58 protein-coding genes (2 of these 58 only partly in view) are annotated in these 54,195 nt (G+C 70.8%); 28 read left to right on the top strand and 30 right to left on the bottom strand.

Features of this window, described 5'->3' with window-relative positions:
• Nucleotides 1-653, top strand: partial view of a UDP-N-acetylmuramate dehydrogenase gene (murB, locus tag VF092_15160; GenBank protein ID HEX6748635.1) — the 3' portion only. 310 nt of this gene lie to the left of the window's left edge; only the last 653 of its 963 coding nucleotides appear in the window; its start codon lies beyond the left edge, outside the window; it ends in the stop codon at nt 651-653.
• 142 nt (nt 654-795) lie between these two features.
• Here murB and VF092_15155 read toward each other — a convergent pair whose 3' ends face one another.
• On the bottom strand, nt 796-1,008 hold the full coding sequence (locus VF092_15155; protein ID HEX6748634.1) for a cold-shock protein: 213 nt from the start codon (nt 1,006-1,008) through the stop codon (nt 796-798).
• Nucleotides 1,009-1,493: 485 nt separating this feature from the next.
• Entirely contained in the window at nt 1,494-1,805 is a 312-nt protein-coding gene (locus tag VF092_15150) for a hypothetical protein (protein HEX6748633.1), read from the bottom strand.
• 129 nt (nt 1,806-1,934) lie between these two features.
• Between VF092_15150 and VF092_15145 the strand changes: the two genes are divergently transcribed.
• Nucleotides 1,935-2,375 (top strand): helix-turn-helix transcriptional regulator, encoded by a 441-nt coding sequence (locus VF092_15145; GenBank protein HEX6748632.1) that lies wholly within the window; start codon nt 1,935-1,937, stop codon nt 2,373-2,375.
• A complete protein-coding gene (locus VF092_15140; GenBank protein ID HEX6748631.1) occupies nt 2,362-2,907 on the top strand; it encodes an ImmA/IrrE family metallo-endopeptidase in 546 nt (181 codons plus the stop codon). The genes VF092_15145 and VF092_15140 overlap by 14 nt, the downstream gene beginning before the upstream one ends.
• A gap of 104 nt (nt 2,908-3,011) precedes the next feature.
• Here VF092_15140 and VF092_15135 read toward each other — a convergent pair whose 3' ends face one another.
• The 4 genes from VF092_15135 to VF092_15120 form a co-directional block, all read right to left on the bottom strand.
• Nucleotides 3,012-3,974, bottom strand: a complete 963-nt coding sequence (locus VF092_15135; GenBank protein HEX6748630.1) for a MaoC/PaaZ C-terminal domain-containing protein — start codon at nt 3,972-3,974, stop codon at nt 3,012-3,014.
• A 2-nt stretch (nt 3,975-3,976) separates the two neighbouring features.
• Nucleotides 3,977-4,381, bottom strand: coding sequence for a secondary thiamine-phosphate synthase enzyme YjbQ (locus VF092_15130; protein ID HEX6748629.1), 405 nt, complete (start codon nt 4,379-4,381; stop codon nt 3,977-3,979).
• A 7-nt stretch (nt 4,382-4,388) separates the two neighbouring features.
• Nucleotides 4,389-5,723 (bottom strand): PQQ-dependent sugar dehydrogenase, encoded by a 1,335-nt coding sequence (locus VF092_15125; GenBank protein ID HEX6748628.1) that lies wholly within the window; start codon nt 5,721-5,723, stop codon nt 4,389-4,391.
• Between the two features lie 155 nt (nt 5,724-5,878).
• Nucleotides 5,879-6,298, bottom strand: coding sequence for a hypothetical protein (locus VF092_15120; protein ID HEX6748627.1), 420 nt, complete (start codon nt 6,296-6,298; stop codon nt 5,879-5,881).
• A 364-nt stretch (nt 6,299-6,662) separates the two neighbouring features.
• On the opposite strand from VF092_15120, the gene VF092_15115 reads away from it, so the two are divergent.
• The 6 genes from VF092_15115 to VF092_15090 all read left to right on the top strand — a co-directional run bounded on the left by VF092_15115 (nt 6,663) and on the right by VF092_15090 (nt 12,710).
• The gene (locus tag VF092_15115) at nt 6,663-7,586 is read left to right on the top strand and encodes a cysteine synthase family protein (protein HEX6748626.1); all 924 of its coding nucleotides are present in this window, start codon (nt 6,663-6,665) and stop codon (nt 7,584-7,586) included.
• Nucleotides 7,587-7,884: 298 nt separating this feature from the next.
• Nucleotides 7,885-8,847 (top strand): N-acetyl-gamma-glutamyl-phosphate reductase, encoded by a 963-nt coding sequence (gene argC / locus VF092_15110; protein HEX6748625.1) that lies wholly within the window; start codon nt 7,885-7,887, stop codon nt 8,845-8,847.
• On the top strand, nt 8,844-9,608 hold the full coding sequence (gene argB, locus VF092_15105) for an acetylglutamate kinase (protein HEX6748624.1): 765 nt from the start codon (nt 8,844-8,846) through the stop codon (nt 9,606-9,608). Before argC ends, argB begins: the two co-directional genes overlap by 4 nt.
• A gap of 2 nt (nt 9,609-9,610) precedes the next feature.
• The gene (locus tag VF092_15100) at nt 9,611-10,795 is read left to right on the top strand and encodes an acetylornithine/succinylornithine family transaminase (GenBank protein ID HEX6748623.1); all 1,185 of its coding nucleotides are present in this window, start codon (nt 9,611-9,613) and stop codon (nt 10,793-10,795) included.
• Nucleotides 10,795-11,331 (top strand): N-acetyltransferase, encoded by a 537-nt coding sequence (locus VF092_15095; protein ID HEX6748622.1) that lies wholly within the window; start codon nt 10,795-10,797, stop codon nt 11,329-11,331. The genes VF092_15100 and VF092_15095 overlap by 1 nt, the downstream gene beginning before the upstream one ends.
• A 143-nt stretch (nt 11,332-11,474) precedes the next feature.
• Nucleotides 11,475-12,710 (top strand): argininosuccinate synthase, encoded by a 1,236-nt coding sequence (locus VF092_15090; protein HEX6748621.1) that lies wholly within the window; start codon nt 11,475-11,477, stop codon nt 12,708-12,710.
• Between the two features lie 85 nt (nt 12,711-12,795).
• Here the strand turns inward: VF092_15090 and VF092_15085 are convergent, their stop codons facing one another.
• From VF092_15085 to VF092_15065, 5 genes are all read right to left on the bottom strand, one after another.
• A complete protein-coding gene (locus VF092_15085; GenBank protein ID HEX6748620.1) occupies nt 12,796-12,942 on the bottom strand; it encodes a hypothetical protein in 147 nt (48 codons plus the stop codon).
• A 48-nt stretch (nt 12,943-12,990) separates the two neighbouring features.
• Complete coding sequence (locus tag VF092_15080) at nt 12,991-13,188, bottom strand: pinensin family lanthipeptide (protein HEX6748619.1); 198 nt, start codon at nt 13,186-13,188, stop codon at nt 12,991-12,993.
• Between the two features lie 72 nt (nt 13,189-13,260).
• Nucleotides 13,261-13,428, bottom strand: a complete 168-nt coding sequence (locus tag VF092_15075) for a hypothetical protein (protein HEX6748618.1) — start codon at nt 13,426-13,428, stop codon at nt 13,261-13,263.
• A 23-nt stretch (nt 13,429-13,451) separates the two neighbouring features.
• The gene (locus VF092_15070; protein HEX6748617.1) at nt 13,452-13,667 is read right to left on the bottom strand and encodes a hypothetical protein; all 216 of its coding nucleotides are present in this window, start codon (nt 13,665-13,667) and stop codon (nt 13,452-13,454) included.
• Nucleotides 13,664-13,870 carry a hypothetical protein gene (locus VF092_15065; GenBank protein ID HEX6748616.1) on the bottom strand — a complete coding sequence of 69 codons (207 nt, stop codon included), beginning with the start codon at nt 13,868-13,870 and terminating at the stop codon, nt 13,664-13,666. The genes VF092_15070 and VF092_15065 overlap by 4 nt, the downstream gene beginning before the upstream one ends.
• 136 nt (nt 13,871-14,006) lie before the next feature.
• On the opposite strand from VF092_15065, the gene argH reads away from it, so the two are divergent.
• Nucleotides 14,007-15,428 carry an argininosuccinate lyase gene (gene argH, locus VF092_15060; protein HEX6748615.1) on the top strand — a complete coding sequence of 474 codons (1,422 nt, stop codon included), beginning with the start codon at nt 14,007-14,009 and terminating at the stop codon, nt 15,426-15,428.
• Nucleotides 15,429-15,506: 78 nt separating this feature from the next.
• Here argH and VF092_15055 read toward each other — a convergent pair whose 3' ends face one another.
• The 3 genes from VF092_15055 to VF092_15045 all read right to left on the bottom strand — a co-directional run bounded on the left by VF092_15055 (nt 15,507) and on the right by VF092_15045 (nt 16,458).
• Nucleotides 15,507-15,698 carry a hypothetical protein gene (locus VF092_15055; GenBank protein HEX6748614.1) on the bottom strand — a complete coding sequence of 64 codons (192 nt, stop codon included), beginning with the start codon at nt 15,696-15,698 and terminating at the stop codon, nt 15,507-15,509.
• Between the two features lie 89 nt (nt 15,699-15,787).
• Nucleotides 15,788-15,997, bottom strand: coding sequence for a hypothetical protein (locus VF092_15050; GenBank protein ID HEX6748613.1), 210 nt, complete (start codon nt 15,995-15,997; stop codon nt 15,788-15,790).
• 200 nt (nt 15,998-16,197) lie between these two features.
• Nucleotides 16,198-16,458, bottom strand: a complete 261-nt coding sequence (locus VF092_15045; GenBank protein ID HEX6748612.1) for a hypothetical protein — start codon at nt 16,456-16,458, stop codon at nt 16,198-16,200.
• Nucleotides 16,459-16,629: 171 nt separating this feature from the next.
• On the opposite strand from VF092_15045, the gene VF092_15040 reads away from it, so the two are divergent.
• Both VF092_15040 and VF092_15035 read left to right on the top strand, forming a co-directional pair.
• Nucleotides 16,630-17,640 (top strand): hypothetical protein, encoded by a 1,011-nt coding sequence (locus VF092_15040; GenBank protein ID HEX6748611.1) that lies wholly within the window; start codon nt 16,630-16,632, stop codon nt 17,638-17,640.
• A 227-nt stretch (nt 17,641-17,867) separates the two neighbouring features.
• Nucleotides 17,868-18,113, top strand: coding sequence for a hypothetical protein (locus VF092_15035; protein ID HEX6748610.1), 246 nt, complete (start codon nt 17,868-17,870; stop codon nt 18,111-18,113).
• 88 nt (nt 18,114-18,201) lie between these two features.
• On the opposite strand, the gene VF092_15030 is transcribed toward VF092_15035, so the two are convergent.
• Together VF092_15030 and VF092_15025 are read right to left on the bottom strand one after the other, a co-directional pair.
• Nucleotides 18,202-19,185 carry a slipin family protein gene (locus tag VF092_15030; protein HEX6748609.1) on the bottom strand — a complete coding sequence of 328 codons (984 nt, stop codon included), beginning with the start codon at nt 19,183-19,185 and terminating at the stop codon, nt 18,202-18,204.
• Nucleotides 19,175-19,561: a GntR family transcriptional regulator gene (locus VF092_15025; protein ID HEX6748608.1), complete on the bottom strand. Its 387-nt coding sequence runs from the start codon at nt 19,559-19,561 to the stop codon at nt 19,175-19,177. Before VF092_15025 ends, VF092_15030 begins: the two co-directional genes overlap by 11 nt.
• A gap of 114 nt (nt 19,562-19,675) precedes the next feature.
• Between VF092_15025 and VF092_15020 the strand changes: the two genes are divergently transcribed.
• Both VF092_15020 and VF092_15015 read left to right on the top strand, forming a co-directional pair.
• Nucleotides 19,676-20,314: an ElyC/SanA/YdcF family protein gene (locus VF092_15020; GenBank protein ID HEX6748607.1), complete on the top strand. Its 639-nt coding sequence runs from the start codon at nt 19,676-19,678 to the stop codon at nt 20,312-20,314.
• Between the two features lie 21 nt (nt 20,315-20,335).
• Complete coding sequence (locus VF092_15015; protein HEX6748606.1) at nt 20,336-20,611, top strand: hypothetical protein; 276 nt, start codon at nt 20,336-20,338, stop codon at nt 20,609-20,611.
• 20 nt (nt 20,612-20,631) lie between these two features.
• Here the strand turns inward: VF092_15015 and VF092_15010 are convergent, their stop codons facing one another.
• Nucleotides 20,632-21,516, bottom strand: a complete 885-nt coding sequence (locus VF092_15010; protein HEX6748605.1) for a hypothetical protein — start codon at nt 21,514-21,516, stop codon at nt 20,632-20,634.
• 125 nt (nt 21,517-21,641) lie between these two features.
• Nucleotides 21,642-22,973 carry a sigma-54 dependent transcriptional regulator gene (locus tag VF092_15005; protein HEX6748604.1) on the bottom strand — a complete coding sequence of 444 codons (1,332 nt, stop codon included), beginning with the start codon at nt 22,971-22,973 and terminating at the stop codon, nt 21,642-21,644.
• Between the two features lie 677 nt (nt 22,974-23,650).
• Here VF092_15005 and VF092_15000 point away from each other — a divergent pair.
• Nucleotides 23,651-24,235, top strand: a complete 585-nt coding sequence (locus VF092_15000; GenBank protein HEX6748603.1) for a hypothetical protein — start codon at nt 23,651-23,653, stop codon at nt 24,233-24,235.
• On the opposite strand, the gene VF092_14995 is transcribed toward VF092_15000, so the two are convergent.
• Both VF092_14995 and VF092_14990 read right to left on the bottom strand, forming a co-directional pair.
• A complete protein-coding gene (locus VF092_14995) occupies nt 24,229-24,441 on the bottom strand; it encodes a hypothetical protein (GenBank protein ID HEX6748602.1) in 213 nt (70 codons plus the stop codon). The two genes, VF092_15000 and VF092_14995, sit on opposite strands and share 7 nt — an antisense overlap.
• 145 nt (nt 24,442-24,586) lie before the next feature.
• Nucleotides 24,587-26,221: a peptide MFS transporter gene (locus VF092_14990; protein ID HEX6748601.1), complete on the bottom strand. Its 1,635-nt coding sequence runs from the start codon at nt 26,219-26,221 to the stop codon at nt 24,587-24,589.
• A gap of 296 nt (nt 26,222-26,517) precedes the next feature.
• Here VF092_14990 and VF092_14985 point away from each other — a divergent pair, with 296 nt between their 5' ends.
• The 4 genes from VF092_14985 (at nt 26,518) to VF092_14970 (ending at nt 30,052) form a co-directional block, all read left to right on the top strand.
• A complete protein-coding gene (locus VF092_14985; GenBank protein HEX6748600.1) occupies nt 26,518-27,330 on the top strand; it encodes an inositol monophosphatase family protein in 813 nt (270 codons plus the stop codon).
• 185 nt (nt 27,331-27,515) lie between these two features.
• The gene (locus tag VF092_14980) at nt 27,516-28,805 is read left to right on the top strand and encodes a glycosyltransferase N-terminal domain-containing protein (protein ID HEX6748599.1); all 1,290 of its coding nucleotides are present in this window, start codon (nt 27,516-27,518) and stop codon (nt 28,803-28,805) included.
• 77 nt (nt 28,806-28,882) lie between these two features.
• Nucleotides 28,883-29,701 carry a hypothetical protein gene (locus VF092_14975; protein HEX6748598.1) on the top strand — a complete coding sequence of 273 codons (819 nt, stop codon included), beginning with the start codon at nt 28,883-28,885 and terminating at the stop codon, nt 29,699-29,701.
• Nucleotides 29,702-29,830: 129 nt separating this feature from the next.
• Nucleotides 29,831-30,052, top strand: coding sequence for a hypothetical protein (locus tag VF092_14970; GenBank protein HEX6748597.1), 222 nt, complete (start codon nt 29,831-29,833; stop codon nt 30,050-30,052).
• 332 nt (nt 30,053-30,384) lie between these two features.
• Here VF092_14970 and VF092_14965 read toward each other — a convergent pair whose 3' ends face one another.
• From VF092_14965 to VF092_14950, 4 genes are all read right to left on the bottom strand, one after another.
• The gene (locus VF092_14965; protein ID HEX6748596.1) at nt 30,385-35,562 is read right to left on the bottom strand and encodes a translocation/assembly module TamB domain-containing protein; all 5,178 of its coding nucleotides are present in this window, start codon (nt 35,560-35,562) and stop codon (nt 30,385-30,387) included.
• A 1-nt stretch (nt 35,563) separates the two neighbouring features.
• The gene (locus VF092_14960; GenBank protein ID HEX6748595.1) at nt 35,564-37,804 is read right to left on the bottom strand and encodes a BamA/TamA family outer membrane protein; all 2,241 of its coding nucleotides are present in this window, start codon (nt 37,802-37,804) and stop codon (nt 35,564-35,566) included.
• Nucleotides 37,805-38,240: 436 nt separating this feature from the next.
• Nucleotides 38,241-39,536 (bottom strand): DEAD/DEAH box helicase, encoded by a 1,296-nt coding sequence (locus VF092_14955; GenBank protein HEX6748594.1) that lies wholly within the window; start codon nt 39,534-39,536, stop codon nt 38,241-38,243.
• Between the two features lie 309 nt (nt 39,537-39,845).
• Nucleotides 39,846-40,040, bottom strand: a complete 195-nt coding sequence (locus VF092_14950) for a hypothetical protein (protein HEX6748593.1) — start codon at nt 40,038-40,040, stop codon at nt 39,846-39,848.
• A gap of 1,053 nt (nt 40,041-41,093) precedes the next feature.
• Between VF092_14950 and VF092_14945 the strand changes: the two genes are divergently transcribed.
• The 9 genes from VF092_14945 to VF092_14905 all read left to right on the top strand — a co-directional run bounded on the left by VF092_14945 (nt 41,094) and on the right by VF092_14905 (nt 49,701).
• Nucleotides 41,094-43,949 (top strand): 2-oxoglutarate dehydrogenase E1 component, encoded by a 2,856-nt coding sequence (locus tag VF092_14945; protein ID HEX6748592.1) that lies wholly within the window; start codon nt 41,094-41,096, stop codon nt 43,947-43,949.
• 290 nt (nt 43,950-44,239) lie between these two features.
• A complete protein-coding gene (odhB, locus tag VF092_14940; GenBank protein ID HEX6748591.1) occupies nt 44,240-45,562 on the top strand; it encodes a 2-oxoglutarate dehydrogenase complex dihydrolipoyllysine-residue succinyltransferase in 1,323 nt (440 codons plus the stop codon).
• A gap of 3 nt (nt 45,563-45,565) precedes the next feature.
• Nucleotides 45,566-45,700, top strand: a complete 135-nt coding sequence (locus VF092_14935; GenBank protein ID HEX6748590.1) for a hypothetical protein — start codon at nt 45,566-45,568, stop codon at nt 45,698-45,700.
• A 363-nt stretch (nt 45,701-46,063) separates the two neighbouring features.
• The gene (lpdA, locus tag VF092_14930) at nt 46,064-47,458 is read left to right on the top strand and encodes a dihydrolipoyl dehydrogenase (GenBank protein HEX6748589.1); all 1,395 of its coding nucleotides are present in this window, start codon (nt 46,064-46,066) and stop codon (nt 47,456-47,458) included.
• A gap of 139 nt (nt 47,459-47,597) precedes the next feature.
• The gene (locus tag VF092_14925) at nt 47,598-47,786 is read left to right on the top strand and encodes a hypothetical protein (GenBank protein ID HEX6748588.1); all 189 of its coding nucleotides are present in this window, start codon (nt 47,598-47,600) and stop codon (nt 47,784-47,786) included.
• Between the two features lie 89 nt (nt 47,787-47,875).
• Nucleotides 47,876-48,310, top strand: coding sequence for an HD domain-containing protein (locus VF092_14920; GenBank protein HEX6748587.1), 435 nt, complete (start codon nt 47,876-47,878; stop codon nt 48,308-48,310).
• A gap of 11 nt (nt 48,311-48,321) precedes the next feature.
• Nucleotides 48,322-48,576, top strand: coding sequence for a hypothetical protein (locus tag VF092_14915; GenBank protein ID HEX6748586.1), 255 nt, complete (start codon nt 48,322-48,324; stop codon nt 48,574-48,576).
• 7 nt (nt 48,577-48,583) lie between these two features.
• Complete coding sequence (locus tag VF092_14910; protein HEX6748585.1) at nt 48,584-49,132, top strand: hypothetical protein; 549 nt, start codon at nt 48,584-48,586, stop codon at nt 49,130-49,132.
• Nucleotides 49,133-49,206: 74 nt separating this feature from the next.
• Nucleotides 49,207-49,701: a DUF6174 domain-containing protein gene (locus VF092_14905; protein HEX6748584.1), complete on the top strand. Its 495-nt coding sequence runs from the start codon at nt 49,207-49,209 to the stop codon at nt 49,699-49,701.
• Between the two features lie 312 nt (nt 49,702-50,013).
• On the opposite strand, the gene VF092_14900 is transcribed toward VF092_14905, so the two are convergent.
• From VF092_14900 to VF092_14875, 6 genes are all read right to left on the bottom strand, one after another.
• The gene (locus tag VF092_14900) at nt 50,014-50,379 is read right to left on the bottom strand and encodes a hypothetical protein (GenBank protein HEX6748583.1); all 366 of its coding nucleotides are present in this window, start codon (nt 50,377-50,379) and stop codon (nt 50,014-50,016) included.
• An 83-nt stretch (nt 50,380-50,462) separates the two neighbouring features.
• Entirely contained in the window at nt 50,463-50,855 is a 393-nt protein-coding gene (locus VF092_14895) for a hypothetical protein (GenBank protein HEX6748582.1), read from the bottom strand.
• On the bottom strand, nt 50,856-51,512 hold the full coding sequence (gene yihA, locus VF092_14890; protein HEX6748581.1) for a ribosome biogenesis GTP-binding protein YihA/YsxC: 657 nt from the start codon (nt 51,510-51,512) through the stop codon (nt 50,856-50,858). It abuts the gene before it with no gap.
• A gap of 123 nt (nt 51,513-51,635) precedes the next feature.
• Nucleotides 51,636-52,040 carry a hypothetical protein gene (locus tag VF092_14885; protein ID HEX6748580.1) on the bottom strand — a complete coding sequence of 135 codons (405 nt, stop codon included), beginning with the start codon at nt 52,038-52,040 and terminating at the stop codon, nt 51,636-51,638.
• A gap of 352 nt (nt 52,041-52,392) precedes the next feature.
• Nucleotides 52,393-53,640 carry an ATP-dependent Clp protease ATP-binding subunit ClpX gene (gene clpX / locus VF092_14880; protein HEX6748579.1) on the bottom strand — a complete coding sequence of 416 codons (1,248 nt, stop codon included), beginning with the start codon at nt 53,638-53,640 and terminating at the stop codon, nt 52,393-52,395.
• Between the two features lie 76 nt (nt 53,641-53,716).
• Nucleotides 53,717-54,195 carry the 3' portion of an ATP-dependent Clp protease proteolytic subunit gene (locus VF092_14875; GenBank protein ID HEX6748578.1) on the bottom strand. Its footprint extends 154 nt past the window's final position, so only the last 479 of its 633 coding nucleotides appear in the window; its start codon lies off the right edge, out of view; it ends in the stop codon at nt 53,717-53,719.

Below are 54,195 nucleotides of genomic sequence, written 5' to 3'. Positions count from 1 at the left end.
GCGCCGGCTCCGGCGCGAAGACCTATCCCGACCTGATCCAGGCCACGGTCGGCCGGGGGCTGGGGGGGCTGCACCACTACGTCGGCATCCCCAGCACGGTGGGCGGCGCGATCTGGCAGAACCTGCACTTCCTCTCGCCGCCGCCCGGGCGCGAGCGGACCATGTTCGTCGAGGAGGTGGTGGAGAGCGCGCGGATCCTCACGGAGGTGGGGGAGATCCGCGAGGTGGGGCACGACTACTTCCAGTTCGGCTACGACTTCAGCGTGCTGCACGTGCGCCGCGACGTGGTGCTCGACGTCACCTTCCGCCTGGAGCCGGCGGACGAACGCGAGCTGCGCGCCATCATCCGCGAGAACCTGCAGTGGCGCGACGACCGCCACCCCGACCTGTGGCTCTATCCGAGCGCCGGCTCGATCTTCCAGAAGCTCGAGGGGATCGGCGCCGGGCGATTGATCGACCAGTGCGGGCTGAAGGGGCACGTGCACGAGAGCGGCCGCGCGGGGATCTTCCATCGCCACGCCAACATCATCGTCAACTACGGCGGCGCCACGGCGCGCGACGTCCGCGAGCTGATCGAGCTCGCCCAGGCCACGGTGCGGCGGGAGCTGGGCCACGAGCTGAAGCCGGAGATCGGCTTCATCGGCGAGTTCTGACCGTGCGCCGAGATCTCCGCGCCTCCATGTGAGGGGATCGCGGATCTCAGGAGTGCACGCCGGTCTGATCGACAGGGGAAGAAAGACGCGCCGCCCGGGCAGGGGAGCCCGGGCGGCGCGTTTCGTGGTGAGCCCGCGCGACTTACGCCTCGACGCGCTCGACGTTCTCGGCGGCCGGGCCCTTGGCGCTGTCGACCAGGTCGAAGGCCACGCGGTCGCCCTCGGCCAGGGTGCGGAAGCCCTTGCCCTTGATGGCCGAGTAGTGGACGAAGCAGTCCTTGCCGCCGTCCTCGGGGGTGATGAACCCGAACCCCTTGGCGTCGTTGAACCACTTCACGGTGCCGGTGCTGCGCATGCGGTGCTCCCAGATGATGCTGTGCGGCGTGGGACCCATTCTGCCCCCCACGCATGGGCATTCTCTCGCGCCCCGGCGCGCGGGGCGAAAACGGTCAGGCGGCCAGCGGGGCCATTGCCTGGTGAGCTGTCGGGGAGTGCGTCGGAATCCCGATCGGGCCGGAGATACGGGTCAGGCTGCGCGCGGAGGCCGCCCTGCGGGGTGCAAGCTCGGTTGTCACGCGGGAAGTGCCGAAAAAGTAAGTGGGGATACGAAAGCCGTCAAGCTTTTCGCATCCACCCCACCCGCAAGTTGCCGCAGGTGCACGGTTCCGTCCCTCTCGCGGGAGATGGGACGGCGGGCCGCTGCGGGTGAAAGCTCTCTACGCGTCTTTATCGGCGTGAGCATGAACGCCATTCCCGCGTCGGGGAAGACCGGCGGACATGCTTTCGCGGGCGTCCGCCGGTCGTTATCTTCGGAATGTGTTCGGTGAGCGCGGGAGCGGCTCAGCTGGCCAGCAGGTAGGCGTCGGCGGTCAGGTCGTAGATGGCGCCGCAGCCGCGGCGCTGGCACTGGTACGTGCCCACCCGCTCGGTGCCGGGGTGCCCGGTCAGCGCGCCGACCATGGCGTCGGTCACGCGCATGGCGGGGCGGGCGCCGCAGCGGGGGCAGGTGGCGGCCGGGCGCAGCAGGCGCGGCTCGGCGGGCTCCGGTTCGGGCTCGGGCTGGGGGACGTGCGCGGCCGGGCGGCGGACCACGCGCCGCACCACGCGGCGGGGGCGAGCGCCCGACTCCGGCAGGACCGGCACTGCGATCATGAATACCTCCTGGTTTCCGGGGCCGACGGAACGTTTGACACGGTGCGCGCCGACGCTTAACACTTACCACAAGATAAACACCGCGACTCCCGCGGTCAACGGTTTCTTCGGTCTTTCTTCGGAGAGCGAATGCCACGAGACGACCACAGGGCGATCGGCCACCGCATCCGGATGCTGCGGGAACGAAGGGGGCTGTCGCGCGACGAGCTGGCGGCGCGGGTGGGGGTGCACCCCGGCTCGATCGCGCGATGGGAGACGGGGGGATCGGTGCCGCACGCCTACACGCTCGAGCGCATCGCGGAGGCGTGCGGGGGCGGCTCGGAGTGGATCCGCACGGGGCACCGCCCCGAGGAGGCGGAGGCAGCCGGCTCCGCCGACGCGGAGGGAGGCGACGTGTTCGGGTCGCTGGACGCGGTGGCGCGGTTCGTTGAGGGAATCGCGCCGCCGGGGCAGGAAAAGTTTCGCAAGCTCGACGCGCTGGAAGGGCTCCGGCGCATGCTGACGGCGCGGGGGCGGCTTCCCGACTGGTGGTACACGCTGAAGGAGCGGGTGGACAATGGCGAGCTGTGACGACGAGGTGCTGGCGGCGGCGCGGCGGCTGGTGGAGCGCGCGCGCGACACGGTGGGGAGCTACGCGGGGTCGCTGTCGCCCGCGCGCACCGACCAGGTGAGCGACCTCCTGGGCGCCGCGGGGTGCCACGTGGAGGTGTTTCCCTTCCAGTCCGACACGGTGGCCATGGTGCTGCCGCAGTGCGCGGGCGTGTACCCCATCCTCATCAACCGCTCGGCCGAGGAGACGGACCGCCTCTTCGCGCTGCGCCACGAGCTGGGGCACGTGCTGGCCGGCGACGTGGACGGGCCGGTGTTCCTGGCCGACGAGGGATACATGTCGCCCGCCGAGCGCGGGGCCGACCTGTTCGCGCTGGCCGACCTGGTCCCCGGGTGGTGGATCGCCGAGGTGCGCCGCGGCCGCACCCCCTGGCGCGAGGTGAAGCGCCAGATCGCGCTGGCGGTGGCCCAGTACGCCGAGAACTGGCCCGCGCAGCGCTTCGGCGACCGCGCGGAGCTGCGCCTGCGGCTCTATCGCGAGCACGGGGTCTGACCTCACGCACTTTCTCGATCGCCATAAAGAAATGGCTCACGCAGAGTTAGCAGAGTCAACAGCTGATTCCTCTGCTGACTCTGCGTGAGCCCTCTTTTCTTTCTTTATTTGACCAGCGCGAGGCGCCGCGGGGGATTCGTGCCGCCGGCCCAGGTGCCCTCGGCGAACACCTTCTCGCCCGCGTCGTCGGTGACACGGAACCAGCGCACGCCGATGCCGTCGCCCACCAGCAGGCGCGCGGCGGCGGGGAGGGGAAGCGGCGCGCGGAAGGCGATGCGCAGCCGGCGCAGCGCGGCCGGGTCGCCGCCCAGGCGGTGCTCGATCAGCGCGTGCGCCACCATCGCCTCGGTGCAGAAGCCGTGCAGGATGGGGCGGCGGAAGCCGAACGGGCGCGCCGTCCAGCCCCACAGGTGGATGGGGTTCCAGTCGCCCGAGACGGCGGCGTAGCGACGGCCCGCGTCGCCGCGCAGGCGCCAGCGCGCGACCTCGTCCCAGCGCTCCGGCGGCTCGCCGCGCGGGTCGCCCTCGTCGCGCGGGGTGGCGCGCGGCTCGGCGTGCGGCGCCTCCTGCGGCGCGCGGGTGCGGGCCAGGAAGACCGTCGTGCTCTGCGTACACAGCTGGCCGGTGGCGGTCCAGTTGCGCGCCGACAGCGTCAGCCGGATCCCCTTCCGCACCCGCTCGGCGCGCTCCAGCTCCACCCGGCAGCGCAGCTGCTCGTCCGGCGCGATCGGGCGCAGGCTCACCAGCTCGCCCTCCACGTGCAGCACACCGCCGGCGGGAAGGGGGCGGTCCAGCCCGGCCAGCAGCTCCAGCGCCTGCGCCGTCTCCCACGTCACCGGGAAGACGGGGGAGAGAACGGAGAGGGGGCCCCGCAGCTTCGCGATTCCCTCGCCTGCGGTGGCGCGGAGATAGCGCTCGTGCAGGCGCGCGTCCACGCCGCGGTGCACGCGCTCGATGGCCGGCTTGCGGCGCGGCACCTCGGGGAGCGGCTCCGCGCCCCGTCGCGAGACCACGCCGCGCGCCACCAGGCGCAGCATCGAGCCGATCTGCTCCAGCCGCGGCGCCATCGTCACCCCGCCGCGCCGACGACCTGCACGGCCACCTCGCGCTCGCGCGGGCCGTCGAACTCGCAGAAGTACACCCCCTGCCACCGCCCCAGCAGCAGCCTCCCCCCGCTCACGATCACCGTCACCGACGGCCCGAAGAAGCTGGTCTTCAGGTGGCTGTCGCTGTTTCCCTCGCCGTGGCGGTAGAAGACCTCGTCGTGGGGGACGAGCTGCTGGAGCTTGGAGAGGAGGTCGTGCCGCACGTCGGGGTCGGCGTTCTCGTTGATGGTGAGCCCTGCCGTGGTGTGCAGCGACTGCGCGACCACCACGCCTTCGCGCACGCCCGAGCGCCCGACCACCGCCTGGAGCTGCGTGGTGACGTCGAGCATCTCGCACCGGCGCGTGGTGCGCAGCTGCACGATCTCCATCACCCCCTTACCGGCCGCGGTAGAAGATGCGCCAGATCCGCCCGCCCGTGTCGTCGGTGACGTAAAGCGAGCCGTCGGGGGCGACGGCGAGCCCCATCGGCCGGTGCGCGGGACGGGCGCCGCCGGCGGGCGTGGCGTCGGCGAAGGTCTCGTACGCGCCCGCACGGCCGCCGCTCATGGGGACGAAGGCCACGCGGTAGCCCGCCTGCGGGAGCGGCGCGCGGTTCCACGAGCCGTGGAACGCGACGAACGCGCCGCCGCGGTAACGCGCGGGGAACTGCGTGCCCGTGTAGAACACCAGCGACTCCGGCGCCCAGTGGCCGGGGAACGCCACCAGCGGCGCCTTGGCCCGCGCGCAGCGGCCCACCTCTGTGCCGCGCCCGCCGTATTCCGGCGCGAGGACGAGCTTGCGCTGGTCGACGTCGTAGAAGCAGTACGGCCAGCCGAAGTCGTCGCCGCGGTTGACGGAGAAGAACTCCTCGGCGGGGTTCTCGGCGCTCTTCCGGTCGTCGTACAGCGCGGGCCAGTTGTCGTGCAGCTGGTCGCGGCCGTGCTGCGTGGCGTACAGCTGGCCGCCCGGCGCGAAGGCCAGCCCCATGGCGTTGCGGATGCCGCGCGCCCAGTGCACGCCGTCGCCCTGGCGCTGGTTGGGGCGGTTGGCATCGAAGCGCCAGATCCCGGCGCGCGAATCGGTCTCCAGGCACGGGTCCTTCCCCGGCGAGCCGCGCTCGCGGTCGGCCTGCTGGCAGGCGTTGGTGAGCGAGCCGAGGTTCACGAACAGCCCGCCGCGCCCGTCGAGCGCCACGTTCTTGGCCGTGTGCCCGCCGACCGGCAGCCCGGAGACGAGCGTCTGCGGCTCGCCCGCGGGCGCCAGCCGGCCGGGCGCCAGGCGCCAGCGCACCACGCGGTCGTTCGGCGCGAAGTAGAGCCAGCCGCCGCTCACCGCCACGCCGGTGCCCCCGTCGGCGCCGAAGCGTTCCTGCTGGTCGGCGCGGCCGTCGCCGTTGGCGTCGCGGAGCGCCAGCACGCCGCCCCCGCTGCTGCGTCCGCCGAGCGCCACGTACACGTCGCTGTTGGGGGCGACGGCGATGTGGCGGGGGCCGCCCTCCACGTCGGCGAACACGGCGGCGCAGAAGCCCCGTGGCAGCGTCAGCCCGCCGTTGTCCGGCGCGCACTGCGCCTGCGCGGCGGCGCCGGGGGACGACGCGGGCTTCGCCGCGATCTCGTTCGCCGCGGCGGGGGGCTGAGACGGGGGATTTGCGGTGGCCTCGCGGACGGCGGGGCGGTCGCCGCAGGCTGCCAGGAGCGCCAGCGCGAGCGGAAGGGCTGCTGTTCGGGTCATCGTCATCACCGTGAGATGGTCAGGGGTGATGGGCTGCGACTGCAACAAGCGTTCGCGGCCGGCATCCCGGCCCCCTCCCCGCGGCTCGCCGCGCTCGCCACCCCGTCCTCCCAAACCGACTGGAGGAGGGGGAACTGCATCTTGCTGCAGCCGTCCTACTGCGTCTGCCGGACGAGCTTCAGGGTGACGCCGTCGAGGCCGGAGCCCACCAGCGGGCCTGCAAGCGTGTCGCGATTGGCTTCGGGCGTGAACGTCGAGTTGAACTGCAGCGTGGCGAACTCCGGCGCCTTGAATTGCAGCGACACCCGCGGATAGTTCCACACGCCGTCCACGTCGGCGATCACCGAGTCGGTGCCCGCCTTCACCACCGCGGTGCCGTCGATGGAGCGCTGGTCCTGCTCCAGCTCCATGCGGAAGGTGTAGGTGGCGCTGTCGGTGCCCGACACCTGCTTTTTCGCCGTGCCGGCCCATGTCCCCGTCACCGAGAAGCTGCCGATGTCCAGCGCGTCCTTGCAGGCCATCGCCAGGAGCGCGGCCACGGCGGCGAAGGCGGTTGTGAGGGCCTTGCGGTTCATTCAGGTCTCAGCGGATTGCGGGATTCCGGCGCCGCGCGCGGCGGGCCATGAGTGTACCGCCGCGCGCCCGCGCCAGCAATTCGAATCGATCGAGTCGCGAGGCGTCTGTCTACCGCTCATCGTGGAGATTGGGTCCGTGATCTCCTATCCCGTTGTCGTAGCGATCGAGGAAAAGAATGTCTCACACGGAGGGAACGGAGGAAACGGAGGAATGACAGGCAGGTCCTCCGTTTCCTCCGTTCCCTCCGTGTGAGATTCATCTCTTGAAACCCGATTCACTCAAACGCATGGGCGGGGGCTTATCCGCGGCCGCGTGAGGCCGTACACTGCGCGTCTCATCCAACCACCCAGCGGAGGCAATGGGATGGACATCCTGTCGGCGATCGGGAACACGTCGCTGGTGCGGCTGCGGAACGTCGTGCCGGCCGGCTGCGCGGAGGTCTACGTGAAGGTGGAGTGGGAGAACCCTACCGGCAGCATGAAGGACCGCATGGCGCAGGCGGTGATCGAGCGCGCGGAAGCCGACGGGCGGCTGCGGCCCGGCGGCACCGTGGTCGAGTATACCGGCGGCAGCACCGGCACCTCGCTGGCGCTGGTCTGCGCGGCGAAGGGGTACTGCATCCACATCGTCACCTCCGACGCGTTCAGCCAGGAGAAGCGCGACCACATGGCCGCGCTGGGCGCCGAGCTCACGCTGGTGCCGAGCGAGGGCGGGCTGACCACGAAGAAGCTGATCCTCGACATGATCGAGACGGCGCGCAGGCTGGCCGCCGAGCCGAACACCTTCTGGACCGACCAACTCAACAACCACGACAGCATCGCCGGCTACTTCCCGCTGGGCGAGGAGATCTGGACGCAGACCGGCGGCCGCATCGACGCGTTCGTGCACAGCGTGGGCACCGCCGCTTCGTCGCGCGGCGTGGCGACGGTGCTGAAGCGCCACAAGCCGGGCGTCCGGATCGTGATCGTGGAGCCCGGGGAGTCGGCGGTGCTCTCCGGCGGCGAGCCGGGGCCGCACAAGATCGAGGGGGTGGGGATCGGCTACACGCCGCCGCTCTGGGAGCCGTCGCTGGTGGACGAGATCATCCCCGTCGGCACCGAGGAGGCGAAGGAGATGACGCGGCGGCTGGCGCGCGAGGAGGCGCTGTTCGCCGGCACCTCGTCCGGCGCCAACGTCATCGCCTCCATCCGCGTGGCCGAGCGGCTGGGGCCGGGGAAGACGGTGGTGACGCTGATGTGCGACTCCGGCCTGAAGTACCTCAGCACCGACGTCTACAAGCGTCCGTAGATCCAATCCTCACTCGGCGAAAGCCCGCCGCGAGCCCCATCATCCCGCCTGCGCGGACGCCGGTAGTCCACGCAGGCGGACTTCGTGTGGTTGTTGCAGCGAATTCATTCGCCCACTCCTTCCGCCGAGCGTCTCCTGTCACCTCGCATCTCCCTGCAGGAGCCGATCTTCCCTTCGCAAACATCTGGCGCGGAGATCTGAATAGAATCAGAAGATCTATTCATCCGAACGGTTGACTATTCAGTTATTTGGATATACATTCGTAGCAATGAATGGATTTTCTCGCGCCCGCGTAGGTGTGCTGGGCGCTTCGGGATACGCGGGCCGGGAAGCCATCCGGCTCCTGGCGAAGCACGGACAGGCGGAGATCGCCCTCGCAAGCTCGGAAAGCGAAGCGGGGGCGAACCTGTCTCGGCTGGTGCGCGGCGCGCCCGACCTGGCGCTGACGCGCATCGCGGACGCCGACCTCTCCGCCTGCGACGCGGTCCTCTGCTGCCTCCCGCACGGCGAGGCGAGCAAGTGGGTGCAGGCCGGGCTGGAGGCGGGCGCGAAGGTGGTCGACCTCTCCAACGACCTGCGCGTGGTGACGGACGCGACGCCCGCGTGGGCGCGCGAGGCGGTGTACGGGCTGCCCGAGCTGCACCGCGGCTGCATCGCCGGGGCCTACGTCGTCGCCAACCCGGGGTGCTATCCCACCGCGGCCATCCTCGCGCTGGCGCCGCTCCTTCGCCGCGGCCTGGTGGCCGGGCCGGTGATCGTCGACGCGGCGTCGGGGGTGAGCGGCGCGGGGCGGTCGCCCAAGCGGCACCTGATGCTGGCGGAGCTGGCGGAGGACTTCAGCGCCTACGGCGTGGGGAACGTCCACCGCCACCTCGCGGAGATGCGCGACCAGGCGGTGCGGCTCAGCGCCGGCCCCGCGCCCGAGCTGGTGTTCACGCCGCACCTGCTGCCGGTGAAGCGGGGGATCCTGGAGACGATCTACGTCCCCCTGACGCGCGAGCTGGACGAGCCGCTTCGCCCCTGGCTGGATGATTATGCGGGCGAGCCGTTCGTGGAGGTGATGACGGAGCGCCTCCCCGCGCTGGCCGACGTGGTGGGGACCAACCTGGTCTCCATCGGCGTGCAGCCGGTGGCGGGGATGAGCCAGCCGATGCTGATCGTCGTCGCGGCGATCGACAACCTGGTGAAGGGCGCCGCCGGGCAGGCCGTGCAGAACCTGAACCTGATGTTCGGCTTCGAGGAAACCGAGGGGCTGCGGTGAAGCCGAGCGTGACCGTGGTGAAGGTGGGCGGCAACGAGGTGGACGATCCCTGCTGGGTGGTGCGCCTCTCCCGCGCGATCGCGGACCGCGGCGGCCACGTGGTGGTGGTGCACGGCGGGGGGAAGGAAGTGTCCACCCTGCAGCGCGCCCTGGGCGCCGAGCCCGAGTGGAAGGACGGGCTGCGCGTCACCAGCCCCGAGGCGATGAAGGCCGTCTCCATGGTCCTCAGCGGGGTGGTGAACAAGCGGCTGGTGTCGGCGCTCGTTTCCGCGGGCGCCGAGGCGGTGGGGATCAGCGGCGAGGACGGCGGGCTGCTGCGCGCGAAGGTCGCCCGCGGCGGCGCGCTGGGGCGGATCGGCGAGGTGGAGCAGGTGCGCGTGGAGCTGCTGCGCGCCTGGCTCCGCCAGGGGCTCACCCCCGTCGTCTCGCCCGTCTCTCGCGGCCCCGGCGGCGAGCCGCTGAACGTCAACGCCGACGATGCCGCGGCCGCCGTGGCCGCGGCGCTGGGCGCGGAGGAGCTGCTCTTCGTCTCCAACGTCCCGGGTGTGCTGGCGGGGAGCGCGACGCTGGAGGCGGTCGCGGGAGACGAGGTCGAGGCGATGATCGCCGACGGCACCGCGCAGGGGGGGATGGCGCCCAAGCTCCGCGCCGCCGCCCGCGCCGCGTCCGAGGTGGGAACGGTGCGGATCGGTGGGCTGGAGATGCTGAAGAACCACGCCGCGGGCACGCGCATCGGCGCGCACCGCGCAGGAGAGGGGTGAGGATGACGACTGCCACGTTGGACGCCACCGGCGCGCTGCTCGAGGTCTACAAGCGCTCGGGCCCGGTCTTCACCGCCGGCGAGGGGTGCCGGCTGATCGCCGAGGACGGCACGCGCTACCTGGACTTCACCGCGGGGATCGCGGTGAACGCGCTGGGCTACGGCTCGTCGGTGATCGCCGACGCCATCCGCGAGGCGCTGGACGCGGGGCTGATCCACACCTCGAACCTCTTCCACACCCGCCCGGCCGCCGAGCTGGCCGAGTGGCTGGTGGAGCGCTCCTTCGCCGACCGCGCCTTCTTCTGCAACTCGGGCGCGGAGGCCAATGAGGGCGCCATCAAGTTCGCCCGGCGCTGGGCGCGCGAGACCGGCGGCGAGAACAAGACCGAGATCGTGGCCTTCCTCGGCGGCTTCCACGGGCGGACCATGGGGGCGCTGGCCGCGACCGACCGTCCCGCCTACCAGGCGCCCTTCAAGCCGCTGATGCCGGGCGTTCGCTTCGGCGTGGTGGGCGACGTGAAGGAAGCCGAGCGGCTGATCCGCCCCGAGCGGACCGCGGCGGTGATCATCGAGCCGCTGCAGGCCGAGGGCGGCGTGCTCCCCGTCCCCCCCGCCTTCCTCAAGGCGCTGCGCTACCTCTGCGACGAGGCCGGCGCGCTGCTGATCTTCGACGAGGTGCAGGTGGGCCTGGGCCGCACGGGAACGCTCTGGGCGCACGAGCAGGCCGGGGTCACGCCGGACCTGATGACGGTGGCCAAGCCGCTGGCCGGCGGGCTGCCGATGGGCGCGGTGCTGCTGACGGAGCGTGTCGCGGAGACGATCCAGCCGGGCGACCACGCCACGACCTTCGGCGGCGGTCCGCTCGTCGCCAGCGCCGCGCTGGCCACGGTGCGGACGATCGGCGAGCCGGCGTTCCTCGACGAGGTGCGGCAGAAGGGGCACTACCTGGCCAACCTGCTGCAGTCGCTGGTCGTGCGTCGGTCCGGGAAGGTGAAGGCGGTGCGGGGGACGGGGCTGATCTGGGGAATCGAGATCGACGGGTCCGCGGGCGAGGTGGTCTCGCGGGCGATGGAGGCCGGGCTGCTGCTCTGCTCGGCCGGGCCGAACGTGGTGCGCATCGTTCCCCCGCTGGTCATCGGCGAGGCCGAGCTGGCGGAAGGTATCGAGATCCTGGACGAGGTCCTCTGATGCTGCTCGACATTCACGCGGACGTGGGGTCCGCCGCCGCCGTCCTCGATGCCATCGGGGTGAAGAAGCCCCGCGCGGGCGAGGTCGTGGTGCGCCCGGCGCGGGTGGCCGACATGCTCCAGGTCGAGCCGCTGATCAACGGCTTCGCCAAGCGCGAGCTGATGCTGCCCAAGACCATCGAGCAGCTGAGCCGCAACTTCCGCGAGTTCGTGGTCGCCGAGAAGGACGGCCGCATCCTCGGCTGCGCCGCGCTGCGCGTGTACACGCCGCAGCTGGCCGAGCTGGGCTCGCTGGCCGTCTCCGAGGCGGCGCAGGGGCTGGGCCTCGGGGCGAAGCTCGTCGCCGCCGTCGAGGACCAGGCGGAGCTGCACGGGATCGGGACGGTGTTCGCGCTGACGCTGCAGGACGTCTTCTTCCACAAGCAGGGCTACCGCACGGTGCCCAAGGAGATGTTCCCGCAGAAGGTGTGGACCGACTGCCGCGCGTGCCCCAAGCTGCACGCGTGCGACGAGATCGCGGTGGTGAAGGAGCTGTAGGGAAGGGAGTCCTGAGTCCTAAGTCCCAAGTCCTGAGTGATCCGACCTCGCTTAGGACTTAGGACCAAGGACTTAGGACCAGGAGAGCCGGTCGAACGAACAAGCATCCGACGTCAGCAGATAAACCAGGGAGCGAGACCAAGATGAACAACAACCCCATCGTCCTGGCCTACTCGGGCGGGCTCGACACCTCGATCATCGTCCCCTGGCTGAAGGAGAACTACGGCGCCGAGGTCGTCTGCGTCGCCGCCGACGTGGGGCAGGGCGACGAGCTGGCCGGGCTCGAGGCGAAGGCCCTCGCCAGCGGCGCGAAGGCCTGCTACGTCGAGGACCTGCGCGAGGCCTTCCTCACCGAGTTCGTGTGGCCCACGCTGCGCGCCGGGGCCATCTACGGGCGCAAGTACCTGCTGGGCACCTCGATGGCGCGGCCGATCATCGCCCGCCGCCAGGTCGAGGTCGCCAGGCTGATCGGCTCCTCCATCCTCGCGCACGGCTGCACGGGGAAGGGGAACGACCAGGTGCGCTTCGAGCTCACCTACGCCTCGCTGGCGCCGGAGATGAAGGTCATCGCCCCCTGGCGCGAGTGGGACATCCGCTCCCGCGAGGACGCGCTCGACTACGCGGCGGCGCATAACGTTCCCGTCGCGGCCACGAAGGAGAAGATCTACTCGCGCGACCGCAACATCTGGCACGTGTCGCACGAGGGCGGGCCGCTGGAGGATCCGGCCTACGAGCCGACCGAGGACCTCTTCCTCCTCACCAAGGCGCCGTGGGACGCGCCGGCCCGGCCGGAGTACGTCACCATCACCTTCGAGCACGGCTTCCCGGTCGCGGTGGACGGCGAGGCGCTGTCCCCGGTGGCGCTGCTGGAGCGGCTGAACGAGATCGGCGGGCTGCACGGCGTCGGCCGCGTGGACCTGGTGGAGGACCGCATGGTGGGGATGAAGTCGCGCGGGATCTACGAGACGCCCGGCGGCTCCCTCCTCTACCAGGCGCACAGCGAGCTCGAGCAGCTGGTGATGGACCGCCGCACGCTGGCGCTGAAGGACGCCATCGCGCCGCGCTACGCCGATCTCGTCTACGAAGGGCGCTGGTGGACCACGGAGCGGCAGGCGATGGACGCGCTGGTCGACGTCACCCAGCAGCGCGTGACCGGCGACGTGCGGCTGAAGCTGTACCGCGGCACCTCCAGCATCGCCGGGCGGACCAGCCCCTTCTCGCTTTACGACGAGCGCTTCGTCACCTTCGGCGAGGACGACGTCTACGACCAGGCCGATGCGGCGGGCTTCATCCGCCTCTTCGCCCTGCCGATGCGGGTCGGCGCGCTGAAGGAGCAGGAGCGCACCCCCGCGCTGGTCACCGACCTGGCGGCGGACTGAGAATCGGCGCGACGCGGGCTCCCACCCCGGGAGCCCGCGCCGCCGGCTGCACGCGGTCGCAGCGGATCGCGTGGCAATGGGAGACTCAGCAGGTCCCGTTGCAGCTGATCTCGCAGGTGATGCGGTGCGAGGCGATGCACTGCCTCACCGTGTCGAGGGTCACTTGCAGCGACTGCAGGGACGGCGCGGTGGCGAACGACTCGACCACGAGCGTTTCGAGCTTGAGCGGCATCGGTCTGTTCCTTTCGGTTTGGGGGAGGCACTGATCGCGCCGGTGCGATTAGGGGCAGCGAGGATCGGTCGTGCACGGGCAGGTGTTCCCGCAGGTGATGTAACAGGTGCCGTTCCAACTCGCGGGACAGTTGCTCAGCGTGGCCGCTGCGGCTTCCCGGCCGTTCACGGTCCCGCGCATGCCGGGTCCCGCGGCCGTGGTCGCGAAGCTGGTCACGGCCAGCGCATCGAGGGTGAGCTTCTTCATCGGGGCCTCTCCTGGTTGCTCGTGGTGGAGGAGCGGCGCGGAGTGCGACCCGATCGGGCGCACTCCCCGTGCTCAGCACTCGAACACGGTCTCGCAGTAGCAGGTCTCCCAGCAGGTGACCCAGCAGGTGCCGCCGTAGCTGATGGGACATGCGGGGCTGCCGGTGGTCCTTGCGGGGATGGACCGGGTGGTGGTGGCGAAGCTGGTGATCTCGAGCGCGTCCAGGCGGAGCTTGCGCATCGTTTCCTCCGTGGGAGGCGGTGTCAGGCGCAGTCGGGACCGCCGGTGCACGGGCAGGTGTCCCAGCAGCTGATCCAGCAGGTCCCGCCCCAGCTGTCGGGGCAGTACGGCGGATCCGTGTTCGGGCAGGCGGCGGGGCTCGTGTCCACGCGGCCGACGACCGTGCCGCGGATGCCGCCGGCCCGTGCGATCGTGGCGAAGCTCTCCACCGCCAAGTGGTCCAGCCTCAGCTTCTTCATGGGGCTTCCACCTCGGAGCAGTCGACGAAATCGGTGCACGGGCAGGTGTCCCAGCAGGTGAGCCAGCAGGTGCCGCCCCAGCTGTCCGGGCACGTGGGAGGATTGGTGTTCTCGCGCGCCGCCACGGTGCCGCGGATGCCGGCGGCCTCGCTGGTGGTGGCGAAGCTGTCGACCTTCAGCCCGTCGAGGTTGAGCTTCTGCATCGGCTCTCCTGAGGGGATGGACGGATGGGCTGCGGGACGGAAGTGATCGTAACTAAGTGTCTGGAAATGCACAACTCGCCGGATGGGCCACTTTTCCCCGCCGGCCGCACGACGCGTATCCGAAGGGAAGGATGCCATGACCGATGCCGCGCTCCAGCTCGAGACGGGCCCCGAGGCTTCGACCGCGCGCCTGTGGGGCGGCCGCTTCTCCGCCGAGCCGTCGGTGGAGATGGATCGGCTGAACCGCTCGCTTCCGGTGGACCACCGCCTCTGGCGCGAGGACGTGGCCGGGAGCCAGGCGTGGGCCGAGGCCATCTTCGACGCCGGCGTCATCTCGCACGACGAGTGGCTGGCGCTGAACGCCGGGCTCGACCGCGTGGGCGCGCGGCTGGAGCAGTGGACCGAGGCGGAGTGGGCCGGCGCGCCCGACGAGGACATCCACTCCCTCGTCGAGCGCCTGCTGTACGAGGAGGCGGGCGACGTCGCGGGAAAGCTCCATACGGGTCGCTCGCGCAACGACCAGGTGGCCACGGATTCGCGCCTCTGGGCGTGCGCCGCCGTCTCGCGGCTCGACACGCTCCTGCGCGACGTGCAGCGCGCGTTGCTGGAGCAGGCCGAGGCGCACCGCGACACGGTGATGCCCAGCTACACCCATCTCCAGCGCGCGCAGCCGGTCTCCGCCGCGCACTGGCTCCTTTCGCACGCATGGCCCCTCGCGCGCGACCGCGAGCGGCTGGCGCAGGCACGCGAGCGGGTGGCCGTGCTCCCGCTGGGCTCGGGGGCGATCGCCGGGTGCCCGTTCCCGGTCGACCGCGTGCTGCTGAAGGAGACGCTGGGCTTCCATTCCGTCTCCCCCAACTCGATGGACGCGGTGGCGGATCGGGACTGGACGGCCGAGCTCCTGTTCGTAGCGGCGATGGTGGGGGTGCACCTCTCACGGCTGGCGGAGGACCTGGTCCTCTTCTCCAGCGCCGAGTGGGGGTTCGTGAAGATGTCGGACCGCTTCAGCACCGGCTCGTCGCTGATGCCGCAGAAGCGCAATCCCGACGCGATGGAGCTGGCGCGCGGCAAGGCCGGCCGGCTGATCGGCGGGCTGACGGGGATCCTGGCGACGCTGAAGGGGCTGCCGTCGGGCTACAACAAGGACCTGCAGGAAGACAAGGCGGCGCTCTTCGACGCCTTCGACACCCTGGAGTCGCTCCTTCCCGCAGTCGCCGGCAGCGTGCGGACGATGGAGATCGACGCCGGGCGCTGCCGCGATGCCGTCGACGCCGGCATGCTGGCCACGGATCTCGCCGACTTCCTGGTGAAGCGCGGCGTCCCCTTCCGCGAGGCGCACGGCATCGTCGGCCGCCTGGTCCGCGCGGCCGAGGAGCTGGGGTGCGGGCTCGACGAGCTGGATGCGCGCTTCTTCACGCACCTGTCGCCGGAGTTCGAGGGCGCGGACTTCCACGCGCTCTTCTCGGCCGAGGAGGCGCTGTCCGCCCGCGCCGGCATCGGCGGCACCGCGCCCGAGGCCGTCGCCGAGCAGATCACCGGGCTTCGCGCGGTGCTGTAGCATCGCTGCGATACGGAACGAGAGCGGGAGCCGCGGTCCGTGTCCGCGGCTCCCGCTCTTTTATCATCCCACCCGAGACTAGCAGGTGTACGCGCCGCAGCTGATGTACCGCGTGCACAGCTTCGTGCAGATGTAGGGCGAGGTCGGAGAACAGGTAACGTCCTCGCTCGCGCTGTCGTAGCCCCGCACCGTTCCCTCCGTCTCGTGGTTTGCGGGGACGGCGAACGAGTCCACGCTCAGCTCCTCGATCCGCAGGCTCAGCTTCTTCATGGCAGGCTCCTGAGGTTCAACGGGGTCTCAATGGACGGGCGGGAGCCACATCTCCCGCCCGTCCGCGTCTTCGCTGGTGGAAACCGACGTCAGGGGCAGTCCACCGACCGGCACGTGGGGTCGTTGCATGAGAGACAGGAGTCCCAGTCGCTGCCGGGAAAACAATCCGTGGCGCAGGTGGAATCCTGCCATTCCGTTCTGTCCTCGTGCGCGCGCACCGTTCCCGCGCCGCGCGCGCCGTCGAGCGTCTCGAACGACTCCACCGCGAGCTTCTCGACCTTCAGGGTCAGCTTGGCCACGGGCCCTCCTCAGCAGCAGTTGATGGTGAAGCAGGTGCGGTCGCCCTCGCAGGTGCGGCAGAGCGACGGCTCGCTGTTGGTCGGCCGCTCCTGGGCGACCACGCCGCCCTCCGCGTCGAACGACTCCACCTCGAGCTGGTCGAGACCAGCCTGATCTTCTCCATCTCCGCCTCCCTGTCGGTGGAAGGTTCAGCGGCCGGTCACTCCGGCTGCGGCGGGCACGTCGGCGTGCAGATCTTCCCGCACGACGGATCGCAGGTGAACTGGCCGGGGCAGGTCGGGTTGGTGGGGCAGGTGTCGGTGCCGGGGTCGCACACGGTGCCGTCCACCGCCAGCGTGCCGGCCACCACCACGCCGAACGCGTCCTGCGCCGCGCGCACGGTGGCGCGCGAAAGGAGCGCCGACGCCGCTTCGAACGTTTCCACCGCCAGCGACTCGGCGTCCAGCCTCAGCTTTTTCATCGCCGTCCTCCTGTGGCTGCCAGACTCAGCGGATCGGAAAGGGTGATGCGCACGTAACGCCGCTACGGGTAGCGATGCAAGAGTTTTGGGCGGATAATGATCGGGGGATATGGGGCGGTGCGGGCGCGCGACGAGGGCGGTAGCTTTCCGCGTCCCCCTCCCGCGATGCCGATGACGCAGACCCGCCGCGCTCGATTCGATCCCACACTCGCCGCGCGCGTCGTGCGCACGGTGCCGCTGCGCTACGCCGACGGCGCGGACGCGGCGTTCGACCGCCCGGCGCACGTGCGCGCGGCGTCGGGGATCGTGCGCGTCGGCGGACGGATCGCGGTGGTGCAGGACGACGCCAACTTCATCGCCCTCGTCGACCCGGCGACCGGCCTCGCGACGGCGGTGACGCTCCCCGCGGGCGAGGGCGGCGCGCGCCAGTTCGACGACGAGCGCGGCAACAAGCGCTTCAAGCTGGACCTAGAGAGCTGCGTGGTGCTGCGGGATGGAGAGGGGGAGATGCTGGCCGCGTTCGGCTCCGGCTCCACCCCGCTGCGCGAGCGGATCGTCCTCGTCCGCGGACTGGACTCTCCCGAGCCGGAGCTCGAGATCGTGGACGCCTCCGAGCTCTACGCCCGCCTGCGCGCGGAGACGGCGTTCGCCGGGAGCGAGCTGAACGTCGAGGGCGCGGCGATCTTCCGCGGCACGCTGCGGCTCTTCAACCGCGGCAACGGCGCGCCGCGCGGCGATCTCCGCGGTGTGAACGCCACCTGCGACCTGGATCTTGCCACGCTCCTCGCCTCCCTCCGCGACCCCACGCTACCGCCGCCCGTGCCGCGCGGCGTCGTGCAGTACGAGCTGGGCGAGATCGCCGGCTTCCCGCTGACCTTCACCGACGCGGCCGTGCTCGGCGACGCGATCCTCTACACCGCCACCGCCGAGGACTCGCCCGACGCCACGCGCGACGGCCCCGTCGCCGGCAGCGCCATCGGCATCATCCGCGGCGACGAGGCGCGCTGGTGCGAGGCGAAGGACGGGGATGGCCGCCGCTACGCCGGCAAGATCGAAGGCATCCTCCCGCTCGAGCCCCACCGCGCCCTCGTCGTCGTCGACCGCGACGAGCCGGGCACGCCGTCTGAGTTGTCCGAGGTGGTGCTGGAGGGGGATGGCTGGCTGCTACGTTGCGTGACCTGAATTCTTCGAACGGGATCCAATCTGCTATCGGTGTACACTTGTGACGCTTGGCGTACGTTTGTACGTTTGTGCGTCGCCAGAATAGAGCCGTCCCGTCTGCTGCACTACCGCCCGGTATCGCGCGATTCAGGCCGGGTCGAAAGGGGCGACTCTCTCCAATCCGACTCTATGAACCGGCGATTTCATTGCCGCTCTGGTCGCAGAGACCGATGAGACAGGGGAAGCAGATGAGCAAGCGTGAATACATCGCCCGGCTGACTGCCGATCTGATTGTGCGGCAGGGACGCTACAAGGCGCAGATCGATACTCTCGCGCAGACAAAGCGCGAACTGCTCAGTCAGGTGACAGGCTCCCTGGCTCAGGCTCGACGGCGCGATCCGCTGTCTGGTGGATCCGTGCTGAGCCGGAGCGTGGGTTCGAACTGGACCATTCGGTCGAATGGCCATCCACTCAGCGTGCACGTCGACGGCTGAGCAAATTGGCCGACATGTTCAATCGTTGAACAAGCGGGGCGCCTCCAGGCTGGGGCGCCCCGCTACAGTTCGGGACCAGCCGTCTCCCTCACCCTTGCCCGCTGAACGGGTCGGTGCCGGGCGGGAGGGCGGGCGGCCTGGCCTCCTCGTCCTCCTGCCGCTTGGCCAGCGCGGCGGTGGCCAGCACGCCGCTAGCGCCCATCGAGTCCACGATGCTGCTGGGGATCACCATCATCCCGCCCTTCTGCTTCAGCCCCTCGTAGAGGATGTTCATCTGCCGCAGCTGCAGCGCGGTGGGGTTCTCCTCGTACGACTTCGAGGCCTCGGCGAACAGGTGCGCGATCTCCACCTCGGCCTGGCCCAGGATGATGCGCGCCTGCTTCTCGCGCGCGGCCTGCGCCTCGCGGCTCATGGCGTCCTGCAGCGCGGCGGGGATCACCACGTCGCGCATCTCCACGCTGTGCACCGTCACCCCCCACGGCGTGGAGCGCTGGTCGATCAGCGCCTGCAGCTCGGCCTCGATGCGCTCGCGGCCGCGCAGCAGCTCGGTCAGGCTGGTGCGGCCGATGATGTCGCGCAGCGCCGTCTGCGCCGCCCAGCTCACCGCCTGCACGTAGTCCTGCACCTCGAGCGCCGCCTTCTCGGGGTCGTGCACGGTCCAGAACAGCACCGCGTCCACGTTCACGGGCACCGTGTCGGCCGTCAGCGTCTGCTCGGCGCTGAAGCTGGTGGTGATGGTGCGCTGGTCGATCCACGCGGCGATGTTGTCCACGAACGGCACGATGGTGAACACGCCGGGGCCGCGCAGCCCCACGTAGCGCCCCATCCGCAGCACCACGGCGCGCTCCCACTGCCGGCCGATCTTGGGCGCCATGCTGGCGAACAGCCCCACCGCCGCGCCGGCGATGATGCCGATGGGGCTGTGCGCCACCACCGTGGCGGCCGCGCCCATGGCGGTGGGGATCAGCAGCCCCAGCGTGGCCAGGAAGTTCAGCCCTCCGCCCGACGAGCGCTGGGTGGGAAGGGCGGGAAGGTTGGTGGTGCCGGGGACCAGGTCGGTTCTAGGCGGCATCGGAGGATTCGCTCCTTCGTCGGCTGTCCAGGTGAATGATCACGTCGTCCAGCGAGAATCCCAGCGCGCTTGCCTCGCGCAGGAAGGTGTCCTCGAGCGCGGCCAGCTCGGCCAGCAGCTCCTCGCCGCGGATCTCGCCGGGCGACGCCTTCACTACGTGCCCCACCCCAGGGCGGGTTGCAAGCACCCCCTGCCGCACCAGCTCGGCGTAGGCGCGCGCGACGGCGTTGGCGCCTACCTTCAGCTCCACGGCCAGCTGCCGCACCGTGGGCAGCGGCTGCTCCGGGTCCAGCAGCCCCGCGCCGATGGCGGAGCGGATCGTGCGCACCAGCTGCACGTCGGCCGGCGTGGGGTCTGACGGATCGTAGTGGAACATGCCGATCGGGTGAGGGAGTCAGGAACACAGGTGTACATGCGCGTCCCTTGGCCTGTCAAGCAAAACCGGCGATCTCCGGCTGCGGATGATGTCCCGGCTGGAGATGCGCCTCCCGTGCGGCGTCGCCGCCGTGGGCGGAAGCTTCTCGTCGCGTTCGCCACGCTCGCCGTCCTGCTCGGGGGGATGTGGCTGCTGCGCGCGCCGATCCTCACCGGCGTGGCGCGCTTCCTCACCGTGCACGACCGGCTGCAGCGCGCCGACGCGATCTTCGTCTTCGGGGGAGATCCGGACGTGCGCCCGTTCGCCGCGGCCGCGCTCTACCGCCGCGGGTGGGCGCCGCGCGTGCTGGTGCCGGGAATGGAGACGGGCCGCCTGGCCGCGATGGGGATGGTGCCCACGCAGACCGAGCTCTTCACCGGCGTGCTGCACCGCGAGGGCGTCCCCGATTCCGCCGTCGCCGTGCTGCCGATGCCGGGCGGGACGGCGAGCACGACGGACGACGTGGCCGTGCTGCGCGCCTGGCTTCGCCGCACGGGCGCGCGCCGGGTGATCGTCGTCACCACCGACTACCACACCCGCCGCGCGCGCCGGGCTCTCCGCCGCGGCCTGAAGGGGATCGACGTCGAGGTGATGATGTACGGCACCCCCGCCCGCGGCTACGACGAGACGAACTGGTGGCGCACCGAGGCGGGGATGGTGGCGTACTTCAACGAATACCTGAAGTTCGCCCGCTACATCGTCGCGGGCGGATAGCAACTGGAGGAGGTGAATCGCGTGCCGGAGATGACCGAAGCGGAACTCGCCGAGATCGAATCGCGCTGCGCCCGGGCGTCTTCAGGCCCATGGCGTCCGATGATCGAAGGGCGCGACCACACGAGCGGGAGCAGTTTTCTCATGGCCGGCCCTGCCGACGCCCGCAACGACGACATCGAGCTCTCCGGCGCCACTCCCGCGGACTACGACTTCATCGCCCATGCGCGCCATGACTTGCCGCGGCTGCTGGAGGAGGTGCGGAGGCTTCGCGCCCTGCTCGCGGCCAGGCTTCGGTAGCGGGCTGATGGCGATGGCGCTCAACCAGATGAGCGGGCGAGCGTGACCCTGCGCCGCATCCGCTCGGCGCGCCCCGGGCTCTCGATCGAGATGTAGATCTCCGCCGCGCGCTCCTCCGCCTCTGCCCGCGTCGTCTCGTCGCCGGAAAGCGCCGCGATCACCGCCCGCTCCTCCTCGATCTCGGCACCCATCAGCAGATCCGTGCCCGTGAAGGCCTGACGGGCATGCTCCAGCTCGGTCCGCGCGCTCTCCAGGGCTCCCGAGCTCGCGGCGACCCTCGCCAGGACCATCGAGGCAGGTGCGACACCGATCCGCTGGCTCCGGCTCTCGAAGAACGCCTTCGCGCGGTGCGCGAGGCGAGCGGCGGCTTCCAGTCTTCCGCTCTGCGCCAGCATGGTCGCCTCGCTGATATCCAGGAAAGCCGTCTCGTGCACGTTGCGCTGGTGCCGCCGCGCGGTCTCGAAGTCGCGCTGGGCCTCGGGATACATCTCCAGGTCGCTGTACGTCCGCGCTGTTCCCCAGAAGATGGTCGAGATCACCCGCGAGCTCCGCTGCGCACGGGCGAGCATGAGCGCGCGCGCATAGTGCGGGAGCGCCTCGGCTCCGCGGAAACGCAGCAGCTCCACGTGGCCGAGGTTGGCGAACGCGAACGATAGCGTGGCATCGTCCTTTGCCAGGTTCGACATCCACTCCACGCGGCGGAACAGGGTCTCCGCCTCGGCGAAGGAGCTCTGGCGCATCGCGAGGATGCCCTGGAAGTTGACGAAGCGCCGGTGCAGCCGGTCGTTCCCGCGATCCTCGAACACCGGCGTGAGCTCGCGCACCAGCGCCCGCGCCGCCTCTGTCTCGAAGGTATAGAGGTACCCATTGAGCAGGAGCACGCCGAGCTCGGGCTCGTCCAGCACCTCCTCGCGGGGAAGTGCTTCGAGCATCGCCCGGAGCTCCTCCGTCTTCGCCTGGTGCTCAAGATCCCACGCCCGGAGCAGGAGCAGGGTGCGGCGGTCCAGCCGCTCGGCGGCGGAGGAAGCACTCATCCGCGCACCCCACGGTTCGGGCCCAGCAGGGCGTACAGCCCCTTGCGGCTGATTCCCAGCATCCCCGCAGCCCTGGTCTTGTTGCCACCGCACGCCTCCACCGCGGCGCGCGCTGCCGCCACTTCGATCTGCGCGAGCGTTGCGGGGAAGGGGAGAACGCCGCGCGCGGCATCCACGCCCTCGTCACCGAGGGCCAGATGTTCGGCGTGGACGGTGCCCTGGCCGAGGATGACGGCGCGCTCGACGGCGTTGCGCAGTTCGCGGATGTTGCCGGGCCAGGGGTGGCGGCGGAGATGCGCGCGGACCTCGGCGCTCAGGCCGCGGAAGGGCATCCCGTACTCCTCGGAGAAGCGGCGGGCGAAGTGCTCGGCCAGCAGCTCCACGTCGTCGCCGCGCTCGCGGAGCGGGGGCAGGCGCAACGGCACCACGTTCAGGCGGTAGAACAGGTCGCGGCGGAAGGCGCCGTCGCGGACGCGGGCGTTCAGGTCCACGTGCGTGGCGGCCAGGATACGCACGTCCAGCGGCATCGAGGCGACGCTCCCGAGCCGCCGCGTCGTCTTCGTCTCCAGCACGCGCAGCAGCTTCACCTGCAGCTCCAGCGGAAGGTCGCCGATCTCGTCGAGGAAGAGCGTGCCGCCGTTGGCCACCTCGAACAGCCCGGGCTTGGGGTGGCGCGCGTCGGTGAAGGCGCCGCGCTCGTAGCCGAACAGCTCCGCCTCGAGCAGGCTGGCCGGCACCGCCGCGCAGTTCAGCTCCACGAACGGCTTGCCGGCGCGCGGTCCGTTGTAGTGGATGGTCTGTGCCAGCAGGTCCTTTCCCGTCCCCGTCTCGCCGGTGATCAGCACGGTGGCCGAGCCGGCGGGGATCACCCGCGCGGCGCGGTCCAGCACCTCGCGCAGCGCCGGGCTGTTCCCCAGCATCCGCGAGAAGTCGTAGTGCCGGCGCTCCTCCTCGGCCTGCGCGCGGGCGGACGCCTCGGCGCGCGCGGCCTCCACCCGCTGCTGCAGCCAGGCGCGCAGCGCGGGAAGGTCGTCGGGAAGCGCGAAGTAGTCGGCCGCGCCGGCGCGGATCACCTCCAGCACGGCGCGATACTCGGTGCACGCGCCGACCACCGCCGCGGCGGGAGATCCCGCGGGGAGCTCGGCGAGCGCCAGTGCCGCCTGCCGCTCGCAGCCGGCGGCGGAGACCACCAGCGCCGCGGCCTGCGCCAGCGCTTCGGCGGCGGGCGCGCGCTCGACGACGGCGTCCGCGTCCAGCGTCTCCGCCAGCGTGGGCCAGAGCGTGGAGAAGGAGTCGCTCAACGCGAGGATGAACAGGCGTGGAATCATCAGGCTCCAGATGGGTGGCCGGCACCCGAACCTTAATGGCCGAACCGGAGTGCGCGCTACCCGCCAGCTGTCGAGAGCACTGGGATCGTCACCGCGGGAGACGGAGTGTTACCGCAGGCAACATAGGCGTTCGGCGGTTGGGAGATGGCGAAAGCGGCGGGATTCCTGTCGCGATGCGGCTTTTTGTGAGCGGGGATGATCGCCGGGTCGCGGGCGCACGGCTTGCCCCTCTTCATGGGCACAACCGACAGTGATCCGGTAGCCGGGGCGGGACGTGGAGCTCAGACACGAACTCTGTGCCTCTCCCCCCGATCCACGCCGCCGTCCGCAGTGCCGCCTCCCCACACGTCCGCGCGCCTGCCCCGGGACCGGTCACCCTTCGTCAACCGCCGTCGAACGGCAGCTGAACAGGCATCGAACCGATATCACCCGGGAAGACGGGCAGCCGATCCGGCCGGCGGCACATCTGCCGTGGGTACGGGTCGCTCGTGCGCCGGTGTGGCGGGTGGATGTGAGAAACAAGATCGTCGATCCCCTCGTCGAGATTTCCGGATCGGGTAGGACCCGGCGGGAGCCGTGATCGAAATCCGTCGGCATTGACGCTTTCTGCGCCCGATCCGTATCCTACGCTGACCCGCCGGTCCGCTTCTCCCGCCCCGCGCCTCCCCCACCCGCCGATGGATCCCCGCGAGAAGCCCGCACGGCTCGACGACCAATCCGCCCCTCGGCCGAATCCGCTCGAGGGGATGGAGCCGACGGAGCTCGTCCCCGTCACCGAGACGCCCACGCCGGCGGGCGAGGCGGAGGGCGCGGAGACGCTGGAGTGCCCGTTCTGCGGCAGCCGCCTGGCCGTGGCGGGGCAGTGCGCGCTCTGCGGGTGGCGGATCACGCTCCCGCCCTCCGCGGCCATCGAGGCGCTGCAAAAGAACGCGCGCCTGGGCTACATCCTGCAGGCGGTGTCGATGGTGTGCGGGTGCAGCTCGATCTTCGGGGTGATGGTGGCGTACGCGCACCGGCGCGAGGCGCGCGGCACCTGGCTGGAAACCCACTACGAGTGGCAGATCGAGACCTTCTGGAAGACCTTCGGGATGGGGATCGTGGCCATGATCCTGGGCTCGATGGGAACCGCGCTGCTCGGTGCCGGCCTGATCGGCCGCCTTCCCGGGATGCTGGCCCTGGCCGCCATGGCGGCGTGGTTCGCCCACCGCGTGGTGAAGGGGTGGACGCGCCTGTCCGACGGCGACCCGGTGACCGACTACTGAGCGCCGCCGCCGCTACAGCTTCCCAGGCGCAGGGTGCGCATGGCGGCCTTGCGGCGCTGGTCCATGCTGGCGGTGTCGAGGGCGTGCACGGCTGCCTCGGTCAGGCCGTCGGCGGGGTCGTAGCCCAGGCTGGCCAGCAGCTCGCGGACGTAGTCTTCCTCCAGGCCGCGTCCCTTCAGCTGCTCGGCGATCTCATCGTCCGTCATCGCGGTTTCCCTTCTTTATCTGCCGGGTTGGAGCTTTGTCGTTCGCACGCGCTTTACCCGCCGCCCATGCGGGTTGCGTGCCGGAAAAGGAGCAGGGGCGCGCCGCCGCGGCGCGCCCCTGCGTCCGTCGATCTGGAGCCCGCGGTCAGTGCGCGGCGCGCTCCCCGGTCTGGTGCGGCACGTCCGCCATCATCCTGCGGATGGGGATGACCAGCAGCCCCAGGATCACCGCCGCGCCGAACAGGCCGGCGGTGGTGTAGGTGAACAGCCCCGGCATCGCCTCGAGCTTCTCCGGGTCCACGTGCCCGCCCACCAGCCCGCCGATCAGGTTGCCGACCGCCGAGGCCAGGAACCAGATCCCCATCATCTGCCCCACGTACTTGCGCGGCGACAGCTTGGTCATCGACGACAGGCCCACCGGGCTCAGGCAGAGCTCGCCCACGGTCTGGAAGAAGTAGCTTCCCACCAGCCACATCGCCGACACCTTCAGCGCGCCGTTGCTCCCCACCACCGCGTTGGCTGCGGGGATCATCAGCGCGAAGCCCACGCCGGCGAAGGCCAGCCCCAGCGCGAACTTGGCCGGGCTCGACAGGTCGCCGCGGCGGCGGGCCAGCGACACCCAGAGCGCGGCGAACGCCGGCGCCAGCAGGATGATGAAGGCCGAGTTGATGGACTGGAACCAGGTGGCCGGCACCTCGAACCCGGCGATGTTGCGGTCGGTGAAGTCCTTGGCGAACAGGTTCAGCGAGGTGGGCGCCTGCTCGAACGCGCTCCAGAAGATGGCGGCGAACAGGAACAGCACCACGATCACCGCCACGCGCCGCTTCTCGCTGCCGTTCAGCCCGCCGAAGGCGAACACGTAGGCGAAGAAGGCCAGCGCAAGCCCCACCAGCACGTACGCCATGTTCTTGCCGATGGCCTGCGCGTCGGGCACGTACACGCCGGTGATCCCAAGCGCGAACACGAGCGCCACCACGCCCACCACCGCGGCCACCGCGAGCTTGACCGTGCGCTCCTGGCGCGCCTGCACCACCGGGTCGGGGTGGCGCGTGGGCTCGGTGCCGATGTCGCCCAGGGTGGCGCGCGAGCGCAGCGTGAACCACATCAGCCCGAAGAACATCCCCACGCCGGCCGCGCCGAAGCCCAGGTGCCATCCCACCTTCTCGCCCAGGAAGCCGGTGATCAGCTGCCCCGCGAAGGCGCCCAGATTGATCCCCATGTAGAAGATCGAGAAGCCCGCGTCGCGCCGCGCGCCGCCCTCGGGGTACAGGTCGCCCACGATGGCCGAGATGTTCGGCTTGAGCAGGCCGGTGCCGAACACGATCAGGATCAGGCCCAGGAAGAAGAACGCCTTCCCCGCCGTCCCCTGCCCCGCGAAGCCGGAGAGGCCGATGGACAGGTGCCCCGAGGTGATGAGCACCGCCCCGGTCATGATCGCCCGGCGGAGGCCCAGCAGCCGGTCGGCGATCCACCCGCCGGGGAGCGAGGCCAGGTACACGCAGGCGCCGTAGATCCCCACGATGGCCGAGGCCTGCCCGCGGTCGAACCCGAAGCCGCCCTGGGCCAGCGCCGCGGCCATGAACAGCACCAGCAGCGGGCGCAGCCCGTAGTACGAGAACCGCTCCCACATCTCCGTGAAGAAGAGCGTGGAGAGGCCCTGCGGATGGCCGAAGAACGACCGGTCGTCCGACGGCGGGCGCGGGGGAACGTAGGCCGCCTGCCGCTCGGCCACGGCCGACGCCGATCCGGCGGAGTACTCCCGGGGAGGCTTGCTTGCCATGGGGTGCTCGGGGTGAAGGTGTGCCGCCGGGCCGCGGAATGGGCGGGCGCCGGCCGTTTCGTTGCTGCCTGGGACCGCGCGAATCCGGCGCGGATTCAGAGCGGCGCTCTGCGGGGGTATGCGCGGAAAGCGCGCCCATCATACGCTCGTGGCGCGCGTCCCGCCATATTGCGCCACCCGCCGCCAGAGCGCATCGTCTCCGGCCTTGCGGGCGCCGCCACGCGGGCGCGCGCCGCCGCACCGGGCCACGGCTACCGCGCATGTCCCCTCAAAGTTCCGTCCCCACAGCAAGTTCCGTGACCAGCGGGTCGCTCTTCCGTGACGAGCTGGCCGCCGCGCTCGACGCGGCCGCCGCCGCGGGCGCGCTGATCGCCGCGCGCACCGGAGCGGACCGCGTGCGAGAGAAGCAGCGCGCCGATCTCGTCACCGAGGTGGACGAAGCGGCCGAGCGGCTCATCCTCTCCCGCCTCCGCGCGCGCTTCCCCGCCGACGCGGTCGTCGGCGAGGAGTCCGCGTCGGCCGCCGTCACCCGGGGGAGACGGTGGATCGTCGATCCGGTGGACGGCACCACCAACTTCGTCCATGGCCATCCCTTCGTCGCCGTCAGCATCGCGCTGGTGGACGACGAGGGGCCGGCGGTGGGCGTAGTGGCCGCGCCGGTGCTGGGGGAGACCTTCCACGCTGTGCGCGGCGGCGGCGCGTTCGTGAACGGCCACCCGATGCGCGTCAGCGCCGTCGCCGAGTTCGGGCGCTCGCTGCTGGCCACGGGGTTCCCGTTCAAGCAGGGGAAGGGAGATCTCGACCAGTACATGCTCTTGGTGGCCGACGCGGTGCGGCGGACGCAGGACGTGCGGCGCGCGGGGAGCGCCGCGCTGGACCTGGCGTTCACCGCCGCTGGGCGCGTGGAGGGATTCTTCGAGATCGGGCTGGCGCCGTGGGACGTGGCCGCGGGGATCCTGCTCGTCACCGAGGCCGGCGGCCGCATCACCGGCTGGCCGGGAGACGCGGAGCCGCCGCTGGCGACGGGGCGCATCCTCGCCAGCAACGGCCGCATCCACGGCGAGCTGGAGGCGCTGGCGGGGCGGTGGGTGGAGCGGATCGGGGGATGAAGTGCGAGGGTGCGAGAGTGCGAAAGTGGATGATGATGATGATGACTCCTCGGCCGCCACGGGTTACTCTCGCACCTTCGCACCTTCGCACCTTCGCACCTTCGCACCTTCGCACCTTCGCACCTTCGCACCTTCGCACTCTCGCACCTTCGCACTTTGGCACTCCCCGCGATAGCTTCCCGCGCATGCCGATCCTCGAGTCCGTCTACGCTGCGGGGGTGCGTGCGCTGCGTCCCGCGCTGCCGCTCCTCGCGCGCGGCGAGGGCAAGCTCGCGCGCGGGATTCGCGGGCGCGGCGGCGTGGTGGAGCGCATGGAGGCGTGGGCGCGCGAGCACCGCGATCCCGCGCGGCCGCTGGCCTGGTTCCATGCGCCCAGCGTCGGCGAGGGGCACCAGGCGCGCGCCGTGATCCAGGCGTTCCGCGCCCGCCGACCGGACGCGCAGGTCGCCTACACCTTCTTCTCCCCCTCCGCCGAGGCGTTCGCGCAGACGGTCGGCGCCGACTTCGCCGACTACCTCCCCCTCGACGCGGCGGACGACGTGCGGCGGGCGCTGGATGCGCTCAGGCCCGCCGTCCTCGCGTTCTCCAAGTACGACGTGTGGCCCGTGCTCACGCGCGAGGCGGCCGCGCGCGGCGTGCGGATGCTGCTGCTGAGCGCCACCCTTCCCGCGCGCGCCGGGCGCCTGCGCGGGCCGGCGCGCGCGCTTCTCGCCCCCGCATACGCCCGCCTCGACGCCGTCGCCGCGATCTCGGGCGAGGACGCGGAGCGGTTCGGGCGCCTCGGCGTCCCCCCGGAACGGCGCAGCGTGATGGGCGACGCGCGCTTCGACCAGGTGTGGCAGCGCGCGCACGCCGCCGACCGCGCGTCGCCGCTGCTGGCGCCGTTCGCGAAGTTCGACGGGATCACGCTCGTTGCCGGGTCGACGTGGCCGGAGGACGAGAAGCACCTCCTTCCCGCCGTCGCGGCGCTGCGCGGGCGGGGTGGGGGGATGCGGCTGATCCTCGTCCCACACGAGCCGACCGACGCGCATCTCTCGTCCTCCGAGAAGCGGCTGGATGCGCTCGGGCTCGCGCACGCACGGCTGTCGGCGCTCGACGCGCACGCGATCCCGGCCGTGGTGATCGTCGACCGCGTGGGGGTGCTGGGGGATCTGTACGCGCTGGCGGACGTGGCGTACGTGGGCGGCGGATTCGGCGCGGCGGGACTGCACTCGGTGCTGGAGCCGGCGGCGTTCGGCGCGCCCGTGCTCTTCGGCCCGCACCACGCCAACGCGCGCGAGGCCGGCGAGCTGGTCGCCGCCGGCGGCGCGTTCGAGGCCACGGGCGCGGCCGACCTCGAGCGCATCCTCGGCGGAGTGGCGGACGTGTACGAGGTCCGCGCGCGCGCCGGCACCCTCGCGCGCGCCTACGTCCAGGCGCGTCTCGGCGCGGCTTTGCGCGGCGCCGAGCTGGTCGAGCGGATGATCGGGCAGTAAGGACGAATCGAGTTGCAGAGCGACATATGTTTCTACAGATTTGATAGGATTCGTCTCACTTTCGTCTTCATCTCCCGATGCGCGACGCGTTTCTCCTGATCGGCCTGCTGGCGCTGGCCGGCTGCGACTCCGGCACCGCCCCGCGCGACGCGGCCGTGGCGGGCAAGTGGCTGTACCGCGGGCAGGTGGGCTACTGCACCATCAACGCGGTCCTGCGCGTGCGGCAGGACGGCTCCACCGTCACGGCCACCGTGCCGCCGCTTGCCGCGGGGTGCTACTCTCCGTTCGGCATCTTCGAGCTCCCCGCGGATCCGTCCATCACCCTGAGCGGGCGCGTGGATGGCGACAGCATCACCTTCACGCTGGACGCGTGGGGATCGCGGCTGGTGCACACCGCCGCCGTCTCCGGCGACAGCATGAGCGGCACGGTGACGGGCGCGGACTGGCTTCCCACGCACTCGGGGCCCGACGGGACCTTCGGCGCGCGCCGCTACACCACCGAGGTGCTCCCCGACCGCTTCCAGCTCGTCCTGAGCGGCGCGGTGAACGACACCATCGAGGGCTCGGCCGACGGCACCCAGTTCGGTGTGCAGTTCTACTACGACGACATCACGGGCGCGGGCGGGTTGACCAAGAACCTGAACGTGGGCGGCTTCCCGCTCGTCCCCGGCACGTACCGGGTGTACGACCGCACCGTGCAGCGCGACTCGGTGGCCGGCGGGGTGACGTACCGCGGCGCCTTTTACCGTTTCCGCGACGGCACCGCCACCATCGCCAGCGCCACCGACGGAGCCTTCCGCGGCACGCTCGACGCCACCGCCTACCTCCCCGCCGACCCCAACCAGACGGTGCAGGTGCGCGGCGGCTTCTACCCGCACTACTACATCCAGCAGTAGCCGGAATCGGCTTCGTCACACTTTGGCGATGCTGTTAGGGCAGATGCTGGTTGAGCATCCAGGTCAACTCGATATGACTCCCACCACACGCGGTGTACGTATTAGATTGAGTCAGCAAGGAGGATTCAGATGAGCGAAGTGATCCCCGTGACTTTGACCGACGAGATTGGCGCGCAGGTGGACGCGATCTCGTCGGCCGAGGGTGTCACGAAAAGCGAGTTGATCCAGCGGGCGGTTGAATCCTATGTGTTCATCCGCCGCTTTCGCGCGCTGCGTCGGGAAGCCATGCGGCAGCTCGAGGAGCGTGGCATCCGCCTTACGGACGAAGACGTGTTCCGCATGGTGACGTGAGGATCGAGCAGGCTAATACCAGCTGCCGCATTTGATTGTGCATTCTGATCGGATGTCATTCCGAGCGGCGCCGCTGCTCTGAAGCTTCAAATCGCGCTGATGCCAGGCGGCGCCCGAGGAATCTGTGGTGTGCGTCGGAGCGACAGGCGGCCTGTGGCTCGGAAGCCGGCCACAGATTCCTCAGGCGCCACGGCTACGGCACGGAGGCCAGGGCGGCGCAGCGCCTTCGGAATGACATTCCGTCCTCCAATGCACAGTCGATCCTGGGATCCAGTATTACTTCACGTATGAAAAGCGGCGGCCCGCCTCCCAATCGGGAGGCGGGCCGTCGTCTATCCGCCTTCGGTGTCCACCTCGGCCGGGCCGAAGACCGGCGGAGGCTGCTCCGGGATGGCCGTGGCCGGCGGCGGCTGGGCCCGCTCGGAGGCCGAGGGGCCGTCCGCCGCCTCCTGCTCCGTGCCGCCGCCTCCCGGCGGGGGCTGTCCCGAGGTGGTCGCGGGCGGCGCCGGCTCGGCCTGTGTCGCGCGCCCGTCGTCTTCCTGCGTGCCGCCGCCTCCCGGCGGGGGCGTGGGCGGAGGCTGCCCCGACGGCGTCGAGGGCTCCGCCGGCTTCGGCTGCGCGGGGTTCGCGCGCCGCGGCTGCGGGTGCGGCCGCTGCCTGGGCCGCCCGTATTCCCATCTCCTGTGCAGATCCACCGTCGTCTGCCGCTGCGCGCGGAAGAGGCCGCGCACCAGCGGGTCGCGCAGCACCGGCTCGTTGGCCGCGCGCAGCGTCAGCGTGGGCGAGACCTGCCATTCGATCGACGCGCCCAACTGCGGCTGCCCGAAGATGTCGGCCACCTCGAGGTTGGCGTAGAGGTTCGACACCACCTCCTTGCCGATCTCGATGGTCAGCTGGCTCAGGAAGTCGAGCCCGAAGCCGCCCCCGCCGGCGCCCGTGGCGGCCACGCCGGTCGCCGCCCGCGTCCGCACGCGCACGTAGTCCACCGCGCCGGTGCGCACCAGCGCGTTCTCGAGCTGCGCCGCCAGTAGGTTGCCCACGAACTGCTCCACCGCGGCGCTGCTCAGCAGCTCGCTGCTCAGGAACCCGCCCTGCCCGCCGGTGCCGCCCAGCAGCAGCAGCGAGATCAGCTCGGTCTGCGACAGCGGCTGGCGGTTGTTGGTGGTCAGCTCCACGCGCGGCTCCTGCATCGTCCCCGCCACGTGCACCAGCACGCTCACCGGCTGCTCGGCCCGCCCGCCGCGCACCTCGTACGCCGCGGTGATGTCGAGCGACGGGTTGATCTCGGGCGTGCCGTAGAAGCGCACCACCCCCTGCTGGATGTCGAACTGGCGGCGGATGGGGCCCAGCTCCAGCGTGTAGCTGCCGCGCACCGCGTCGAGCTCGCCGAAGATCAGGTTGGTGGCGCCCGGCCGGTCGATCTCCAGGTTGCCGCGGATCTGGATGCGCGCGTCGGGCGACTGCAGCCACACGCTCTCGCCGACCTGCACCTGCAGGTGCTGCGGGATCAGCCCCGCGAGGATGGCCTGGCTGGTGGTGGGCACGGCGATGGAGTCGGCCCCCAGCGCGCCCACGTCGGCGTTGAGGATGTCGACCTCGCCCGGCGTGTTGAGCGAGGGGATGTAGAGGGTGCCGTCCTCGATCCGCACCGTTCCCGTCACCACGATGCGGGGGACGCGGCCGGAGAGCCGGACCCGCGCGTTGGCCTGGATCTCGGCCACGTCGGGGTTGTCGGCCACCTGGAAGTCGTCCATCCACAGCGCCAGGTCCACCCGCGGGTGCGCGCCGTCGTCGAGCAGCACGGTGCCGTTCACGAACGCGCGCCCGTCGCGGCCGGTGTGGGCGGAGACGGAGTCGACGCGCACCGTGTCGCCGTGCATCGACAGGCGGCCGTTGATCTGGTCCCACCGCGCGCCGAGCGCCACGATGGTCATCGCGCCGTTCTCCAGCGTGGCGTCGCCGTTCACCGTGGGCCGCGCCGGGGTGCCGGCCACCACCACGCGCGCCCGCATCGTCCCCTGCCCGTTCTCCAGGTACGCGGGCATGCTCTGCGTGACCAGCGCCAGCGGCACCGAGTCGGCGGTGATGGTGGCGGTGAGCGGCTGGTCGCGCAGGATCTCGAAGCCGGGGACGATCCCGCCCAGCGACAGGCGCATGGGGATGCTGGCCTGGGCGCGCACCACCTCGTGCCCGCCCACGCGCACGCCGCCGTCCACCGCCATCCGGTTCGGCGCGTAGTTGGCCTTGATCTGCAGCGAGTCGGAGCGCACCCCGCCGTACACCAGCGAGTCCACGCGGGCGTCGATGGTCAGCCGGGGGTCGTTCACCTGCCCGTGGATCTCGGCGTCCAGCGCCAGCCGCCCCTGCGCCTCGGGAACGGTGGGGAAGATGCGGCGCAGCTCGGCCAGGTCGATCCCCTCCATGTGCAGCCGGAAGTCGGCGTTGCCGCGCGGCGGCAGCACCCCGTCGGCGGCGATGGAGCCGCCCGGGCCGGGGCCCGTCCGCCGCAGCAGCAGGTCTTCCACCACCAGCCCCTGCGTCTCGTTCCAGGCGATGCGCGCGCGCTGCGCCAGCCGCCAGTCGGTCCCCGCGATCCTCAGCCCCAGGTTGTCGAGCACCGCGCCGCGCACCGCCAGCCCGTCCAGCTCCAGCGTTCCCGACGCGGTGAGGTCGGTCTGCGGGTCGCGCCGCGCGGAAAGGCCGAACGACGCGCGGTCGGGCGTCATGTTGGCCTCCAGCCTCAGGGCGAGGAGCTTCATCGTCCCCGCCTGCAGCTGCGTTCCCTCCAGCCGCGTGTTCCCCGTCCACCCGCGCGGCCCCTTCACCCCCGCGAAGGTGAAGGTGAGCGTGCCGGCGGCGTACGTCCCGTAGCGGAAGTTGCGGGCGGAGCCCGACGCGCCGATCGACGGGTTGCGCACCGTGCCGCTCATCGTCCCCTGCATGGCGATGGCGCCCTCCATCTCCGGCAGCGTGTCGGCGCCGGGGAGGAACTGCCGCAGCTGCGCCAGATTCGGAGCGGTGAGCGAGAAGGAGAGCGGTCCGGCGTTGCGCGTGAGCCCGATCGACCCGCGCGCCTCGGCGCGGAAGCCGCGGCCGGCGAAGAGGAGCGTGTCCACGCGCAGCACGCCGTCGGCCGCAACGATGTTCATCGTCCCCGCGGTCAGCGCGATCCCGCCGACGGTCGATCCCGGCGCGGCGTTGAAGGCCACGCGCCCCTGGAAGGTCTCGGGCGTCGTCCCCCGCCCCTCCAGCAGCAGCGTGCCCGTCAGCCGCGTGCGCGGGAACGAGGCCAGGCCGGGAAGCGCGCTCAGGTCCAGCCCGGCCACCTGTCCGCGGATGGAGTAGGTGGGAACGGTCCCCGGCTGGTACCAGCCGTTCAGCGCGAACATCCCCTGCGGGCCGCGCAGGTCCACGTCGAAGCGGTACGGCTGCCGCCCCCCGCCCGAGAGGCGGATCGGGCCGCTCACCGGGCCGGGAAGGAGCGTCGGCCGGCCGAGGAGCACGCCGAGCTGGAAGTTGTCCACGCGGCCGGCCACGTCGAACTGCATCGGCCCGCCGCCCGGCCGGCGGATGTTGCCTGCGAGGTTGAACCGTCCCGCCGCCTGGGTGAGGTCCACCGCGAAGCGGAAGTCCTCCGTGCTCCCCCGCGCCGAGAAGGTGCCCGACACTTCCCGCGCCGCCGCCTCGGGCGCGTTGGCCACCAGCGCGCTGGCGCGGAACGCCGTCACCCGCCCGCTGACGTCGAAGGTGGGAACGCGCCCGCCCAGGCCGAGCGTTCCCCGCGCGGCCAGCGCGCCGGCGCTGCCGTTCAGGTCGAAGTCGAAGGCGATCTGCTCCGCCGTCCCCGACAGATGGATGGGGCCGGAGAGCGTGGCCGAGCGGAAGGGCAGCGAGGGGAAGAGCCGCGTGAGCGTGGCCAGCGCCAGCGGGTCCGCGCGCGCGGAAAGGTCGAAGCGCAGCTTCGGATCCATCGACACGGTGGCGGAGATCGCGCGCAGCCGCGTCTCGGGCGCGCCGCCCACGGTGTACGCCAGGTCGCCGCCCTCGATGCGGAAGCGCTTCATCGTCCCCGTCACCGTGGCGCCGCCGCGGATCACCCCGCGCAGCAGGTCGTTGTCGGGGAAGAGGGGGCGCAGCGTGGCCAGGTCGAGGGGATCGGCGTCCACGCGCACGCCGTCGAAGCGCAGCCCCTCGGCCCCGCCGAAGCGGACGAGTCCCCGCGCGGTGATGGACGAGGCCGGCGCGTCCACCGACGAGCGGGGAACGATGGACGAGGCCAGGTCGATGCGCAGCGCGCCGCCGCGGCCGCCCGTCACCTCGTCGACCGAGGTGATGGTGCCGCGCACCTCGCCGGCGAACTGCATCCTGTCGACGAACCCCAGCCGCTCCAGGTCCACCAGCCGCAGCGGCTCCAGCACCAGCCGCGTGTCGGTGAACACCGGCTCCTGCCCCGGCGCGGTGACGGCCGTCAGCCGCCCCGACGCACGCGAGTCGAGCACCGCCACCTGCGCGTCGGTCACCGTCCACCGGGTGCGGTTCCCCGAGAGCGTCTCCACCGCCAGCCCGAAGCGCGCGATCCCCTCGCGGGGGACGGCGAAGCCCATCCCGTACAGGTCGCGGAAGTCCAGCGGCGCCGCGCGGAGGCGCAGGTCGTAGCGGGGCGATGCGCCGGAGAGGTTCACCAGCCCCTCGCCGGCGAAGCGCGAGTAGGGCGTGCGGAACTCGCGGATGTCGAAGCGCAGGTTCTGCGCGGCGTCCTGGTCCAGCCACCCCGCCAGCGCCTCGATGCGCGTGTCGGGGTTGGTCACCGCCGCGTCCAGCGACCCGATCTCCACCCGCCATCCCCCCTCGCCCTTCACGCGGACGAGGGCGAGGTTGGCGTCGAGGTCGCGCAGGGTGTGCACGGCCAGCCAGCGTCCGGCCACGCGCACCCGCTCGGGGGTGCGGCCGGGGACGTACCTCGGCTGGGGCCCCGGGGGCGGCGCCGTGGTCGGGGTGACGATGCGCGCGCGGCCGTCGACCAGGCGGATGCCGCGGAAGTCGAAGGTGCGCCCCTTCGGCTGCTCGCCCGCCACGCCGCGCACGGGACGGCCCCCCGCCTCCACGGCGAAGATCTGCAGCGCGTTCCACTCGCCGTTGCGGTCCTGCGACAGCCGCAGGTCGGGGCGGATCACCTCGCCCTGGTCGAAGACGATGGGGCCGGTGCCGTTCAGCGTGCGGGTGACCAGCCGCGCGCGGGCCACCGGCGCGGCGATGATGGTGTCGCGGTTGCGGTCCAGGAACGCCACGTCGCGCAGCGCGATGCGCAGCGTGCCGTCGGGCTCCACGTCCTCCAGCTCGAACGCCTCCTCCGGCAGCCCCAGTGTGATGCGCACGCGCTCCTCGATCACCCGCGTGCGCGCGCGCTGCACGAACAGGAATACGAACAGCGCCGCCACCACGAACCCCGCGAGCGCTCCCAGCAGCAGGAGGCCCACGCGGTCCAGGCGGAAGCGGCGGCGGGCGGCCATCTCAGAAGGTCTGGCCGATGGAGATGTGCAGCGTCAGCCGCTTCAGGAAGCCGCGGCCGCGCTCCGGCTTGAAGTTGGGGTCGAGCAGCCCCACGATGTCGCCCGAGGGGCCGATCAGGTACAGCGGCCCGCGGGGGAGGGGATAGGGGTTGTAGGCCACGTCGATGCGCACCGGCCCCACCGGCGTGGCGATGCGTCCGCCCACGCCGGGGGTGAAGCGCAGCGGCGGGGAGATCAGCGTGCTGTCGGCCGGGTCCCACACGCGCCCCGCGTCCACGAAGCCGGCCAGGCGCACCTGGTATCCCATCACCCGCATCGGCGCGGTCAGCTCCACCGTTCCCACCACGATCTTTCGCCCGCCGGTGGCCGAGAGCACGGTGTCGGCCTCGGGCTGGCGCACGCCGCCGATCTCCACCGAGTCGGTCCCCTGTCGCATGGTGTAGACCACCGGCCCCAGCTCGTTGCGCCGGAAGCCGCGCACGGTGGTGGCCCCGCCGCCGTAGAACAGCTTCTGCGGGGGGATGAAGCCGCTGCTCGAGTCCAGCAGCCCCTCCAGGAAGGTGCCCCCCATCAGCCGGAACTGCAGCACCAGCCCGTTGCCGATGGGCTGGTAGATGCTCCCGTCGCCCTGCGCGCGGAGATAGCGGTCTTCCGAGCCCAGCCAGGTGCTGGCCAGGTCGCTCCCCACGCGGAACTGGTAGCCGCCGGTGGGGAAGGGGTCGAGCCGCACGCGCGAGCGCACCACCCCGGCGGAGAGCGAGTTGCTCCAGCGGGGGCTCCGCAGCGTGTCGATGTTCGCGGGGGTGCAGACCTCGTAGACCACGCAGAAGAAGATGTCGTGCGCGTTGGTCGACCCCCGCTCCACCGTGTAGGTGGTGGAGAACACCGTCCCCGGCCCCAGGTCGCGCACCAGCCCCAGCTGCCCGCCGCGGTCCTTGCGGAGGTACAGGCCGAGCTCGGAGATCTGCTCGGCGTACGCGGTCAGCGTCACGCTGTTGCGCGTGCCGAACAGCCGCGGCTGCAGGAAGTCCGCCGCCAGCCGGTAGTTCAGCGCACCGGCGATCACCGTGTCGACGGGATCGGAGAGCGAGTCCAGCTCGAAGGCCCGGCACAGGATCGAGCGGTCGAGCCCCGCGTCCAGCGCCCCGCCCACGCCCACCTTGGCCACGGTGGCGGTCAGGGTGAGCCGGCGCGCGGCGCCCAGGAAGTTGCGGTCGGTGTGCTGGATGCCGCCGCGGAAGCAGTCCAGCGTGCCGTAGCCGAGCGAGGCGTCCACCGCGTACTTCGGCGCCTCGGCGATGCGGACCAGGACCGTGCTGCCGATGCTGTCGGCCGCCAGCTCGGCCGAGTCGGGCGTCACCTGCAGCGACTCGGGCGCCACCTCCACCGTGGCGTAGCGCACCAGCTCCACCTCGTACAGGTTGCGCTGGCTGCGGATCAGGTCGCGGGAGCGCAGCGAGTCGCCCTCGCGGAAGGTCAGCTGCCGCCGGGCGGTGCGCTCGCGGATGCGGTCCAGCCCGTCGAACAGGATCGTGTCCACCGTCACCAGCGGCCCCGGCGCGGCCTCCAGGTTCACGTCGGCCACGTCGGCGATGGTGTCGATCTGGTAGTTGCGCAGCACCTGCGCGTACGCGTGCCCCGCGTCGAGCAGCGCGTTGCGGGTGGAGTCGACCGAGGCCAGGAAGTCGTTGCGGCGGAAGGGTTCGCCCGGCTTCAGGGGGATGCGGCGCAGCAGCCGCGCGGTGTCGATCACCCCCTCGGCGCCGGAGATGGCCAGCCCGCGCAGCGTCACCCGGTCGCCGGGGAACACGGTGAAGCGCACGTCCACCTCGTCGCCGGGGACCTCGTCCACCGTGGGCACCACGCGCGTGCCGTAGTAGCCGTTGTCGCGGAAGACCAGGTCGATGCGCACCACGTCGCGCCCCAGCACCTGCATGTCCAGCCGGTGCTGCTCCTGGCGCGAGACCAGGGGGAGGCAGACGGGGAGGAAGAGCGTCTTGCAGCGCGAGGGGCGCGTGGCGATCACCCGCATCAGCGAGTCGCGCGGCACCGTCTGCAGGTCGCCGGTGAGGGTGACCGCGTGGATCTCGCGCCCCTCGAACTGCTGCAGCTGGGGAAAGGGCCCGCCCGGGCGGGTGCCGGAGCCGGCGCAGGCGGACAGTGCCCCGTGCGCGCACAGCAGTGCCGCCGCGCGGAAGCAGGCCGTCCGGATGGGGGTGCCGCGCGCGGAGCGTGCGAGCATCGGGTGTGGCTCGGGTTGTCGGGGCAAAGCCGCGGCGCCTCCGCGGACCAGCGTCCGTGGAACGGCGGGCGGGGAATCTACACCGGTGCGGCGGCGGGTCAAAACGCCCGGCGACGCGGCAAACGCACGTTCGCCGCGCATCCGCCGTGCCAGCGTTTTTCGGGAAAGTTGCAGCCGCGGGCCGGCGGCGGGTTCTCACGCCGGACGCGCATCTCCCACGCGCCGCCGCGAGCCTGGAACGGAACGGCCTCGCGCGGAGGCGCGGAGACGCGGAGAAAAGATGGAGGGCGATGAGTTCTCCGCGGTCCTCCCCGCCTCGGCGTGAGACTCATCCTTCGATGAATCGGGACACGAAAAAGCGGCCCCCGCGCGATGCGGAGGCCGCTCATCTGTTCTCGACGGCGGACATCGCGTGTCCACCGCCGGGAGGGTCCCGTCAACCCACCTTGAGCAGCTTCGCCAGCTCTTCGGGCGAGAGCTCGCTGCCGCTGCGGGTGCCCATGCGGCGCCCGCGGCTGGTGCGGTCGGCCTTCTGCTGCTGGATGGTGGGCGGCAGCTCCACCACCGTCTGCGCCTCCTCGCCGCCTTCCGCCACCTCGGCGGTCGCGGCCGCCGAGTGGAAGCTGAAGCCGGGGACGTGCACGCGGGGGATGCGGTGCCCGAGCAGGTGCTCCACCGCCGCCACGTCGCCGATCTCGCCGCCCGACATGAAGGTGATGGCCACGCCCTTCTCGCCCGCGCGCGCCGTGCGGCCCACGCGGTGCACGTACCCCTCGGGGTCCTTGGGCGCGTCGAAGTTGATCACGTGGCTGATCCCCTCCACGTCGATCCCGCGCTGCGCCACGTCGGTGGCGATCAGCACCTTCACGTGCCGCTCGCGGAACGCCTCCAGCGCGCGCACGCGCTGGGTCATGTTCCGGTCGCTGTGCATCACCTCCACCTGCATCCCGCCGCGGGTCAGCTGGCTGGCCAGGCGGTCGGCGCCGAACTTGGTGCGCACGAACACCAGCGCGCTCTCCACCTCGGGCTGGTTGAGGATCTTCTCCAGCAGCTCCGGCTTCTGCCGCCCCTCCACGGGATAGACGAACTGCTCCACGCCCTCGGCGGTGGTCACCTTCGGCGCCGCCTCCACCGTGACGGGGTCGCGCAGCATCTCGTAGGCGAGCGACTTCACCGCGTTGGGCATCGTCGCGCTGAAGAACAGCGTCTGCCGCACCTTCGGCACCCGCCGCAGGATCTGGTCGATCTGCGGCTTGAAGCCCATGTCCAGCATCCGGTCGGCCTCGTCGAGGACGAGGACCTCCACCTGGCCCAGGTCGACGTTCGCCCGCTCCATGTGGTCGATCAGGCGCCCCGGCGTGGCCACGAGGATCTCGACGCCGGCGCGGAGGTCGCGCAGGTCCTTGTCCAGGGGCACGCCGCCGTACACCACGCCCACGAACATCTCCGTGTGCTTCGCGTAGTCCTTCGCGCTGTCGGCCACCTGGATGGCCAGCTCGCGCGTGGGGCACACGACCAGCGCGCGCAGCCCTTCCTTGCCGCGCAGGCGGTGCAGGGTGGGAAGCATGAAGGCCGCCGTCTTGCCGGTGCCCGTGGGCGCCCGGCCCAGCACGTCGCGCCCCTCGAGGGCGGCGGGGATGGCCTGCTGCTGGATGGGGGTGGGGATTTCGTAACCGAGCTCGGTCACGTTTCGCACCAGCTCCGGTGCGAGGTTCAGCTCATCGAATCGCATTCTGTCCTTTGTGTGCCCGGGCTCAAGGTTCCGGGTCCGCTGTGGTCGGCGCGCGGCGGCCGTTCCGCCCTTTCGCGTATGCTCGCGCCTGGTGAGTTTCGCGCATCGTGCGCAGCCTGCATCCGCTGCCGGCGCGGGCGGCCGCTCCCTCCTGCGGGTGGCCGCGTCGCATCCGTTTCCGGCACCGGCCGGGATGCAAACCTTGTAATTTAAGCAATTTCGAAGATTTACGCCACCTGCGGCCACAAAAACGAGGCGCGGACGCCGGAGCGTCCCCGCCTCGTCATCCTTCCGCACGGACTGAACGAGTCAGCGGAACTTCCCGTCGGGCCAGCCGCGGTAGGTCATGCAGCTCTTGCGCGCGCCGCCGTCCTGCGAGAGCGAGTCGCAGCGCGCCTTGTCCGCCTCGTAGCGCTGGCGCCGCGGGTCGGGCGGCGCCTGCCCGCACGCGCCGATGCCGAGCGCGACGACGAGCAGCGTGGTGGTGAGCGATCGGGTGGGCATCCGTGGAGTCCGTCGCGTGGGTTCGAGGAGCACATCCCTGCAGGACAATCTACACGACGAAGGCGCTTCGCAAGAATCTGCCGACGGAGCTCGTCTGGACGACACTCCGACGGGAATGCCGATGGGGATCGGGAAGCGTGTGAAAGCGGTCCAACGGCAGGCCGCCGTCAACGTCCTGCGCGTCCGCATCTCGCAAGACCGGATGGATCATGGGGATGCCGCCGAGGGCGTGAGAAACGCGTCATAAGAGGGTGCAATGTTTTCCGAAATTCCACCGTACCCGATGAAAACCGAAAGCTAGTAATTATAACGATTTAGGTTGTGAAAAACTTCTCAAATAAAAACCCTTGACCCAACCGTGCCACGCCTGTATCATTGGCTCCAGAGTGCAGCGCGACGGTCATCACGGGGACGCCCGGGAGCCGCGCCGGTGAACCGACGAGGGGATCTGGCACATGCGGAAAAGGCCTGAGATGCTGCGCCTGGCCGGTGGGACTGATCGGAGGGCTGAAACGTAGGTCGTTGTTGCTGCGCTGCGTCGGCGGGCGAAAGCCGGTCGAACGAAGCCCAAAAGGAGCCGGGTGGCGAACCCGGGGGTCGGGCCGAGGCCCGATGCGGCAACCTCTCCAGAAGCCCGAAGGTGCGGACCTTCGAAAAGGACCGCCGGACAGTGGAGCGGCGCCGAGTCGAAAGACACGGCGCTGCTCTCTTTTTGTGTTCGGCCCCCACTGTTGGCGCGGATCGAGCAATCTCGATGGACTCACGCGGAGACGCGGAGAACTGCATGAGGGTCTGTCTCCGTGTGTTCCGCGTCCTCCGCGTCTCCGCGTGAGTCCATCGTCGTTGGAGGAGGGTGTGGTGTATCACTCCCCGAACCTGCGGTTCGACCGCGTCTGATTGTTGCAGTCCCGCCGGGGAACGCACGGTGGCGGGCGGCGGCAACGCGGTGTAAGTTACGGCGTTTTGCCCGCCTTCCGCCGCGAATCTGCCGACGGAAGGCGGGCGTTCAGGCGCGCCCGCGCGGGCGCGTCCGCACGAAGGGTGACCAGGCCCATGTCCGATTTTCGCGAGTTCCACGGCCCCAACGCGGGCTACGTGCTGGACCTCTACGAGCAGTACCTGCGCGACCCCGGCTCGGTGGACGCGCAGTGGCAGGCATACTTCCGCGACTTCTCTCCCGCGCGGCTCGAGGCGGCGGCTCCGACGCCCGCGCCCGCCGGGCAGGCCGGCGCCGCGACCGGGATCGACGTCTCCAAGCTGGTGTCGGCGCGCGAGATGTCGCGCACCATCCGCACGCGCGGGCTGACCGCCGCGCGGCTGGATCCGCTGGGCTCCGAGCCCGATCCCGATCCCGCGCTGGCCCTCGAATCCTACGGTCTGAGCGAGTCCGACCTGGAGTCGCTCCCCGCGGCCGTGGTGCTCGGGCACGACCCGCGCTCGCCCAACCTGCTGGCCGAGGTGCGCCGCCTCCGGCAGATCTACAGCGGCAGCGTGGGGTTCGACTACCACCACATCCCCCACGCCGCCGAGCGCGCCTGGCTGCGCGAGGCCATCGAGACCGGCCGCTACGCCCAGCCGCTGCCCCCCGAGCGGAAGAAGGCGCTGCTGCAGCGGCTGACCGAGGTGGACGGCTTCGAGCGCTTCCTGCACCGCACCTTCTTCGGCCAGAAGCGCTTTTCGATCGAGGGGACCGACGCCATGGTCCCGATGCTCGACGAGGTGGTGCGCGAGGCGGCCGAGGCGGGCGGGCGCGAGGTGCTGATCGGGATGGCGCACCGCGGCCGGCTGAACGTGCTCACCCACGTGCTGGGCAAGCCGTACGCGATGATGCTGGCCGGCTTCCAGAGCGCGCAGCTTGCCCCCGCGGCGGAAGACGGTCAGAACACCGACGAGCCGTCGGGCGACGTGAAGTACCACATGGGGTGGGAGGGCGAGCGGGAGGTCGGCGGCCGCCGCATCCGCGTCACCCTTTCCCCCAATCCCAGCCATCTGGAGTTCGTGAACCCCGTGGTGGTGGGGATGACGCGCGCGTCGCAGGACGATACCTCGCGCCCGGGGCTCCCCGCGGTGGACCACGATGCCGCCTTCGCGGTGCTGATCCACGGCGACGCCGCCTTCCCCGGGCAGGGAACGGTGGCGGAGACGCTGAACATGCGCGGGCTGCGCGGCTACACCGTGGGCGGCACGCTGCACCTCATCGCCAACAACCAGGTCGGCTTCACCACCGACCCCGAGGAAGACCGGTCGACGCGCTGGGCCAGCGACCTGGCCAAGGGGTTCGAAATCCCCGTGGTGCACGTGAACGCCGACGACCCCGAGGCGTGCCTGGCGGTCACCCGGCTGGCCTTCGCCTACCGGCAGAAGTTCCGCAAGGACTTCGTGATCGACCTCGTCGGCTACCGGCGCTGGGGGCACAACGAGGGCGACGAGCCGCTCTTTACCCAGCCGGTGATGTACGAGGCCATCCGCACGCATCCCACCGCGCGCGAGGTGTACGCGCAGCGGCTGGTGGGCGAGGGCGTCGTCACCGCGGAAGAGGCGGAGGCGATGGCGAAGGCGGTGACCGACGAGCTGGCGCGGGTGCTGGCCTCGCTCGGCCCCGACGACCTGCATCACGCCGACGAGGACGACGAGCCGTCGCGCAACGGCCACCGGCGCGACCCGCTGCACACGGGCGTGGACGCGGACCGCCTGCGCGAGCTGAACGAGGGGCTGCTCCTGCGCCCCGAGGGCTTCACCCCCAACCCGCGCCTCGAGCGCAACGTGCTGCAGAAGCGGCGCGACGCGCTGGACTCGGCCGCCCCGGCGATCGACTGGGGGCACGCCGAGGCGCTGGCGTTCGCGTCGCTGCTGGCGGAGGGGGTGCCGGTGCGGCTGACGGGGCAGGACGCCGAGCGCGGCACCTTCAGCCATCGCCACGCGGTGCTGCACGACGCGAACACGGGGGCCAAGCTCACGCCGCTGCACACGCTGCCGCAGGCGCGGGCCAGCTTCGAGGTCTACAACTCGCCGCTGTCGGAGATGGCGGTGGTGGGCTTCGAGTACGGCTACTCGGTGTGCGATCCGCAGACGCTGGTGCTGTGGGAGGCGCAGTTCGGCGACTTCGCCAACGGCGCGCAGGTGATGATCGACCAGTACCTGGCGGCCAGCTTCCAGAAGTGGGGGCAGACGTCCGGGCTGGCGCTCCTTCTCCCCCACGGCTACGAGGGGCAGGGGCCGGAGCATTCCAGCGCGCGCCTGGAGCGCTATCTCCAGCTCTGCGCGCAGGACAACCTCCGCGTGGTCTACCCGACGACGAGCGCGCAGTTTTTCCATCTCCTGCGCCGGCAGGCGGCGTTCCTCGGCAGCCAGCCGCGCCCGCTGATCGTGATGAGCCCCAAGAGCCTGCTGCGCCACCCGTACGCCGCGGCCACGCTGGAGCAGCTCGCCACCGGCACCTTCCAGCCGGTGCTGGTGGACCAGCCGTACGGCGGGAGCGCCGAGGAGGTCACGCGGCTTGTGCTCTGCAGCGGCAAGGTGTTCGTGGACCTGGTGGGCACGGGCGACGAGCAGCGCGCCGAGCGGCTGTCGATCGAGGGGGTGGACCGGATCGCCGTGGCACGGGTGGAGGAGCTGTATCCCTTCCCCGGCGAGGAGATCCGCGAAGCGCTGGCGCGCTTCCCGGGCGTGCGCGAGGTGGTGTGGGTGCAGGAGGAGCCGCGCAACATGGGCGCGTGGACCTTCGTGGAGCCGCGCCTGCGCGAGCTGCTGGGCGAGCTGCCGCTGCGCTACGAGGGCCGCCCCGAGCGCGCCAGCCCCGCCGAGGGCTACGCGCACCGCCACGCCGCCGAGCAGACGCGCATCGTGCGCGCCGCGCTCTCCGGCGCGCCGGCCGGCGCCGACGCGCTGATCGGCAAGCGGAAGCTCTAGAGGACAGGGGACAGCAAGTGGTTTGATCTCCACCTCTGCAGTTGGTCCCGACGAGGAGACGGCCGCCGCGCGATCGAAGTAAGCCGCGCGAAGCGCCTTCGTCCCTCCCCCAGTCGGTTTTGGGGGAGGGACCGCCGCGAAGCGGCAGGGAGAGGGCGCCTCGGCGCGGGCAGGAGCGAGCTTCCGCGTGACGCTCGATTGAGAGAAAAGCCTGAGTGAAGGGCGGGAGCAGCCTCCGCGCCGCCGGAGCTGTCCCCTGTTCCCTGTTCCCTGTACCCTGGGTTCCAGAGATGCCGGTTGAGATTCGCGTTCCGCCGCTGGGCGAGTCCGTCGTCGAGGCCACCGTCGGCCGCTGGTCGAAGAAGGCTGGCGACGCCGTCCGCAAGGACGAGGTGCTGGTGGAGCTCGAGACCGACAAGATCACGGTCGAGGTGGCCGCCCCCGCCGACGGCACGCTGGGCGCCATCCGCAAGAACGAGGGCGACACCGTCGGCGTGAACGAGCTGCTGGCGGAGATGGAGGCCGGCGCCGCCGCCCCCGCCGCCGCGGAGGAGGGCCGCGCCGCCACCGCGCGCTACGAGGAGAAGGAAGGCGCCGCCGCGCCCACTGCGTCCGCCGCCACCGCGACGGTGACGGCCGAGACGCCCGCCGCCGGCTCCGCGGATGCGCCGACCTCGCCCGCGGCGCGCGCCATCGCCGCCGAGCACGGGATCGACCTGGCGACGGTCCAGGGCTCCGGCCCCAACGGGCGCGTCACCAAGGAAGACGTCCTCAAGCGCATCGAGGACGGCCGCGCCGCCGCCGGCGCGCCGCAGCGCGAGGCACCGGCCGCCGCGCCGGCGACGTCGTCCCCCGCGACCTCCGCGCCCGCGGCGGCGACGGCTCCGTCCGCCGCGCCGTCGGTGAACGGCGACCGGGCGGAGATTCGCCAGCGGATGACTCGCCGGCGGCAGACCATCGCGCGGCGGCTGGTGGAGGCGCAGCAGACGACGGCGAGCCTGACGACCTTCAACGAGGTCGATCTCAGCGCGGTGATGGAGCTGCGCAAGCGCCGCCAGGACGAGTTCGTCAAGAAGCACGGGGTGAAGCTCGGCTTCATGTCGTTCTTCACCAAGGCGGTGATCGGCGCGCTGAAAACCTTCCCGCGGCTGAACGCCGAGATCCAGGGCGACGAGATCGTCCTCAAGCAGTACTACGACATCGGCATCGCCGTCGGGGCCGAGGAGGGGCTGGTCGTCCCCGTCGTCCGCAACGCCGACCGGAAGTCCTTCGCCGAGCTGGAGCGGGAGATCGGCGAGCTGGGGAAGAAGGCGCGCGACGGCAAGCTGACGCTGGAGGAGCTGCAGGGCGGCACCTTCACCATCACCAACGGCGGGATCTTCGGGTCGATGCTGTCGACGCCGATCCTGAACCCCCCGCAGGTCGGCATCCTGGGGATGCACAACATCGTCGAGCGCCCGGTGGTGGTGAATGGCGAGATCACGATCCGCCCCATCATGTACGTCGCCCTCACCTACGACCACCGCATCGTGGACGGCAGCGAGGCCGTGCGCTTCCTGGTGACGGTCAAGCAGCTCCTCGAAGACCCGCTCGCGATGCTGATCGAGGGGTGATCGATGGACGTGCCGCAGGCGATGGAGACCGACGAGGAACGAGCGTTCTGGCTCGCGGCAACGCAGTCGGCGCTCGACAAGATCTGGAGCAGCAGCGAGGACGATATCTACGAGGAGCTGCTCCTCGACCAGCGGTGATACGGCACGCCGTGTGAGAGCGGAAGTGCGGGAGTGCGTTGCACGCCCGCACTTTCGCGCATCGGGCGGATGCGCCAGAATGCCGCTGTGGCTGGAGCATGGATGTGTTCACACCCGTGATGTCATCCTGAGGACGCGGTGCGCCGCAACCGGCGTCCACGCCATATCTTGCCGCGCCCGAAGGATCTTGTTGGTCCCGCGGAGATTTCGGCGCGTCGAGCAGGCCTGTCCGCGGGGCGAGTAGATCCTTCGGTCGGCGCCAGGAGCTGGTGCAGTGACGAGTTCGGTGCGGCGCCTCCCTCAGGATGACACTGTTCGGGGAGCGGGCCGCTGACACGTAAAGGCCAAAAGGACTGCAGATATATGGCTGACGAGAAGACGTTCGACCTGGTGGTGCTGGGCGCGGGGCCCGGCGGATACGTCGCGGCGATCCGCGCGGCGCAACTGGGGTTCAGGACCGCCTGCATCGAGAAGGAGCCGGCGCTGGGGGGCACCTGCCTGCGCATCGGCTGCATCCCCAGCAAGGCGCTGCTGGACAGCTCCGAGCTGTTCGAGCAGATCCGCCACAAGGCGCGGGACCACGGCATCCAGGTGGCCGAGCCGCAGATCGACGTCGCCGCGCTGCACACGCGCAAGGACGGCGTGGTGAAGGGGCTCACCGACGGCGTGGCCTACCTCTTCAAGAAGAACAAGATCGAGTGGATCCGCGGCTTCGGCCGGCTCACCTCGCCGGAGACGATCGAGGTGGCGGCGGAGGACGGGACGAAGACGGTCGTCCGGGCGAAGCACATCGTCCTGGCGCCGGGCTCCGTCCCGGTGGAGCTGCCGTTCCTCAAGTTCGACCACGAGCGCATCATCGACTCCACCGGCGCGCTCTCCATCCCCCAGGTCCCCGGCCACCTGGTGGTCGTCGGCGGCGGGGTGATCGGGCTGGAGTTGGGAAGCGTGTGGCTGCGCCTGGGCGCGAAGGTCACGGTGCTCGAGGCGATGCCCAGCATCCTCCCCGGGATGGACGGCGAGGTGGTGAAGGCGGCCGACCGCATCCTCCGCAAGCAGGGCTTCGACATCCGCACCGGCCAGCGCGTCTCCGGCGCCGAGCGGCGGGGTGACAAGGTGGTCGTCTCCGTCGAGGGCGCGGAGCCGATCGAGTGCGACTATCTCCTCGTGGCCGTCGGCCGGCGCGCGTACACCGAGGGGATGGGCATCGAGGAGCAGGGGATCCGCCTGGAGCGCGGGGTGATCAAGGTGGACGGGCGCTACCACACCGGCGTCGCCGGCATCTACGCCATCGGCGACGCGATCGGCGGGCGGATGCTGGCGCACAAGGCGGAGGAAGAGGGCGTGGCCGCCGTGGAGTTCGCCGCCGGGAAGCACGGACACGTCAACTACGACGCCGTCGCCAACGTCGTCTACACCTGGCCCGAGATCGCGTCGGTGGGGATGAGCGAGGAAGAGGCGAAGGCCGCAGGGCACGAGATCAAGACCGGCAAGTTTCCCTTCTCCGCCAACGGGCGCGCGAAGGCGATGGCCGAGCAGGACGGCTTCGTGAAGGTGATCGCCGACGCGAAGACCGACCGCATCCTCGGGCTGCACATCCTGGGGCCCCGCGCGTCGGACATGATCGCCGAGGCGGCGCTGGCGGTGGAGTTCCAGGGCGCGGCGGAAGACGTGGCGCGAACGGTGCACGCGCATCCCACGCTCCCCGAGGCGGTGAAGGAGGCGGCGCTGGCGGTGGCGGGGCGCGCCATCCACATTTAGCGGCGACGGGACGGGCGCGGAGGTTGCCTTACGGGCGGGCGGGATTTCGTCCGATGGATGGGTGGGCGGCGAGCGGTTGATCGAGCTGCGACGCCGATCGACCCCGGGAACCTCCGCCGCGAAATCGAGGACTTCTACGATGCCGACCATGGGAACCAGTCTGAACCTGACCGACCAGGACGCGGGCCTCCTGCGCGAGGTGCTGAGCCACTACCTGAACGAGCTGCATGACGAGATCGTGCACACCGACGACTACGACCTGCGCGAGGCGCTGCACGACAAGCAGCGCCGCCTGAACGCGCTGCTGGAGCAGATCGGCAGCTCCTGAGCGTGATGGCGGACGCGAGATCGCCCGCGCATCCCGACCGGGGTGCGCGGGCGTTTTCATCTCCGGAGCCACAGGCTTAGATTCGACCCATGTCGAACATCGAGGAGGCGATCCGCATCGCGGTAGAGGCGCACGCTGGGCAGAAGGACCGCGCCGGCGCGCCGTACATCCTGCACCCGCTGCGGGTGATGTTCCGCGTGCAGACCGAGGCCGAGCGCATGGCCGCCGTGCTCCACGACGTGGTGGAGGACACGCCGTGGACGCTGGACGACCTCCGCGCGCGGGGATTCGCCGAGGAGGTGGTCGAGGCGGTCGACGCGCTCACCAAGCGCGAGGGCGAGCCGTACGACGCGTTCGTCGACCGCTCCGCTGCGAACCCCGTTGCCCGCCGCGTGAAGATCGCCGACCTCGAGGACAACATGGACGTTCGCCGCACCGGCAACCTCAGCGAGAAGGACGTGGAGCGGCTCAACAAGTACCTCCGCGCCTGGCGCCGGCTGACGTCCGACGTGAGCGGCTCCTGAAAGCAACGGTCATGGATCGCGTCGACAACAGGACCGGAGTCTTCCGCGTGATCGACGGCGAGCTGCGAGAGATCGCAGTGGAGCTCGCCGACGAGGAGTTGATCGCGGTACTGCGCGGCTGGACGCCGGAGCAGCGGCTCCAGGCCGCCGCCCGCCACTCGCGATACATGCGCCGTGCGCTGCGCTCCCAGCTCGAGTCGCTGCACCCGGAGTGGTCTCCCGAGCGCCTGCAGGAGGAGATTACGCGGAGGTACCTTGGAGAGTGAAACGGAGTTGATCGATCTGGTCGCGGACGTATGCGAGGATCTCGGGCTGCCGTACGCGATCGGCGGCTCTATCGCTTCGATGGCGTACGGCGAGTTCCGCGTCACCTCCGACATCGACGTGGTCGTCTCGCTCCGCGCCGCGGACGTCCCGCGATTCCTCAGCCGCTTTCCCGCGTCCGACTACTATCACGACCAGCAGGCGGCAATCGAAGCCGTTCGCACCGGCGGGCAGTTCAACATCCTGCTGTTCAAGGAGGCGCTGAAGATCGACGTCTACGTCGCCGCCGATCCGGTCTCGCTGAGCCAGATCGAGCGTGCGCGGCGCCTCAAGGCTCCGTCGGGCCGTCTCGCCAATTTCTCGCCGCCCGAGGAGCTGATCTTCAAGAAGCTCGAATACTTCGCCTTCTCCGGCTCCGAGCGGCAGCTCCGCGACATCTCCAGCATGCTGCGCTCGTCCGGCAGCGACATCGATCATCAGCGCGTTGCCGAGCTCGCGCAGGCGCACGGTCTGGCCGATGCGTGGCAGGCCGTGCTGAACCGCATCGCACGCGGCTGATCTCCCTGTCCTACCTTTTCGGCCTCCGCGCGTTCTCGTTCTCGGCTTCACCACTTCGAACCGGGGACATGCGCATGAATTGCACACTCGCCCGCCTCCGCTCCCGCGCCGCCGTCGCGACGCTCCTGCTGCTGGCCGCGGGCGGGTGCCGCTGGCCGTTCGGCCTCGACCACCTCGACGAGGCACGCGAAGACCTGCGCGCGGCGCGCTCGCGCTGGGAGGAGAGGGGGAGCAGCAGCTACCGGTACACCGTGCAGCCGATCTGCTTCTGCGGGGTGCGGGCGATGCGGGTGACCGTGTCGGGCGGGGAGGTGGCGTCGCGCGTGTGGGCGGACGACGGGCAGCCGGTGCCGGCGAGTCTGGCCGCCGGGCTCGGCACGGTGGAGGACCTGTTCGCGAAGATCCAGGACGCCATCGACCGCGACGCGGCGGAGTTGCAGGCGACGTACAGCACGCTCGGGGTGCCGAGGCGGGTGGAGATCGACTACTCCCGGAACGTGGCCGACGAGGAGTTCGGCTGGAGCATGACCGAGTTCGAGATCACGCTATCTGCAGTGGGGTTGCAGTAGGTGTGCTTCTTGCGCCTTCATGGGCTCATCCACACCCGAATCCCCCCCGTCGGAGACGCCCATGTCGCGCAAGCTCGTGCGCCTGTCCGTGATCGCGCTCACCCTTTTCCTGCCTGGATGTCTCGTCGTAACCTGTGGTCCTTGAACAACTTTGGTTCCCATGCATTGCCTCCGGTCCGCTTCGGCTGAAGCGGGTCGGTGACGGAGAAACGGCGGCGCATCCCCCTCGCGGAGATGCGCCGCCGCCGTTTTGCCGCCGGCCACCGGTCGTGCGGAGCGCACGAGGGGAGGCGGAACGCCCGTTTGCTCCGTCTACCGTGCCACCAGCAGCGTGTTGTTGCGCAGCTCCCAGGTCACCGTCTCGCCGCCGTTGAGGTTCACGGGGGTGGAAACGAGCTGCGCGTTGCGGCGGACCATGGCCACGAAGCGGTAGTTGCCGGCGATGTGCGCCGACCGGAAGCGCAGCACCGCCTGCCGGTCGGGCGACACGCTGCCGACCAGCTGCCGCGCGCCCACGTCGGAGTACGCGTAGACGGTGATCGGCTGGGGGACGGCCAGGTTGTTGTCGACCTCCAGCGTCACCACCTCGCCGACCGAGCCGCCGCGCAGGAGCGAGCACCCGCCGAGCGCCGGAAGCGCCAGCAGGATCAGGGCGATGGAAAGGAACGCGCGGCGCATGCGGTTGCTCCGGGTGGGGAACGAAGGGGTTGGGGATCGATGGAGAATGGTAGTCCGCCGCGGGGGATGGCGCGAGGGCCGCGTCACCCGTCGCGCGTCCAGCACACCCAGGATTGGTTCTCCACCGATCCCATCGCGGCGACGACCGACTCGTTGTCGAAGCCGGGAAGCTGCTGGAAGCGCTCGAACAGCTCCTTCTCTCCCGTCGCGCCCTGCGGCACCGCGTACGCGGCCGACGCGGTGCGCAGCACCCAGAACACGTCCGCCGCCCAGGGACCCTCGTCGGTCGTGTGGATCTCCACGCGCTCGAGCTCGGGCCAGGCGATCATCCACGGCTCGGATCCCGGCGCCTCGCCGCGGATCCCCGCCTCGTCGAACGTCACCACCGTCAGGGACTCGGGATACAGCTTCCCCTCCCTCTTCGCCTGCCGCGCCTCGGCGGAGCGGCGCAGGTTCTCCTTCAGCCAGCGCAGCATCTACTCGTCTCCTCCCTCTTCATCCCCCTCCGCGCCGTCGTCGGCCGCGTCGGGGAAGAGGAGGGCGCCGAGGGTCTCGAGCAGCTCCTCGCGGCCGGTGCCCTTGAGCGACGAGAAGGCGATGGCCTGGTCGGGGTCGATCCCCAGCTTCTTCACCGCCCTGGCGAAGGCCTTCTCGCGCTCGGTCCTGCTCAGCTTGTCGGCCTTGGTGAAGGCGAAGAGCACGGGGATGCCCAGCTCGGCCAGGTAGTCGACCGACTGCAGGTCGTCGGGCGTGGGGCCGGTGCGCAGGTCGACCAGCTGCACCACGCCGGCGAGCTCCTCGGAGCGCGAGAGGAAGCCGTGGATCAGCGGCCGCCACCTGTCGCGCAGCTCCTTCGGCACCCGCGCGAAGCCGTAGCCGGGAAGGTCGACCAGGAAGAAGTCGCCCGGGTCGGCGTGGACCCGATAGAAGTTGATCTCCTGCGTCTTCCCCGGCGCGGCGCTCACGCGGGCGATGGCCGTGCGCGTGCGGCCCAGGAGCCGGTTGATGAGCGACGACTTGCCGACGTTGGAGCGGCCCGAGAACGCCACCTGCTTCATGCCGCGCGCCGCCTCGGGCTGGGCCTGCCCGATCTGCCCGATGGCGCCGGCGAACTCCACGGATTTGATGCGCACGGTCCGGTAGCGCGGGAGAACGGAAGTACGGGACGGCGGGGAGGTTGGCACCGGAGGCGGGCGGGCGCAAGGCGGGGCGGGGAGAAACGGCCGCGGGGCGCCTCGCCGGGCGCCCCGCTTCGCTCAACTCTGGTCCTTCCTCTCCCCTCCATCTCCCTGGAGCGACTTGATCCAGTCGGGGACGGGGCCCTGGGAGGCGTAGGCCTTCTCGATCGTGTCGACCAGCCGGTCGCGCAGCCGGTCGCGGTCGTCGTTGTCGAGGATGCCGCCGGTCAGGAAGTCGATGGCCGAGGTGGCGGTGTCGGCGTCCTGGTCGGCCAGGCCGATCCCCTCGCGCATGTACCATTCGCGCAGCATGCGCATGGTCTTCGCGCGGAGCGTGCGCTCCTTGCCGTCGACGAAGCCGTTGAGCCACGAGACGGCCATCCCCATCTCGGCGGCGACCTTGCGGAGCGACTTGCGGGCGACCGCGCGCTTGGCGGCGTAGCGGATGACGGGAACGGACGGACCGCGAGTGGTGGTGGTCATTGTGGGATTGCCCTCCGGGCGGGAAGCAGGATCGTGCACCATGGAAACATGCACAGGATACAGGTCCGGTGGCGGATCAACAAGAGCGCTCCTTACGGCGCATCCGTGATGATCACTCCATCCCGTTGAGGGTGTCTACATCGTCCTTGGCCAAGCGCCGGTGTCTGGTCCAGGCTGGGTGATTCTCACGCGGAGACGCGGAGCCGCGGAGGAGCACGTCATCCCCTCCGCGGCTCCGCGTCTCCGCGTGAGAAATCATTATCCGGGGACCGACGAAGAGCGAATCCGTGACGCAAAACCAGCGGGGGCGCCGGTATGCCCGGCGCCCCCCTCGATCCTCGTCTCCAGCCCCCTATGCTTCCTTCTTCTTCCGCGGCTCCGCGGCCAGCACGAGCAGCGGCGGCACGGAGTCGGTCACGCACTCGGGGGTGACCACGACCTCGCGCACGTCCTGCCGGCTGGGGATGTCGAACATGATGTCGCGCATCAGGTTCTCGATCACCGCGCGCAGGCCGCGGGCGCCGGTGCCGCGCTCGATGGCCTGGCAGGCGATGGCGCGGATGGCGCCGGGGTCGAAGGTGATCCCCACGCCGTCCATCTGGAAGATCTTCTGGTACTGCTTGACCAGCGCGTTCTTCGGCTCGGTCAGGATGCGCACCAGCGCGTCCTCGTCCAGGTTCTCCAGCGTCACGGTGACGGGGAGGCGGCCCACCAGCTCGGGGATGAGGCCGAAGCGCAGCAGGTCCTCGGGCTCCACGTCGCGGAAGGGGTCGGCCTTCTCCAGCGGCGTGCGCTCGGCCGGGCGCTCGCCCGCGAAGCCGATCTGCCGCTTGCCGGTGCGCCCCTCGATGATCTTCTCCAGCCCGTCGAACGCGCCGCCGCAGATGAACAGAATGTGGCGCGTGTTGATCTGGATGTACTCCTGCTGGGGATGCTTCCGCCCGCCCTGCGGCGGCACCGAGGCGGTGGTTCCCTCCAGGATCTTCAGCAGCGCCTGCTGCACCCCCTCGCCGCTGACGTCGCGGGTGATCGACGGGTTCTCGCTCTTGCGTGCGATCTTGTCGATCTCGTCGATGTAGATGATCCCCCGCTCGCATTCGGCCACGTTGAAGTCGGCGGCCTGCAGCAGGCGGACGAGGATGTTCTCCACGTCCTCGCCCACGTAGCCGGCCTCGGTCAGCGTGGTGGCGTCGACGATGGTGAAGGGGACGTGCAGGACGCGGGCGAGCGTCTGCGCCAGCAGCGTCTTCCCCACGCCGGTGGAGCCGATCAGCAGGATGTTGGACTTGTCGAGCTCGACCTCGTCCATCACCCCCTGGTGGTTCACCCGCTTGTAGTGGTTGTAGACCGAGACGGAGAGCGCCTTCTTGGCCGCCTCCTGCCCCACCACGTACTGGTCGAGCACCTCCTTGATCTCCGTGGGGGTGGGGACCGGGGTGGCCGCGGTGGCGGCCTCCTTGATCTCCTCCTCGGCCAGGATCTCGTTGCAGAGCGAGATGCACTCGTTGCAGATGTAGACCGAGGGCCCGGAGATGAACCGCTTCACCGAGTCCTTGGACTTTCCGCAGAATGAGCAGCGGAGGTGCTTGTCGCTGGGCATGAGGTCCTGCTGACGGAGATTTCCGGGGGACGCGCCCCCGCCGCGGCTCGGGCGGCGGAGGCGCAGCGGGTGCCGGCTAGCGGGTGATGCCCGTCTCGGCGGCGACGGGAACCATGTCCGCCGCCTCCTTGTGGGCGATCACGTGGTCGATCAGCCCGTACGTCCTGGCTTCGTCGGGACTCATGAAGCGGTCGCGGTCCAGGTCCTCGGCGATCTTCTCGGGCGTCTGCCCGGTGTTCTCGGCGTAGATCAGGTTCATCCGCTCGCGGATGAACAGGAGCTCGCGCGCCTGGATCTCGATGTCGGCCGCGGTCCCCTGGCTGCCGCCGCTGGGCTGGTGCAGCATGATGCGCGAGTTGGGGAGCGCGTAACGCTTCCCCTTGGTCCCCGCCGACAGCAGGAACGAGCCCATGCTGGCGGCGATTCCCATGCAGTACGTGTTCACGTCGCAGGAGAGGAACTTCATGGTGTCGTAGATCGCCATCCCCGCGTACACCGACCCGCCGGGCGAGTTGATGTACAGGTACACGTCCTTCTCCGGGTTGTCGCTCTGGA

Origin of the sequence: Longimicrobium sp. (assembly GCA_036377595.1) — a bacterium.
In the GTDB taxonomy this organism is placed as follows: Bacteria; Gemmatimonadota; Gemmatimonadetes; order Longimicrobiales; family Longimicrobiaceae; genus Longimicrobium.
The sequence above is the reverse complement of the archived record's forward strand: the minus strand, read 5'-3'. Positions and strand labels throughout refer to the sequence as shown.

Excerpts from the sequence above, each read along its gene's own strand:
- VF092_15155 (HEX6748634.1), bottom strand. The coding sequence starts at position 1,008 with ATGCGCAGCACCGGCACCGTGAAGTGGTTCAACGACGCCAAGGGGTTC.
- VF092_15150 (HEX6748633.1), bottom strand. The coding sequence starts at position 1,805 with ATGATCGCAGTGCCGGTCCTGCCGGAGTCGGGCGCTCGCCCCCGCCGC.
- VF092_15145 (HEX6748632.1), top strand. The coding sequence starts at position 1,935 with ATGCCACGAGACGACCACAGGGCGATCGGCCACCGCATCCGGATGCTG.
- VF092_15140 (HEX6748631.1), top strand. The coding sequence starts at position 2,362 with ATGGCGAGCTGTGACGACGAGGTGCTGGCGGCGGCGCGGCGGCTGGTG.
- VF092_15135 (HEX6748630.1), bottom strand. The coding sequence starts at position 3,974 with ATGGCGCCGCGGCTGGAGCAGATCGGCTCGATGCTGCGCCTGGTGGCG.
- VF092_15130 (HEX6748629.1), bottom strand. The coding sequence starts at position 4,381 with ATGGAGATCGTGCAGCTGCGCACCACGCGCCGGTGCGAGATGCTCGAC.
- VF092_15125 (HEX6748628.1), bottom strand. The coding sequence starts at position 5,723 with ATGACCCGAACAGCAGCCCTTCCGCTCGCGCTGGCGCTCCTGGCAGCC.
- VF092_15120 (HEX6748627.1), bottom strand. The coding sequence starts at position 6,298 with ATGAACCGCAAGGCCCTCACAACCGCCTTCGCCGCCGTGGCCGCGCTC.
- VF092_15115 (HEX6748626.1), top strand. The coding sequence starts at position 6,663 with ATGGACATCCTGTCGGCGATCGGGAACACGTCGCTGGTGCGGCTGCGG.
- VF092_15100 (HEX6748623.1), top strand. The coding sequence starts at position 9,611 with ATGACGACTGCCACGTTGGACGCCACCGGCGCGCTGCTCGAGGTCTAC.
- VF092_15095 (HEX6748622.1), top strand. The coding sequence starts at position 10,795 with ATGCTGCTCGACATTCACGCGGACGTGGGGTCCGCCGCCGCCGTCCTC.
- VF092_15090 (HEX6748621.1), top strand. The coding sequence starts at position 11,475 with ATGAACAACAACCCCATCGTCCTGGCCTACTCGGGCGGGCTCGACACC.
- VF092_15085 (HEX6748620.1), bottom strand. The coding sequence starts at position 12,942 with ATGCCGCTCAAGCTCGAAACGCTCGTGGTCGAGTCGTTCGCCACCGCG.
- VF092_15080 (HEX6748619.1), bottom strand. The coding sequence starts at position 13,188 with ATGAAGAAGCTCACCCTCGATGCGCTGGCCGTGACCAGCTTCGCGACC.
- VF092_15075 (HEX6748618.1), bottom strand. The coding sequence starts at position 13,428 with ATGCGCAAGCTCCGCCTGGACGCGCTCGAGATCACCAGCTTCGCCACC.
- VF092_15070 (HEX6748617.1), bottom strand. The coding sequence starts at position 13,667 with ATGAAGAAGCTGAGGCTGGACCACTTGGCGGTGGAGAGCTTCGCCACG.
- VF092_15065 (HEX6748616.1), bottom strand. The coding sequence starts at position 13,870 with ATGCAGAAGCTCAACCTCGACGGGCTGAAGGTCGACAGCTTCGCCACC.
- argH (HEX6748615.1), top strand. The coding sequence starts at position 14,007 with ATGACCGATGCCGCGCTCCAGCTCGAGACGGGCCCCGAGGCTTCGACC.
- VF092_15055 (HEX6748614.1), bottom strand. The coding sequence starts at position 15,698 with ATGAAGAAGCTGAGCCTGCGGATCGAGGAGCTGAGCGTGGACTCGTTC.
- VF092_15045 (HEX6748612.1), bottom strand. The coding sequence starts at position 16,458 with ATGAAAAAGCTGAGGCTGGACGCCGAGTCGCTGGCGGTGGAAACGTTC.
- VF092_15040 (HEX6748611.1), top strand. The coding sequence starts at position 16,630 with ATGACGCAGACCCGCCGCGCTCGATTCGATCCCACACTCGCCGCGCGC.
- VF092_15035 (HEX6748610.1), top strand. The coding sequence starts at position 17,868 with ATGAGCAAGCGTGAATACATCGCCCGGCTGACTGCCGATCTGATTGTG.
- VF092_15030 (HEX6748609.1), bottom strand. The coding sequence starts at position 19,185 with ATGCCGCCTAGAACCGACCTGGTCCCCGGCACCACCAACCTTCCCGCC.
- VF092_15025 (HEX6748608.1), bottom strand. The coding sequence starts at position 19,561 with ATGTTCCACTACGATCCGTCAGACCCCACGCCGGCCGACGTGCAGCTG.
- VF092_15005 (HEX6748604.1), bottom strand. The coding sequence starts at position 22,973 with ATGATTCCACGCCTGTTCATCCTCGCGTTGAGCGACTCCTTCTCCACG.
- VF092_15000 (HEX6748603.1), top strand. The coding sequence starts at position 23,651 with ATGGATCCCCGCGAGAAGCCCGCACGGCTCGACGACCAATCCGCCCCT.
- VF092_14995 (HEX6748602.1), bottom strand. The coding sequence starts at position 24,441 with ATGACGGACGATGAGATCGCCGAGCAGCTGAAGGGACGCGGCCTGGAG.
- VF092_14990 (HEX6748601.1), bottom strand. The coding sequence starts at position 26,221 with ATGGCAAGCAAGCCTCCCCGGGAGTACTCCGCCGGATCGGCGTCGGCC.
- VF092_14980 (HEX6748599.1), top strand. The coding sequence starts at position 27,516 with ATGCCGATCCTCGAGTCCGTCTACGCTGCGGGGGTGCGTGCGCTGCGT.
- VF092_14975 (HEX6748598.1), top strand. The coding sequence starts at position 28,883 with ATGCGCGACGCGTTTCTCCTGATCGGCCTGCTGGCGCTGGCCGGCTGC.
- VF092_14970 (HEX6748597.1), top strand. The coding sequence starts at position 29,831 with ATGAGCGAAGTGATCCCCGTGACTTTGACCGACGAGATTGGCGCGCAG.
- VF092_14965 (HEX6748596.1), bottom strand. The coding sequence starts at position 35,562 with ATGGCCGCCCGCCGCCGCTTCCGCCTGGACCGCGTGGGCCTCCTGCTG.
- VF092_14960 (HEX6748595.1), bottom strand. The coding sequence starts at position 37,804 with ATGCTCGCACGCTCCGCGCGCGGCACCCCCATCCGGACGGCCTGCTTC.
- VF092_14955 (HEX6748594.1), bottom strand. The coding sequence starts at position 39,536 with ATGCGATTCGATGAGCTGAACCTCGCACCGGAGCTGGTGCGAAACGTG.
- VF092_14950 (HEX6748593.1), bottom strand. The coding sequence starts at position 40,040 with ATGCCCACCCGATCGCTCACCACCACGCTGCTCGTCGTCGCGCTCGGC.
- VF092_14945 (HEX6748592.1), top strand. The coding sequence starts at position 41,094 with ATGTCCGATTTTCGCGAGTTCCACGGCCCCAACGCGGGCTACGTGCTG.
- odhB (HEX6748591.1), top strand. The coding sequence starts at position 44,240 with ATGCCGGTTGAGATTCGCGTTCCGCCGCTGGGCGAGTCCGTCGTCGAG.
- VF092_14935 (HEX6748590.1), top strand. The coding sequence starts at position 45,566 with ATGGACGTGCCGCAGGCGATGGAGACCGACGAGGAACGAGCGTTCTGG.
- lpdA (HEX6748589.1), top strand. The coding sequence starts at position 46,064 with ATGGCTGACGAGAAGACGTTCGACCTGGTGGTGCTGGGCGCGGGGCCC.
- VF092_14925 (HEX6748588.1), top strand. The coding sequence starts at position 47,598 with ATGCCGACCATGGGAACCAGTCTGAACCTGACCGACCAGGACGCGGGC.
- VF092_14920 (HEX6748587.1), top strand. The coding sequence starts at position 47,876 with ATGTCGAACATCGAGGAGGCGATCCGCATCGCGGTAGAGGCGCACGCT.
- VF092_14915 (HEX6748586.1), top strand. The coding sequence starts at position 48,322 with ATGGATCGCGTCGACAACAGGACCGGAGTCTTCCGCGTGATCGACGGC.
- VF092_14905 (HEX6748584.1), top strand. The coding sequence starts at position 49,207 with ATGAATTGCACACTCGCCCGCCTCCGCTCCCGCGCCGCCGTCGCGACG.
- VF092_14900 (HEX6748583.1), bottom strand. The coding sequence starts at position 50,379 with ATGCGCCGCGCGTTCCTTTCCATCGCCCTGATCCTGCTGGCGCTTCCG.
- VF092_14895 (HEX6748582.1), bottom strand. The coding sequence starts at position 50,855 with ATGCTGCGCTGGCTGAAGGAGAACCTGCGCCGCTCCGCCGAGGCGCGG.
- VF092_14885 (HEX6748580.1), bottom strand. The coding sequence starts at position 52,040 with ATGACCACCACCACTCGCGGTCCGTCCGTTCCCGTCATCCGCTACGCC.
- clpX (HEX6748579.1), bottom strand. The coding sequence starts at position 53,640 with ATGCCCAGCGACAAGCACCTCCGCTGCTCATTCTGCGGAAAGTCCAAG.